The 57448-nt window shown below is 54.6% G+C and carries 53 protein-coding genes and 1 pseudogene (1 of these 54 cut by a window edge); 20 read left to right on the top strand and 34 right to left on the bottom strand.

Annotated elements, in window-relative coordinates:
• The 9 genes from dgoD to dnaA form a co-directional block, all read right to left on the bottom strand.
• Window positions 1-496: the beginning of a galactonate dehydratase gene (gene dgoD / locus ETG88_RS16220; protein ID WP_129035789.1), read on the bottom strand. Its footprint begins 653 nt before the window's first position; only the first 496 of its 1149 coding nucleotides appear in the window; the start codon lies at window positions 494-496; its stop codon lies off the left edge, out of view.
• A complete protein-coding gene (locus ETG88_RS16215; protein ID WP_129035788.1) occupies window positions 493-1110 on the bottom strand; it encodes a 2-dehydro-3-deoxy-6-phosphogalactonate aldolase in 618 nt (205 codons plus the stop codon). Before ETG88_RS16215 ends, dgoD begins: the two co-directional genes overlap by 4 nt.
• Window positions 1094-1972 carry a 2-dehydro-3-deoxygalactonokinase gene (locus ETG88_RS16210; protein ID WP_129035787.1) on the bottom strand — a complete coding sequence of 293 codons (879 nt, stop codon included), beginning with the start codon at window positions 1970-1972 and terminating at the stop codon, window positions 1094-1096. Before ETG88_RS16210 ends, ETG88_RS16215 begins: the two co-directional genes overlap by 17 nt.
• The gene (gene dgoR / locus ETG88_RS16205) at window positions 1969-2658 is read right to left on the bottom strand and encodes a D-galactonate utilization transcriptional regulator DgoR (protein ID WP_100778275.1); all 690 of its coding nucleotides are present in this window, start codon (window positions 2656-2658) and stop codon (window positions 1969-1971) included. The genes ETG88_RS16210 and dgoR overlap by 4 nt, the downstream gene beginning before the upstream one ends.
• 223 nt (window positions 2659-2881) lie before the next feature.
• A complete protein-coding gene (gene yidA / locus ETG88_RS16200; RefSeq protein ID WP_100778276.1) occupies window positions 2882-3694 on the bottom strand; it encodes a sugar-phosphatase in 813 nt (270 codons plus the stop codon).
• Window positions 3695-3867: 173 nt separating this feature from the next.
• The gene (gene gyrB, locus ETG88_RS16195; RefSeq protein WP_100778277.1) at window positions 3868-6282 is read right to left on the bottom strand and encodes a DNA topoisomerase (ATP-hydrolyzing) subunit B; all 2415 of its coding nucleotides are present in this window, start codon (window positions 6280-6282) and stop codon (window positions 3868-3870) included.
• Window positions 6283-6310: 28 nt separating this feature from the next.
• A complete protein-coding gene (gene recF, locus ETG88_RS16190; RefSeq protein WP_100778278.1) occupies window positions 6311-7384 on the bottom strand; it encodes a DNA replication/repair protein RecF in 1074 nt (357 codons plus the stop codon).
• Window positions 7384-8484: a DNA polymerase III subunit beta gene (gene dnaN, locus ETG88_RS16185; protein ID WP_100778279.1), complete on the bottom strand. Its 1101-nt coding sequence runs from the start codon at window positions 8482-8484 to the stop codon at window positions 7384-7386. Before dnaN ends, recF begins: the two co-directional genes overlap by 1 nt.
• Window positions 8485-8488: 4 nt before the next feature.
• Window positions 8489-9883: a chromosomal replication initiator protein DnaA gene (gene dnaA / locus ETG88_RS16180; protein ID WP_100778280.1), complete on the bottom strand. Its 1395-nt coding sequence runs from the start codon at window positions 9881-9883 to the stop codon at window positions 8489-8491.
• A 292-nt stretch (window positions 9884-10175) separates the two neighbouring features.
• Between dnaA and ETG88_RS22650 the strand changes: the two genes are divergently transcribed.
• From ETG88_RS22650 to ETG88_RS16135, 10 genes are all read left to right on the top strand, one after another.
• On the top strand, window positions 10176-10256 hold the full coding sequence (locus tag ETG88_RS22650; RefSeq protein ID WP_420171573.1) for a hypothetical protein: 81 nt from the start codon (window positions 10176-10178) through the stop codon (window positions 10254-10256).
• Window positions 10257-10483: 227 nt separating this feature from the next.
• Entirely contained in the window at window positions 10484-10624 is a 141-nt protein-coding gene (rpmH, locus tag ETG88_RS16175; protein WP_003023858.1) for a 50S ribosomal protein L34, read from the top strand.
• Between the two features lie 16 nt (window positions 10625-10640).
• Complete coding sequence (gene rnpA, locus ETG88_RS16170) at window positions 10641-11000, top strand: ribonuclease P protein component (RefSeq protein WP_095284128.1); 360 nt, start codon at window positions 10641-10643, stop codon at window positions 10998-11000.
• Entirely contained in the window at window positions 10964-11221 is a 258-nt protein-coding gene (yidD, locus tag ETG88_RS16165; RefSeq protein ID WP_100778281.1) for a membrane protein insertion efficiency factor YidD, read from the top strand. Before rnpA ends, yidD begins: the two co-directional genes overlap by 37 nt.
• 2 nt (window positions 11222-11223) lie before the next feature.
• Complete coding sequence (gene yidC, locus ETG88_RS16160) at window positions 11224-12870, top strand: membrane protein insertase YidC (protein WP_102105120.1); 1647 nt, start codon at window positions 11224-11226, stop codon at window positions 12868-12870.
• Between the two features lie 72 nt (window positions 12871-12942).
• Window positions 12943-14307 (top strand): tRNA uridine-5-carboxymethylaminomethyl(34) synthesis GTPase MnmE, encoded by a 1365-nt coding sequence (mnmE, locus tag ETG88_RS16155; protein WP_095284122.1) that lies wholly within the window; start codon window positions 12943-12945, stop codon window positions 14305-14307.
• Between the two features lie 111 nt (window positions 14308-14418).
• Window positions 14419-15594 carry an MFS transporter gene (locus tag ETG88_RS16150; protein WP_129035786.1) on the top strand — a complete coding sequence of 392 codons (1176 nt, stop codon included), beginning with the start codon at window positions 14419-14421 and terminating at the stop codon, window positions 15592-15594.
• The gene (gene yidZ, locus ETG88_RS16145; RefSeq protein WP_100778284.1) at window positions 15563-16546 is read left to right on the top strand and encodes an HTH-type transcriptional regulator YidZ; all 984 of its coding nucleotides are present in this window, start codon (window positions 15563-15565) and stop codon (window positions 16544-16546) included. Before ETG88_RS16150 ends, yidZ begins: the two co-directional genes overlap by 32 nt.
• A gap of 121 nt (window positions 16547-16667) precedes the next feature.
• The gene (locus ETG88_RS16140; protein WP_100778285.1) at window positions 16668-17414 is read left to right on the top strand and encodes a 4'-phosphopantetheinyl transferase family protein; all 747 of its coding nucleotides are present in this window, start codon (window positions 16668-16670) and stop codon (window positions 17412-17414) included.
• A 37-nt stretch (window positions 17415-17451) separates the two neighbouring features.
• Window positions 17452-18018, top strand: a complete 567-nt coding sequence (locus ETG88_RS16135) for an NADPH-dependent FMN reductase (RefSeq protein WP_102105123.1) — start codon at window positions 17452-17454, stop codon at window positions 18016-18018.
• Window positions 18019-18056: 38 nt separating this feature from the next.
• On the opposite strand, the gene adeP is transcribed toward ETG88_RS16135, so the two are convergent.
• Entirely contained in the window at window positions 18057-19394 is a 1338-nt protein-coding gene (gene adeP, locus ETG88_RS16130) for an adenine permease AdeP (protein ID WP_142503673.1), read from the bottom strand.
• 166 nt (window positions 19395-19560) lie between these two features.
• On the opposite strand from adeP, the gene yieH reads away from it, so the two are divergent.
• A complete protein-coding gene (gene yieH / locus ETG88_RS16125; RefSeq protein WP_123429750.1) occupies window positions 19561-20226 on the top strand; it encodes a 6-phosphogluconate phosphatase in 666 nt (221 codons plus the stop codon).
• 96 nt (window positions 20227-20322) lie between these two features.
• Here yieH and phoU read toward each other — a convergent pair whose 3' ends face one another.
• The 7 genes from phoU to glmU form a co-directional block, all read right to left on the bottom strand.
• On the bottom strand, window positions 20323-21048 hold the full coding sequence (phoU, locus tag ETG88_RS16120) for a phosphate signaling complex protein PhoU (RefSeq protein WP_095284109.1): 726 nt from the start codon (window positions 21046-21048) through the stop codon (window positions 20323-20325).
• Between the two features lie 26 nt (window positions 21049-21074).
• Window positions 21075-21848 (bottom strand): phosphate ABC transporter ATP-binding protein PstB, encoded by a 774-nt coding sequence (gene pstB / locus ETG88_RS16115; protein ID WP_100778288.1) that lies wholly within the window; start codon window positions 21846-21848, stop codon window positions 21075-21077.
• A 46-nt stretch (window positions 21849-21894) separates the two neighbouring features.
• Window positions 21895-22785, bottom strand: a complete 891-nt coding sequence (gene pstA / locus ETG88_RS16110; RefSeq protein WP_100778289.1) for a phosphate ABC transporter permease PstA — start codon at window positions 22783-22785, stop codon at window positions 21895-21897.
• Window positions 22785-23744, bottom strand: a complete 960-nt coding sequence (pstC, locus tag ETG88_RS16105; protein WP_100778290.1) for a phosphate ABC transporter permease PstC — start codon at window positions 23742-23744, stop codon at window positions 22785-22787. The genes pstA and pstC overlap by 1 nt, the downstream gene beginning before the upstream one ends.
• Window positions 23745-23820: 76 nt before the next feature.
• Window positions 23821-24861: a phosphate ABC transporter substrate-binding protein PstS gene (pstS, locus tag ETG88_RS16100; protein WP_129035785.1), complete on the bottom strand. Its 1041-nt coding sequence runs from the start codon at window positions 24859-24861 to the stop codon at window positions 23821-23823.
• Between the two features lie 321 nt (window positions 24862-25182).
• Window positions 25183-27012, bottom strand: coding sequence for a glutamine--fructose-6-phosphate transaminase (isomerizing) (gene glmS / locus ETG88_RS16095; protein ID WP_129035784.1), 1830 nt, complete (start codon window positions 27010-27012; stop codon window positions 25183-25185).
• Between the two features lie 288 nt (window positions 27013-27300).
• The gene (glmU, locus tag ETG88_RS16090) at window positions 27301-28671 is read right to left on the bottom strand and encodes a bifunctional UDP-N-acetylglucosamine diphosphorylase/glucosamine-1-phosphate N-acetyltransferase GlmU (RefSeq protein ID WP_107702581.1); all 1371 of its coding nucleotides are present in this window, start codon (window positions 28669-28671) and stop codon (window positions 27301-27303) included.
• Window positions 28672-29015: 344 nt separating this feature from the next.
• On the opposite strand from glmU, the gene ETG88_RS16085 reads away from it, so the two are divergent.
• Window positions 29016-31112: a right-handed parallel beta-helix repeat-containing protein gene (locus tag ETG88_RS16085; RefSeq protein ID WP_129035783.1), complete on the top strand. Its 2097-nt coding sequence runs from the start codon at window positions 29016-29018 to the stop codon at window positions 31110-31112.
• Between the two features lie 302 nt (window positions 31113-31414).
• Here ETG88_RS16085 and ETG88_RS16080 read toward each other — a convergent pair whose 3' ends face one another.
• The 13 genes from ETG88_RS16080 to asnC all read right to left on the bottom strand — a co-directional run bounded on the left by ETG88_RS16080 (window position 31415) and on the right by asnC (window position 42910).
• Window positions 31415-31834, bottom strand: coding sequence for a F0F1 ATP synthase subunit epsilon (locus ETG88_RS16080; protein WP_100778295.1), 420 nt, complete (start codon window positions 31832-31834; stop codon window positions 31415-31417).
• A gap of 20 nt (window positions 31835-31854) precedes the next feature.
• Window positions 31855-33237, bottom strand: a complete 1383-nt coding sequence (gene atpD / locus ETG88_RS16075) for a F0F1 ATP synthase subunit beta (RefSeq protein ID WP_100778296.1) — start codon at window positions 33235-33237, stop codon at window positions 31855-31857.
• Window positions 33238-33263: 26 nt separating this feature from the next.
• Complete coding sequence (atpG, locus tag ETG88_RS16070) at window positions 33264-34127, bottom strand: F0F1 ATP synthase subunit gamma (RefSeq protein ID WP_100778297.1); 864 nt, start codon at window positions 34125-34127, stop codon at window positions 33264-33266.
• Window positions 34128-34177: 50 nt separating this feature from the next.
• On the bottom strand, window positions 34178-35719 hold the full coding sequence (gene atpA, locus ETG88_RS16065; RefSeq protein ID WP_100778298.1) for a F0F1 ATP synthase subunit alpha: 1542 nt from the start codon (window positions 35717-35719) through the stop codon (window positions 34178-34180).
• A 12-nt stretch (window positions 35720-35731) separates the two neighbouring features.
• Entirely contained in the window at window positions 35732-36265 is a 534-nt protein-coding gene (gene atpH, locus ETG88_RS16060; protein WP_100778299.1) for a F0F1 ATP synthase subunit delta, read from the bottom strand.
• Window positions 36266-36279: 14 nt separating this feature from the next.
• Window positions 36280-36750, bottom strand: coding sequence for a F0F1 ATP synthase subunit B (gene atpF, locus ETG88_RS16055; protein WP_015961084.1), 471 nt, complete (start codon window positions 36748-36750; stop codon window positions 36280-36282).
• A gap of 47 nt (window positions 36751-36797) precedes the next feature.
• On the bottom strand, window positions 36798-37037 hold the full coding sequence (gene atpE / locus ETG88_RS16050) for a F0F1 ATP synthase subunit C (RefSeq protein ID WP_000429386.1): 240 nt from the start codon (window positions 37035-37037) through the stop codon (window positions 36798-36800).
• 50 nt (window positions 37038-37087) lie between these two features.
• Window positions 37088-37903, bottom strand: coding sequence for a F0F1 ATP synthase subunit A (gene atpB / locus ETG88_RS16045; RefSeq protein ID WP_100778300.1), 816 nt, complete (start codon window positions 37901-37903; stop codon window positions 37088-37090).
• 8 nt (window positions 37904-37911) lie between these two features.
• Window positions 37912-38292, bottom strand: a complete 381-nt coding sequence (atpI, locus tag ETG88_RS16040) for a F0F1 ATP synthase subunit I (protein ID WP_100778301.1) — start codon at window positions 38290-38292, stop codon at window positions 37912-37914.
• A 622-nt stretch (window positions 38293-38914) separates the two neighbouring features.
• A complete protein-coding gene (gene rsmG, locus ETG88_RS16035; protein WP_100778302.1) occupies window positions 38915-39532 on the bottom strand; it encodes a 16S rRNA (guanine(527)-N(7))-methyltransferase RsmG in 618 nt (205 codons plus the stop codon).
• 117 nt (window positions 39533-39649) lie between these two features.
• Window positions 39650-41539: a tRNA uridine-5-carboxymethylaminomethyl(34) synthesis enzyme MnmG gene (gene mnmG / locus ETG88_RS16030; RefSeq protein WP_129035782.1), complete on the bottom strand. Its 1890-nt coding sequence runs from the start codon at window positions 41537-41539 to the stop codon at window positions 39650-39652.
• A gap of 373 nt (window positions 41540-41912) precedes the next feature.
• Window positions 41913-42362 (bottom strand): FMN-binding protein MioC, encoded by a 450-nt coding sequence (mioC, locus tag ETG88_RS16025; protein WP_107702584.1) that lies wholly within the window; start codon window positions 42360-42362, stop codon window positions 41913-41915.
• Window positions 42363-42451: 89 nt separating this feature from the next.
• Complete coding sequence (asnC, locus tag ETG88_RS16020; RefSeq protein WP_088221282.1) at window positions 42452-42910, bottom strand: transcriptional regulator AsnC; 459 nt, start codon at window positions 42908-42910, stop codon at window positions 42452-42454.
• A 150-nt stretch (window positions 42911-43060) separates the two neighbouring features.
• Between asnC and asnA the strand changes: the two genes are divergently transcribed.
• Window positions 43061-44053 carry an aspartate--ammonia ligase gene (asnA, locus tag ETG88_RS16015; protein ID WP_129035781.1) on the top strand — a complete coding sequence of 331 codons (993 nt, stop codon included), beginning with the start codon at window positions 43061-43063 and terminating at the stop codon, window positions 44051-44053.
• Here the strand turns inward: asnA and viaA are convergent.
• Window positions 44054-45506: pseudogene (viaA, locus tag ETG88_RS16010) on the bottom strand (ATPase RavA stimulator ViaA).
• A complete protein-coding gene (gene ravA / locus ETG88_RS16005; protein ID WP_129035780.1) occupies window positions 45500-46996 on the bottom strand; it encodes an ATPase RavA in 1497 nt (498 codons plus the stop codon). The pseudogene viaA and the gene ravA overlap by 7 nt, the downstream one beginning before the upstream one ends.
• Before the next feature lie 222 nt (window positions 46997-47218).
• Here ravA and kup point away from each other — a divergent pair, with 222 nt between their 5' ends.
• From kup to rbsR, 7 genes are all read left to right on the top strand, one after another.
• Window positions 47219-49087, top strand: coding sequence for a low affinity potassium transporter Kup (kup, locus tag ETG88_RS16000; protein WP_100778308.1), 1869 nt, complete (start codon window positions 47219-47221; stop codon window positions 49085-49087).
• Between the two features lie 226 nt (window positions 49088-49313).
• The gene (rbsD, locus tag ETG88_RS15995; RefSeq protein WP_102105134.1) at window positions 49314-49733 is read left to right on the top strand and encodes a D-ribose pyranase; all 420 of its coding nucleotides are present in this window, start codon (window positions 49314-49316) and stop codon (window positions 49731-49733) included.
• A 7-nt stretch (window positions 49734-49740) separates the two neighbouring features.
• Window positions 49741-51246 carry a ribose ABC transporter ATP-binding protein RbsA gene (gene rbsA / locus ETG88_RS15990; RefSeq protein WP_107702587.1) on the top strand — a complete coding sequence of 502 codons (1506 nt, stop codon included), beginning with the start codon at window positions 49741-49743 and terminating at the stop codon, window positions 51244-51246.
• Between the two features lie 4 nt (window positions 51247-51250).
• A complete protein-coding gene (gene rbsC / locus ETG88_RS15985; protein ID WP_100778311.1) occupies window positions 51251-52216 on the top strand; it encodes a ribose ABC transporter permease in 966 nt (321 codons plus the stop codon).
• A gap of 27 nt (window positions 52217-52243) precedes the next feature.
• The gene (gene rbsB, locus ETG88_RS15980) at window positions 52244-53134 is read left to right on the top strand and encodes a ribose ABC transporter substrate-binding protein RbsB (RefSeq protein ID WP_100778312.1); all 891 of its coding nucleotides are present in this window, start codon (window positions 52244-52246) and stop codon (window positions 53132-53134) included.
• A gap of 108 nt (window positions 53135-53242) precedes the next feature.
• Window positions 53243-54172: a ribokinase gene (gene rbsK / locus ETG88_RS15975; protein ID WP_129035779.1), complete on the top strand. Its 930-nt coding sequence runs from the start codon at window positions 53243-53245 to the stop codon at window positions 54170-54172.
• Window positions 54173-54175: 3 nt separating this feature from the next.
• Window positions 54176-55186, top strand: a complete 1011-nt coding sequence (rbsR, locus tag ETG88_RS15970; RefSeq protein ID WP_100778314.1) for a ribose operon transcriptional repressor RbsR — start codon at window positions 54176-54178, stop codon at window positions 55184-55186.
• On the opposite strand, the gene mdtD is transcribed toward rbsR, so the two are convergent.
• Both mdtD and ETG88_RS15960 read right to left on the bottom strand, forming a co-directional pair.
• Window positions 55134-56561: a multidrug transporter subunit MdtD gene (gene mdtD / locus ETG88_RS15965; protein ID WP_100778315.1), complete on the bottom strand. Its 1428-nt coding sequence runs from the start codon at window positions 56559-56561 to the stop codon at window positions 55134-55136. The genes rbsR and mdtD overlap by 53 nt on opposite strands.
• On the bottom strand, window positions 56558-57265 hold the full coding sequence (locus ETG88_RS15960) for a FadR/GntR family transcriptional regulator (RefSeq protein ID WP_129035778.1): 708 nt from the start codon (window positions 57263-57265) through the stop codon (window positions 56558-56560). The genes mdtD and ETG88_RS15960 overlap by 4 nt, the downstream gene beginning before the upstream one ends.
• Window positions 57266-57448 lie beyond the last annotated feature (183 nt).

The raw sequence follows: 57448 nt of genomic DNA, 5'->3' as shown, positions 1-57448 counted from the left end.
TATTCACGGCGTTATCCACCGCGCGGGAGCTGTCAATGACGCCCATCTCTTCGCAGCCGTTAAGCTTGAAGGTATCAAAGCCAATTTTGCGCAGCGTTTTGATGCCGTCGATCACCTCTGCCGGACGGTCACCGCCGACCCAGCTGTAGGCTTTAATTTTGTCGCGCACCAGACCGCCCATCAGCTGCCAGACCGGAGCGTTCAGCACTTTGCCTTTGATATCCCACAGCGCCTGATCGATACCGGCGATGGCGCTCATCAGGATCGGGCCGCCGCGATAAAATCCGCCGCGGTACATTACTTGCCACAGGTCGTTAATACGCGCCGGGTCCTGACCGATCAGGAACTCTTTCAGCTCATGCACCGCCGCTTCGACGGTACGCGCGCGGCCTTCAATTACCGGCTCGCCCCAGCCGACGACGCCTTCGTCGGTTTCGATTTTTAGAAACATCCAGCGCGGGGGTAAACGGTACGTGGTGATGTTGGTAATTTTCATTTCACTGCCTCTCGATACGCCTTAACAAACGCGGCTGCCTGCGCTGCGGTACGCTCAACGGACTGCCCGGCGCGATAGAGATCGCTGCCAAGCCCTGCCCCTGCACAACCGGCATTCAGCCACTGCGTCAGGTTTTCCGGCGTCACGCCCCCCACGGCAAAGACCGGAACATCAGCCGGAAGTACCGCTTTCAGCGCTTTGATGTAATCCGGGCCGAAGGCCGACGACGGGAAAATTTTCAGCGCCTGAGCGCCCGCATCCAGCGCGGTAAAAGCTTCGGTGGCAGTCGCACAGCCAGGACAGACGGTCATGCCGTAACTTACCGCGCGGCGGATGACCTCAGGTTGAATGTTGGGCGTGACGATAAGCTTGCAGCCCATACTGGCGAGTTGTTCGACCTGCTCGGGCTTTAAGACCGTACCCGCGCCAATTAGCGCTCTGTCGCCAAACGCGTCCACCACTGCCGGGATGCTTTTTTCCCACTGCGGTGAATTGAGCGGGATTTCCACCGCGTCAAATCCGGCGTCGATGACTGCGCCCACGTGTGCGAGCGCGTCGTCCGGCGTAATGCCGCGCAAAATCGCGATGAGAGGGAGATTAGTTTGCCACTGCATGAGCGATGCTCCTTATACCTGCCTGGAATGCCACGTCGCCTTCAAGCGTTGAAACTTCGCGACCACAGGCGCGAAACGCCTGCTGGTAACGAGCGGTTAACGATGAACCCGCGACAAGGGTGATGTCCTGCTGCCCGGCGAACTGCTCGCCCAGGGTGGCGACTTCTGCGCCAATCAGCAGACCGGAGAGAAATTCGCTGACCTGTTCACGCGGGAGAGTCCCCAGCACGTGTGAAGCGCGAACTTCAAAAAGTTGTGGCAGAACGGCAGGCGAAGCGAGACCGCGTGCAAGCCCTGCAGCAAAAGCCTCAGGAGAGGGTTGCTGCTCCGGCAGGCCTGCTCCCACCAGCGAATGGCGCAGCAGCACGTGATGCAATTCGCCGGTCAGTACGGTCCGAAAATCGTGGATCTGCTCCGCGTCGGCATGCACCCATTTGCAGTGCGTGCCGGGCATAACATAGACAGAAGAAGGAGAAAGGGTGCGCGCGCCGAGCAGCTGTGTCTCTTCGCCACGCATCACGTTATGGTTATCGTCACGGGAAACGCAAAGTCCGGGAATAATCCAGATATTGTCGCCAACGGACGTTAACGTCTCACCAATAGCGGAGAAATGGGCAGGAACAGGTAAGTACGGCGCGACTTTCCAGCCCACGTTGCTGCCTACCATCCCTGCCATGACCACCGGTGTCGCGCCTTCGCGCCAGTTTTCAGTGACTTCTGCTAACACCGCCTGAGGGGATTTACCGTTCAGGCGCGTGACGCCTGATTCTGATTGCCTGCTTTCCAGGCATTTATCGCCTTCATAAAGCCAAGCGCGCAGATTGGTCGATCCCCAGTCAATAGCGATGTAGCGAGATGTCATGTGATTTCCTTTAACCTTCGTGTCGAACTGGCGATCATGGCGAGCGCCGCTTGCTCTGCCGCATTGCTGTCCTGATGTCGTATCGCATCAAACAGCACTTTATGTTCCTGCAGGGTCTTGGGCATGTTGGCCTCATCCCCCATCCAGGTCCGTTCAAAAACTGCGCGCTGTAGCGAGCTGATCGCCACGCTAAGCTGCTGTAAAACCGGGTTATGCACTGATTCCAGCACCGCCTCGTGATAGCGGATATCCGCTTCGTTAAAGGCGTCCCTGTCCTGGTTGTTGGCGATCATGTCGTTGAGCGCCGCTTCGATCTGGGCCAGGTCCCCTGAGGTCGCCCGCTCGGCTGCCCAGCGGGCAATTGCCGGTTCCACCAGGTTTCGTACCTCGCTCATCGCACCGATGAGCTGCGGGTCGTCGTCGTTTGCCAACACCCATTGCAAAACGTCGGTGTCGAGGTAGTTCCACTGTTTACGCGGGGCGACAAAGGCGCCGCGATAACGCTTCATTTCGATCAGCCGTTTCGCCATTAGCGAGCGAAACACTTCGCGGATGATGTTGCGCGAGGTTTCAAACTCCTCGCACAGCTCGGCCTCGGCCGGCAACGGCGAACCCGGTACGTACTTACCGCTGACAATCTGATTGCCCAGCGCGATGACGATGCGGTCGGTTTTGTTGAGAGTCATGGAGAATCCTTGTTTCTTTTGTCCATCACTACTTTACCGCGACCGATGAGTTTCACCTCACTTTTGCAGTACAAACGTGAGGTCGTTCGTCAATTCCATGGCCGTAATGTAGTACAATCATATTGTGTTGTACTACAATCCAGATCACAAAAAGAACAACCCATCGATCGACAGGCAAAAAAAAGCCCCGGTTAATCGCCGGGGCTGATGCGTTTGAGACGGTTTAGTTCAGCACGAACTTCTCGATCGCGTAGGCTACGCCATCTTCGAGGTTAGATTTGGTGACGAAGTTGGCCACTTCTTTCACCGACGGGATCGCGTTTTCCATTGCCACGCCCATACCCGCGTATTCAATCATCGCGATGTCATTTTCCTGATCGCCCAGGGTCATGATCTCTTCCGGCTTGATGCCCAGCGTATCGGCCAGCGATTTCACGCCAGTGCCTTTATTGACGCGTTTATCCAGGATTTCGAGGAAGTACGGCGCGCTTTTCAGCACGGTGTATTTCTCTTTCACTTCCGCCGGGATGCGGGCGATAGCCTGATCCAGAATCGCAGGCTCATCAATCATCATCACCTTCAGGAACTGCGTGGCCGGGTCCATATTTTCCGGCTCGCAGAACACCAGCGGAATGGTCGCCACGAAGGATTCATGCACGGTGTAGTAGCTGATGTCGCGGTTGGCGGTGTACAGCGTGTTCCGATCGAGCGCGTGGAAGTGAGAACCCACTTCGCGGGACAGTTTTTCCAGATACAGGTAATCGTCATAGCTCAACGCCGTTTGCGCGACCGTGCTGCCATCGCTGGCGTTCTGCACCAGCGCACCGTTGTAGGTGATGCAGTAATCGCCCGGTTGTTCCATGTGCAGCTCTTTCAGATAGCTGTGAACACCGGCATACGGACGCCCCGTGGTCAGTACCACGTTCACGCCTTTCGCACGAGCGGCGGCAATCGCATTTTTAACGGCAGGAGAGATAGTGTGGTCTGGCAGCAGCAGCGTGCCGTCCATATCGATTGCAATGAGTTTGATGGCCATGAGATCCCCGATTTAAATGAGTCTGTCCTCATGCTAACGCGATTCCGCACAGAAAACAGTAAAAGAGTCGTCGAGAAAGGGGGATGGGATTTAAAGAGGAGATTCCTCTTTTGCAGGCAAAGAAAAGCCCGGTGAGGCTACGCCTACCGGGCTTACAGAATCGACGGCCTGAATTAAATGTCGATATTCGCGGCTTTCAATGCGTTCTCTTCGATGAAGGCGCGGCGCGGTTCAACGGCGTCGCCCATCAGGGTAGTGAACAGCTGGTCAGCGGCGATCGCATCTTTCACGGTCACGCGCAGCATGCGGCGGCTTTCCGGGTCCATGGTGGTTTCCCACAGCTGATCCGGGTTCATTTCGCCCAGACCTTTATAACGCTGAATAGAGAGACCACGACGGGACTCTTTCACCAGCCACTCCAGCGCCTGCTCGAAGCTGGCTACCGGCTGACGGCGTTCGCCACGTTCGATAAACGCGTCTTCTTCGATCAGACCACGCAGTTTTTCGCCCAGCGTGCAGAGACGACGGTATTCGCCACCGGTCACAAACTCGTGATCCAGCGGATAGTCGGTGTCTACGCCGTGTGTACGTACGCGGATGATTGGCTCGAACAGGTGCTGTTCAGCGTTCTCGCGAACGTCAAACTGCCACATGCTGCCGTGCTGCTCGCTTTCGTTCAGCTCAGTCACCAGGGCGTTCACCCAGCGCGTCACTTTCTGCTCGTCACTGAGATCGGCTTCAGCCAGCGTCGGCTGATAAACCAGCTCTTTCAGCAGCGTGCGCGGGAAGCGACGCTCCATACGACCAATCATTTTCTGCGTCGCATTGTACTCAGAGACCAGTTTCTCCAGTGGCTCACCCGCCAGCGCCGGAGCGTGGGCATTCGCATGCAGGGTAGCGCCATCCAGAGCGATAGAGATCTGATACTGATCCATCGCTTCGTCGTCTTTAATGTACTGTTCCTGCTTGCCTTTCTTCACTTTGTACAGCGGTGGCTGTGCAATGTAGATGTGGCCGCGTTCAACGATTTCTGGCATCTGACGGTAGAAGAAGGTCAGCAGCAGCGTACGGATGTGTGAACCATCGACGTCCGCATCGGTCATGATGATGATGCTGTGATAGCGCAGTTTGTCCGGGTTGTACTCGTCGCGACCGATGCCGCAGCCGAGGGCGGTGATCAGCGTCGCCACTTCCTGAGAGGAGAGCATTTTGTCAAAGCGCGCCTTCTCAACGTTCAGGATTTTACCTTTCAGCGGCAGAATCGCCTGGTTCTTACGGTTACGGCCCTGCTTCGCAGAACCGCCCGCGGAGTCCCCTTCCACCAGGTACAGTTCGGAGCGAGCCGGATCGCGTTCCTGGCAGTCCGCCAGTTTGCCCGGCAGACCGGCCAGATCCAGCGCACCTTTACGGCGGGTCATTTCACGGGCTTTACGCGCCGCTTCACGGGCACGCGCCGCATCAATGATTTTGCCGACAACGATTTTCGCGTCAGACGGGTTTTCAAGTAGGTATTCGCTCAGCAATTCGTTCATCTGCTGTTCAACCGCAGATTTCACCTCGGAAGAGACCAGTTTGTCTTTGGTCTGAGAGGAGAATTTCGGGTCTGGCACTTTCACGGAAACCACAGCAATCAGGCCTTCACGGGCATCGTCACCGGTGGCACTGACTTTCGCTTTTTTGCTGTAGCCTTCTTTGTCCATGTAGGCGTTCAGGGTACGGGTCATGGCTGTACGGAAGCCGACCAGGTGCGTACCGCCGTCGCGCTGTGGAATGTTGTTGGTGAAGCAGTAGATGTTTTCCTGGAAACCGTCGTTCCACTGCAGCGCCACTTCCACGCCGATGCCGTCTTTTTCGGTGGAGAAGTAGAAGATATTTGGGTGGATCGGCGTTTTATTCTTGTTGAGGTACTCAACAAACGCCTTGATGCCGCCTTCGTAGTGGAAATGATCTTCTTTACCGTCGCGCTTATCGCGCAGGCGGATGGACACGCCGGAGTTCAGGAACGACAGCTCGCGCAGACGTTTTGCCAGAATGTCGTATTCGAAGTCAGTCACATTAGAGAAGGTTTCGTGGCTCGGCCAGAAACGCACGGTGGTCCCGGTCTTTTCCGTTTCGCCAGTGACCGCCAGCGGTGCCTGTGGCACGCCGTGGGTATACACCTGGTGATGGATTTTACCTTCGCGGTAGATAACCAGTTCCAGCTTCTGCGACAGCGCGTTAACAACGGAAACGCCCACGCCGTGCAGGCCGCCGGACACTTTATAGGAGTTGTCATCGAATTTACCGCCTGCGTGCAGGACGGTCATGATCACTTCCGCAGCGGATACGCCCTCTTCCGGGTGAATGCCGGTCGGAATACCACGGCCATCATCCTGTACGGAAACGGAGTTATCGCCGTGGATGGTGACGATAATATCTTTACAGTGACCCGCGAGCGCTTCGTCGATAGCGTTATCCACAACCTCGAATACCATGTGGTGCAGACCGGTGCCGTCATCGGTATCGCCGATATACATACCTGGGCGCTTACGCACCGCATCCAGTCCTTTCAGGACTTTGATACTGGAGGAGTCATAAGAATTCGACATCAACGTTTCTCGCTCATTTAATCTTGGGTTAATCCGTTATTTTACCCTTTTCCACGGTGAACATCTTCGAATTTTTGTCCGACATGTCCATAACGTGTTCAGCGCTAATGGCGCTGACGAAAACCTGCGACTGCGTGGCTTTTAAGCGGCTGGCAAGCAGCCCGCGCCGTGCATCGTCGAGTTCCGAGGCAAAATCATCAATTAGATACAGGCAACGTCGCCCACTCTCGCGAGTTAAAAACTCACCCTGCGCCAGGCGCAGTGCGCACATCAAAAGCTTGAGTTGCCCGCGCGACAGCGTGTCTTCCACCGGCGCACCGTCGGCGCGAATGCGGAAATCCGCTTTGTGCGGGCCGTGTGCGGTGTAGGTCAGCATACGGTCACGCTCGAAGCCTTTCTCCAGCACCTCGGCATAATCCGTCTCTTTCTCCCAGCCACGCTGGAAGGAGAAGGTCAGAGAAAACTCGGGCAAAAACTGTTTACAGGTATCAGCCATATCTTCGGCGATACCTGCGCTGTATTCGGCACGCCAGCGGCTGATTTGTTCCGCAAGCGGAACCAATTCCATATCCCACGGGCGCAACTGGGCATAGCGGGTCACCTGACGCAGCGCGGCGTTGCGCTGCTTAAGCAGCCGTTTCAGGTTGCTCCAGGCAGTAAAGAAACCCGCTTCGTTGTGAAAGCATCCCCAGTCGAGGAAGGCTCTTCGGTATTTGGGGCCGCCATTGAGTAATGTAAACCCCTCTGGCGTAATCAGCTGCATGGGCATCAGCAGCGCCAGTTCAGCCACTTTGTGGCCGTCGGTGCCGTCGATACGCACTTTGCTGTCGCCCAGCTTGTCTTTCGTCAGGCCAATCGAGGTTTCACGCTCGCTGCCCTGAAGTCGTCCGTGCAGCACGAATGCGTCCTGCTCGTGACGAATAACGCGACCAATCTGCAGGCTGCGAAACGCACGACCATGGCCAAGCGTGTAGATGGCTTCCAGCACGCTGGTTTTGCCGCTACCGTTCGCGCCAACCAGGAAATTAAAGCCGGGGGATAAAGCGAGATCCGCGCTTTCGATGTTGCGAAAGTCGCGGATCAGCAAGCGGGTGAGCGACATTACAGTCTCATTGGCATGACAACATAAGCCGCGCTTTGGCTGGCAGCATCTTCAATCTGTACGCTTGAAACCGAATCGGTCAGCAGAATGCGCACGTTTTCGCATTTCAGCGCATTGAGCACATCCAGCACGTAGCTGACGTTAAAGCCGATTTCCATTTCGGTACCGGCGTAGGTGACGTCCAGAATCTCTTCTGCCTCTTCCTGCTCCGGGTTGTTGGCGGTGATTTTGATCTGGTTTTCACTCACATACAGGCGCACGCCGCGGAATTTCTCGTTAGAGAGGATCGCCGCACGGGCAAAGGCCTGTTTGAGGATATCGCAGCCCGCTTCCAGCGTTTTGTCGGGATTTTTCGGCAATACGCGGCGATAATCCGGGAAACGACCATCAACCAGCTTCGACGTGAAGATAAAATCCCCCACGTGAGCGCGAATATTATTGCTGCCGATCTGCACGCGCAGCGGAGTATCACCGCCGTCGAGCATACGCATCAGCTCAATCACGCCTTTACGCGGGACGATCACCGAATGGTTGGGCAGTGTCACGCCAATCGGCATGGAACAGACTGCCAGACGGTGGCCGTCTGTTGCCACGGTACGCAGTTCTTCACCTTCGGTTTCGAACAGCATGCCGTTTAAGTAGTAGCGAACGTCCTGATGCGCCATCGAGAACTGGGTCGCTTCAATCAGACGTTTCATCGTCGCCTGCGGCAGGGTGAATTCGACTTCACTCTGCCAGTCGTCCAGATTCGGGAAGTCCGCGGCAGGCAGTGTAGAGAGCGAGAAACGGCTGCGGCCAGAGCGAACCAGAATACGGTCGCCTTCGAGCTGGACAGCAATTTCAGCGCCTTCCGGCAGCCCACGGCAGATATCAAAGAATTTACGCGCCGGAACGGTGGTGGCACCCGCATCATGCGGTTGAGAAAGTGTCACGCGCGCGACCATTTCCATTTCGAGGTCTGTGCCGGTCAGCGACAGCGTACCGTCAGCGACCTGAAGCAGCAGGTTTCCAAGAATAGGCAGCGTCGGGCGGCCACCTAATGGGCCACTCACCTGTTGCAGCGGTTTTAATAAATGTTCACGTTCAACGGTAAATTTCATAGCATCACGATGATAATGTTCTGATTAAATTGGAGAAATCTTCTTTTATGTCGTGGCTTTCTTCACGTAACTGCTCGATCTTGCGACAAGCGTGCAGCACGGTCGTATGGTCACGGCCACCAAACGCATCGCCGATTTCCGGCAGACTGTGGTTGGTTAATTCCTTCGCCAGCGCCATCGCCATCTGACGTGGTCTCGCCACCGAGCGGGAACGACGTTTAGACAACAAATCTGCCACTTTGATTTTGTAGTACTCAGCCACGGTCTTCTGAATATTGTCGATAGTGACCAGTTTTTCCTGTAACGCCAGCAGATCGCGCAGCGCTTCACGCACAAAATCGATGGTAATCGCCCGGCCAGTAAAGTTGGCGTTGGCGATCACGCGGTTCAGTGCGCCTTCGAGTTCACGCACGTTTGAGCGTAGACGCTTCGCAATAAAGAACGCCACTTCACCCGGCAGGCGAATGTCGTTTTCATCGGCTTTTTTCATCAGGATCGCGACGCGGGTTTCCAGCTCCGGTGGCTCGATCGCCACGGTCAGGCCCCAGCCGAAGCGGGATTTCAGACGATCCTCAACCCCATTGATCTCTTTCGGGTAACGATCCGAGGTCAAAATGATCTGTTGATTACCTTCCAGCAGGGCATTGAAGGTGTGGAAAAACTCTTCCTGGGATCGTTCTTTATTCGCAAAGAACTGGATGTCATCGATCAGCAGCGCATCAACAGAACGGTAGTAGCGTTTAAACTCTTCGATCGCGTTGTTTTGCAGGGCTTTTACCATGTCCTGAACGAAGCGCTCGGAGTGCATATACACCACTTTCGCATTGGGCTTACGCGCCACAATGCCGTTGCCCACCGCGTGTAACAGGTGAGTTTTACCGAGACCCGTGCCGCCATACAGGAACAGCGGGTTGTAGGCGCCGCCTGGGTTGTCCGCAACCTGACGAGCCGCCGCACGGGCCAGCTGGTTCGATTTACCCTCAACGAAGTTATCGAAGGTGTGCTTCACGTTAACGTTGGAGCGGTAGGTGGGTTCAGCCGGAGCCGGAACGTTGTCCCAGCCAGAACGCGCGGGCTGAATAATGCGCGGTGTCGGGACGTGAATCTGGGCCGGAGCCGCCACGTTTACCGTCTCTCTGACGGTTTGCGTGACCGGTTTAGTACCGACTTCAAAACGCAGCTGCGGGGCATCAGTGCCGCAGAAATCATTGAGCAATCCATTGATATTATTTAGGTATTTATCCCTTACCCAATCGAGCACGAAACGGTTTGGCGCATACAAAGCCAGCGTGTTATCGCTCAGTTCCGCCTGCAACGGGCGGATCCACATACTGAATTCTGTGGCTGGTAACTCATCCTGCAATCGGGCAAGACACTGCTGCCAAAGCGAAAGTGACACGGCGGACTCCACTCGAACAATAAAAGAAAGATACTGAATATTCGTGATTGTTGGCACACGTCGACAAGACCCTGTGCAAAGGGTGACGTGCGAATTGCTATCTGCAATTTTTACCTGACCAGACCCCTTTGGATCCCGATCAGGACCGCGGATCATAGCCTAAACTGAGCCAGAGATCTTCTGTTTCTCACAGATTCTTCCCGATTTATCCACAGGAAGATCCGAAACCGGGTAAGTGTAAACGATCCTGGAGGGAGTGCCCCACGATTTAGCCCGCATATTGGAAAAATTAATGAGCACAGACAATTTTTTGCTTAAAAGATCTAATGATGATCCTGGACGATCCTTGCGCTTTGGTTGGGAGGTCGTATAATCCCCCACCCGGCGCGTGATGCTCGTCCTCCGCGCGGGACGCTGCTCATTTTCCACACGAAATCGTGCGGAAATACGCGGGAAATAAGGAAAGAGAATTGACTCCGGAGTGTACAATTATTACAATCCGGCCTCTTTAATCACCCACGCTGAGGCGTTAGTCGTTCGATAATCGTTCGGGTATACGCGAAAGTCAGTGAATTTATTCAAGTTTAGGTAGAAATCGCCATGAAACGCACTTTTCAACCGTCTGTACTGAAGCGCAACCGTTCTCACGGCTTCCGTGCTCGTATGGCTAATAAAAATGGTCGTCAGGTTCTGGCACGTCGTCGTGCTAAAGGCCGTTCTCGTCTGACCGTTTCTAAGTAATAAAAGCTAACCCCTGGTGGTTAAGCTAGCATTTCCCAGGGAGTTACGTTTGTTAACTCCCACTCATTTCACTTTCGTCTTCCAGCAGCCACAACGGGCTGGCACGCCGCAAATCACCATCCTCGGCCGCCAAAATTCGCTGGGGCATCCCCGCATCGGTCTAACTGTCGCCAAGAAAAACGTTAAGCGTGCGCATGAACGCAATCGGATTAAACGTCTGACGCGTGAAAGCTTCCGTTTACGTCAACATGAACTGCCTTCAATGGATTTCGTGGTGGTGGCTAAAAAAGGGGTTGCCGACCTCGATAACCGTGCTCTCTCGGAAGCGTTGGAAAAACTATGGCGCCGCCATTGTCGCCTGGCTCAAGGGTCCTGATAGCCTGTATTCGGGTCTATCAGCGCCTGATCAGTCCGCTGCTCGGGCCGCATTGTCGTTTCACTCCAACCTGTTCCAGCTACGGAATTGAGGCATTGCGCAGGTTTGGAGTGATAAAAGGCAGTTGGTTGACGGTGAAACGCGTATTAAAATGCCACCCTTTACACCCTGGTGGTGACGACCCCGTCCCACCCGGACCATTTGATACCAGAGAACACTAACGATGGATTCGCAACGCAATCTTTTAGTCATCGCTTTGTTGTTCGTGTCTTTCATGATCTGGCAGGCATGGGAGCAGGATAAAAATCCTCAACCACAGCCGCAACAGACCACGCAGACAACGACCACCGTAGCGGGTAGCGCCGCCGACCAGGGCGTACCGGCCAGTGGCCAAGGGAAGCAGATTACGGTGAAAACCGATGTGCTTGAGCTGACTATCAACACCCGTGGTGGCGATATTGAGCAGGCACTGCTGCTGACTTACCCGAAAGAGCTGAAGTCAAACGAGCCGTTCCAGCTGCTGGAAACGACGCCTGAGTTCCTCTATCAGGCTCAGAGCGGTCTGACCGGTCGTGATGGCCCGGACAACCCGGCTAATGGCGCTCGCCCGCTGTATAACGTCGACAGTGACACCTTTGTACTGGCTGATGGTCAGAACGAACTCGCGATCCCGATGACTTACACTGACGCCGCGGGCAACACCTTCACCAAAACCTTCACCCTGAAACGCGGTGAGTATGCGGTGAATGTGGGCTATAACGTGCAGAACGCCGGTGAGAAACCACTGGAAGTTTCTACGTTTGGTCAGCTGAAGCAGTCCATCAATCTGCCGTCTCACCGTGACACCGGAAGCAGCAACTTTGCGCTGCACACCTTCCGTGGCGCGGCGTACTCCACGCCAGATACCAAGTACGAGAAATACAAATTCGACACCATCGCCGATAACGAAAACCTGAACGTCAGTGCTAAAGGCGGTTGGGTTGCGATGCTGCAACAGTATTTCGCGACAGCGTGGGTGCCAAATAACAACGGTACCAACAACTTCTATACTGCGAATCTGGGCAATGGCATTGCGGCTATTGGCTACAAATCGCAACCGGTTCTGGTTCAGCCTGGTCAAACAGGTCAACTGGCCAGCACCCTGTGGGTCGGTCCTGAGATTCAGGACAAAATGGCAGCCGTGGCACCGCACCTGGATCTGACCGTAGATTACGGTTGGTTGTGGTTCATCTCTCAGCCGCTGTTCAAACTGCTGAAGTGGATCCACAGCTTCCTGGGTAACTGGGGCTTCTCCATCATCGTTATTACCTTCATCGTTCGTGGCATCATGTACCCGCTGACCAAAGCGCAGTACACCTCCATGGCGAAGATGCGTATGCTGCAGCCGAAGATTGCGGCGATGCGTGAGCGTCTGGGCGATGATAAACAGCGTCAGAGCCAGGAAATGATGGCCCTGTATAAAGCAGAGAAAGTAAACCCACTGGGTGGTTGCTTCCCGCTGCTGATTCAGATGCCAATCTTCCTTGCGCTGTACTACATGCTGATGGGTTCCGTTGAGCTGCGCCACGCGCCATTTGCTCTGTGGATCCATGACTTATCTGCACAGGACCCGTACTACATCCTGCCGATCCTGATGGGCGTGACGATGTTCTTCATTCAGAAGATGTCGCCGACCACCGTGACCGACCCGATGCAGCAGAAGATCATGACCTTCATGCCGGTCATCTTCACCGTGTTCTTCCTGTGGTTCCCGTCAGGTCTGGTGCTGTACTATATCGTCAGCAACCTGGTGACCATCATCCAGCAGCAGCTGATCTACCGTGGTCTGGAAAAACGTGGCCTGCATAGCCGCGAAAAGAAAAAATCCTGATTCGGTAAGAGAACGCTAAAATAAGGGCGGTCATTTGACCGCCTTTTTTATTTGTATTTGACGAGACATCCCATGAGCCATAACGACACGATCGTCGCCCAGGCAACCCCACCGGGACGCGGTGGTGTAGGCATTCTGCGTATCTCCGGCCTCAAGGCGCGCGAGGTGGCCGAAGCCGTGCTGGGCAAACTGCCAAAGCCGCGTTACGCCGACTACCTGCCGTTTAAAGATGCAGACGGCACCGCGCTGGATCAGGGCATCGCGCTCTGGTTCCCAGGCCCAAACTCCTTTACCGGTGAAGACGTGCTGGAGCTACAGGGCCACGGCGGTCCGGTGATCCTCGACCTGCTGTTAAAACGTATTCTGACCTTGCCGGGCCTGCGTATTGCTAAGCCGGGCGAGTTCTCCGAGCGTGCGTTCCTCAACGACAAGCTCGACCTGGCACAGGCCGAAGCCATTGCTGACCTGATCGACGCCAGCTCTGAACAGGCGGCACGTTCTGCCCTGAACTCCCTGCAGGGCGCATTTTCCGCACGCGTGAACCATCTTGTGGAAGCGCTCACTCACCTGCGAATCTACGTGGAAGCTGCCATCGACTTCCCCGATGAAGAGATCGACTTCCTCTCCGACGGTAAAATCGAAGCGCAGCTGAACAGCGTCATGTCCGATCTCGACGCCGTGCGCGCCGAAGCGCGTCAGGGCAGCCTGCTGCGCGAAGGGATGAAAGTGGTTATCGCTGGTCGCCCTAACGCCGGGAAATCGAGCCTGCTGAACGCCCTGGCGGGCCGCGAAGCGGCGATCGTGACGGATATTGCCGGCACGACCCGCGACGTACTGCGCGAGCATATTCATATCGACGGTATGCCTCTGCACATTATCGACACCGCCGGTCTGCGCGACGCCAGCGACGAAGTGGAGCGCATCGGTATCGAGCGAGCGTGGCAGGAGATCGAGCAGGCTGACCGCGTGCTGTTTATGGTCGACGGAACCACCACCGACGCCGTTGATCCCGCTGAAATCTGGCCGGACTTTATCGCCCGTCTGCCCGCCAAACTGCCGATTACCGTGGTGCGTAACAAAGCCGATAAAACAGGCGAAACGCTGGGTCTGAGCGATGTGAATGGTCACTCACTCATCCGTCTGTCGGCGCGTACCGGTGAAGGCGTAGATGACCTGCGTAACCATCTCAAACAGAGCATGGGCTTTGATACGAGCATGGAAGGCGGTTTCCTGGCCCGTCGCCGTCACCTGCAGGCGCTGGAACAAGCGGCTAATCATCTCGATCAGGGCAAAGCACAGCTGCTCGGCGCCTGGGCGGGTGAACTGCTGGCGGAAGAGCTGCGGCTGGCGCAGCAAAGCCTGAGTGAAATTACCGGTGAGTTTACTTCCGACGATTTGCTGGGCCGCATCTTCTCAAGCTTCTGTATCGGGAAATAACTTCCCGCTTCAAAGGTGATTTCCTCCTGGGAAATCACCTTTGTCCAAATGGCAACTCGCTTCTTCCCGTTTCTCCCCCTATGCTTCCAGCCTGCCGATCATGGGGGGTTTATGGCGCGTTTTCTGTTTTGTAGTTTTGCACTGGTTCTGCTTTATCCATCGGGTATTGATATGTATCTGGTCGGCCTGCCACACATTGCGCGGGATCTGGGGGCCAGTGAAGCGCAACTGCACATCGCGTTTTCCGCCTATCTGGCGGGGATGGCGTCGTCGATGGTGTTTGCCGGTAAGATTGCCGACAAAGCCGGGCGCCAGCCGGTAGCGATTACCGGTGCGGTGATTTTCGCCCTGGCTTCGGTACTCTGCTCAATGGCGCAGGACAGCACGCTGTTCCTGACCGGGCGCTTCATTCAGGGCATTGGGGCGGGCGGCTGTTATGTGGTCGCGTTTGCCATTCTGCGCGATACCCTGAGTGCGCAGCGTCGCGCGAAGGTGCTCTCGATGCTTAACGGCATCACCTGCATTATTCCTGTGCTGGCTCCGGTGATCGGTTATCTGATTATGCTCAAACTGCCGTGGCAGAGCCTGTTCTGGACGATGGCGGTAATGGGCCTGCTGGTCTTCATCCTTTCTATCACTGTGCTGAAAGAGACGCATCCTGGGTCGCATCACGCGGGGAATGCCGCGACGATTCATCCGGCCGAAAAACTCCTGAACCGCTTTTTCATCAGCCGTCTGCTGATCACCACCTTGAGCGTCGTGGTAATCCTCACCTATGTAAACGTTTCCCCGGTTTTACTGATGGAAACCATGGGCTTTGATCGCGGGGAATACTCCTCGGTAATGGCCTTAACGGCGATGGTCAGCATGGCGGTCTCGTTCTCGACACCGTTCGCCCTTAACGTATTTAGCCAGCGCAGCCTGATGCTGACCTCGCAGATCCTGTTCCTGATGGCCGGTGTGTTGCTGGCGACCGCGAGTTCCCACGCCATTATGCTGGCGGGGATTACCCTGATCTGCGCCGGTTTCTCGGTAGGGTTTGGCGTCGCGATGAGCCAGGCGCTGGGGCCGTTCTCCCTGCGCGCCGGTGTGGCCAGCTCTGCGCTCGGCATCGCTCAGGTGTGCGGTTCGTCCCTGTGGATTTGGCTGGCGGCGGTGATAGGTCTTAATGCGCTGAATATGCTGATCGGGATTCTGATTGGCTGTAGCATGGTCTGCATTCTGTTAATCATGGCGATACGGCCCGCAGCGCACTATGAAGAAGCCCATCAGCAGTCTCGATCTTAACCTCCTGCTGTGCCTGCAGCTGTTGCTGCAAGAACGCAGCGTCACGAAAGCAGCAAAACGGATGAACGTCACGCCGTCTGCGGTCAGTAAATCGCTGGCGAAACTGCGCGACTGGTTTGACGATCCGCTGTTTGTGAAAACGCCGCTGGGCCTGCTGCCCACGCCGCTAACGGTGAGTCTTGAGCAAGATCTGACGGACTGGATGCAGATTGGCAATCAGATCCTGGATAAACCCCACCACGATTCCCCCTGCGGGCTGAAATTCGAGCTGGCGGCGGAAACGCCGCTGATGCTGATTCGCTTTAACGCTCTGTTAGAGCAAGTGAATCAGCGTTATCCGCAGGCCACCGTGCGGATGCGGCATTGGGATTACGACTCGCTGGATGCCATCACGCGCGGCGAGGTGGATATTGGCTTTACCGGGCGCGAAACGCATCCACGCTCGCGCGAACTGTTAAAGCTGCTCCCGTGGTTTATCGACCACGAAATCCTCTTCAGCGACCGCCCGTGCGTCTATCTGCGCGAAGACCATCCGGCGCTGCAGGAAGAGTGGAATCTCGACACCTTTTTACGCTACCCCCACATCAGCATCTTCTGGGAGCGCAGCGACACCTGGGCGCTGGACGAAGTGCTGAAAGAGATGGGCCGCGAGCGCAACATTGCCCTGAGCCTGCCTGGCTTTGAGCAGTCGATGTTTATGGCAGCACAACCCGACCACAACTATATTGCCACCGCGCCGCACTACTGCCATCACTACAATCAGCTCCACCAGCGTAAGCTGGTGAGTCGCCCCATTCCCATCGACGACGCGCAGGCCGAAAAGCTCAACGTGCCTTTCACCCTGATCTGGCATAAGCGCAACAGTCACAACCCGAAAATCATCTGGCTGAAAGAGACGATCAAAGCGTTGTACTGTGATTCTCTGCGCCAGAGATCCGATTTTTCCCTCTAAAAATGTAAAGTTCGGTCCCCGGGCTTCTCATTAGTGGATTTACCCATTAAAAGAGAGGCTCAGTTAAGCGATAATCATGTAACCGTTTAACCTGTCTCTGACCATTATCATGGAGCGAAAAATGGCAACGCATTTTGCAAGAGGGATCCTGACCGAAGGACGACTGGTGTCTGTCAGACTCTCCTCTTCCTGCCACAACGAGGCGCGCAAGCTTCCGGATCACCGACGCTCGCGCTTTTTGGCCTCCAGGGCGTTACTGTCCGAGCTGCTGTTTATGCTCTACGGCACCAGCGAACTGCCGGAGATGATCACCCAGCCTGAAGGCCGCCCTGTTTTTGCTGACCCGGCGCTACCGCGTTTTTCCATCGCCTACACGGGAAATATTGTTGGCGTGGCCCTGACAACGGAAGGCGATTGCGGACTGGATATGGAACTCCAGCGCGCGACTCGCGGTTTCCACGGCCCTCACGCGCACGACGCCTATCCTTTATCGAGCAATGAAAAGCTGTGGGTGCGTAATCAAAACGACCCCAACGAAGCTAAAGCGCAGCTCATTACCTTGCGACAGAGTATTCAAAAGCTCTCCGGCTGTGCGGCAGACGACGCCAGCCTTCTCCAGCTGCTCCCCGGTTCAGGACGCCTGCGCGCAACCAAAGCGGCGCGCGTGGAAGCCCTCAGCGACGCCGAAGACGTGCTGATCTGGTCGATTGCCGTCACCCCTGCGATTGAGCGCCTGAAGATCTGGGAATTTGACAGCCGACACGGATGGCATAGCCTTCCTGATGTTCCCGCGCGCGCCAACGAACCCGCCGCGCGCCTGATGAGATTAACCAGTTTACCGGCAGAAAAAGCACTTACCCTTAACTGACCCGCTGATGGGCCATCATGATGAAAAAGGAGTAATCATGTCTGATACGTTGAAAGTTGTTACGTTACTGGGAAGCCTGCGCAAAGGTTCATTTAACGGGATGGTTGCCCGCACGTTGCCTAAGCTGGCACCGGCAGGAATGGAGGTCTCCGCGCTGCCATCGATTGGCGATATTCCTCTGTATGACGCCGATGTTCAGCAGGAAGAAGGGTTCCCGCAAAGCGTTGAAGCGCTGGCCGAGCAAATTCGCCAGGCCGATGGCGTGGTCATTGTGACGCCGGAGTACAACTATTCGGTGCCGGGCGGATTGAAGAATGCAATCGACTGGCTTTCCCGTTTACCTGAGCAGCCGCTTTCCGGCAAGCCGGTGCTGATCCAGACCAGTTCCATGGGCGCGATTGGCGGCGCACGCTGCCAGTATCATCTGCGTCAGATTCTGGTGTTCCTGGATGCAATGGTGATGAACAAGCCGGAATTTATGGGCGGCGTGATTCAGAACAAAGTGGATACGCAGACGGGCGAAGTGGTGGATCAGAGCACGCTGGATCATCTGACCGGTCAGTTGACCGCGTTTGGGGAGTATATTCAGCGGGTGAAAGCGTAAAGGAATCAGCCCTTTCCCGGCGGGAAAGGGCTTTTTGTTTATTTCGCGTCAATAAACACAATCTTCAGCACAAACAGCAGCGCCACCACGATCACGCATGGGCTAAGTTCGCGGAAACGACCGGTACCGATTTTCATCACGCAATAGGAGATGAAGCCCAGAGCGATACCTTCGGTGATGGAGAAGCTAAACGGCATCATCACGGCGGTAATAAACGCCGGAACCGCTTCGGTTAAATCTTCCCACTTCACGCGCGACAGGCTCGACGTCATCAGCACGCCAACGTAAATCAGTGCGCCAGCGGCCGCGTACGGTGGAACCATCCCCGCCAGCGGAGAGAGGAAGATCACCAGCAGGAACAGCAGGCCCACGACGACGGCAGTCAGACCGGTACGGCCACCGACGGAGACGCCGGACGAGGACTCGATGTACGCCGTAACAGAAGAGGTCCCGATGAAAGAACCGGCAACAGACGAAATGCTATCCACATACAGCGCCTGTTTCATGCGCGGGAATTTGCCTTTCTCATCCGCCAGACCCGCTTTATCGGTCACACCGATAAGGGTGCCGGAGGAGTCGAACAGGTTCACCAGCATGAAGGAGAAAATCACACCCGCCAGGCCCAGATTAAACGAACCTGCCAGATCGACGTGGCCAATCACCGTTGTCACACTTGGCGGTGCAGAAACGATGCCGTTGTAATGCACGTCACCCAGCATCCAGCCGAACAGGGTGGTCACGATAATAGAGACCAGCACCGCAGCGTGAATATTACGGGATGCCAGAATCGCGATGATGAAGAAGCCCAGCACGCCCAACAGCACGCTGTGTGAGGTCAGATTACCGATGCTCACCAGGGTTTCCGGGTTAGCGACGATCACACCCGCGTTTTTCAGCCCCATCATGCCGATGAACAGTCCGATACCACTGGTGATGCCGACACGCAGACTCACCGGGATATTGGCAATCATCCAGTAACGTACGCGGAAAATGGTCAGCAGCAGCAAACCTACCGCGCCCCAGAAGATGGCGCCCATACCCACTTGCCATGGCAGACCCATCGCCTGCACAACCACGAATGCGAAGAAAGCGTTCAGACCCATTGCCGGTGCCAGTGCAACCGGAAGGTTAGCGAACACGCCCATCAGGATGCTGCCGAGTGCAGCGATCAAACAGGTGGTCACGAAGACCGCGCTGGTGTCCATGCCAGCCACGCCCAGAATCTGCGGGTTAACAAAAACGATATAAACCATCGTCAGGAAGGTGGTAAAACCGGCGATCACTTCAGTGCGTGCCGTTGTGCCGTGCTCGCGCAGTTTAAACACGCGCTCAAGCAGACCCTGACCAGATGTCTGGGTAGTGTGTTGTTGGCTCATCATCAGTTTCCGAACAAGGAGGGAAAAATCCGTCGCTATCCTATACCAAAATGCGACAATAGGCGCGTTTGCGAGCGACTTTTTTTCATTGATTTTGCTTATACGGCAACGATTGCGTCCCGCAAATTGCATTACGTAAACGTTAAACTTGTTAAAAGGGAAAGGCATGTCCGGAATTGAAGCGGTATTTTTCGACTGCGACGGTACGCTGGTCGACAGTGAGGTCATTTGTTCCCGTGCGTATGTCAGCATGTTCCAGGAATTCGGCATTACGCTCGATCTTGAAGAGACGTTCAAGCGCTTCAAAGGCGTCAAACTCTACGAGATCATCGACATTATCAACGCTGAGCACGGCGTCAGTCTGGCGAAGGCCGACTTAGAACCCGTTTACCGCGCCGAGGTCGCACGCCTTTTCGACTCGGAACTGGAGGTCATCGCCGGGGCGAACGCCCTGCTGGATTCGATGGCTGTGCCGATGTGCGTGGTGTCCAACGGCCCGGTCAGCAAAATGCAGCACTCCCTCGGCAAGCTTGAAATGTTGCACCATTTCCCGGAAAAACTGTTCAGCGGCTACGATATCCAGCGCTGGAAGCCCGATCCGGCCCTGATGTTCCACGCCGCGAAAGCGATGAACGTGAACGTTGAAAATTGCATTCTGGTGGATGATTCCAGCGCAGGCGCGCAGTCCGGGATTGATGCAGGGATGGAGGTGTTTTACTTCTGTGCCGATCCGCATAACAAACCGATCAGCCACCCGAAAGTGACGACCTTTACCGATCTGGCGCAGTTGCCGGAATTGTGGAAAGCGCGTGGGTGGGATATTACGCGTTAATGAAAAAAGCCGGACAGCGCTCGCGCTTATCCGGCCTACAGATCCGTGGTTTTTCAGGCCCGGTAAGCGTCGCGCCACCGGGCTTTTTACTGCAGATCACTCTTTCGGGTCTTTCCCCGCCAGCAGCTTGTCCAGCTCATCCCCGCCCACGTGACGGAAATCCTGTCCCTTCACGAAGTAGAAGATGTATTCACAAATGTTCTGGCAGCGGTCGCCGATACGCTCGATAGAGCGTGCGCAGAACAGGGCGGTCAGGACGCTCGGAATGGTGCGTGGATCTTCCATCATGTAGGTCATCAGCTGACGCACGATGCCTTCATACTCCTGGTCGACCTTCTTGTCTTCACGGTAGATACGCACCGCTTCATCGAGATCCATGCGCGCGAACGCATCCAGCACGTCATGCAGCATCTGCACCGTATGACGGCCCAACGATTCCAGACTCACCAGCAGCGGCTGGTGCTGGTGGGAGAACTTCTCGAGCGCGGTGCGGCAGATTTTGTCCGCCACGTCGCCAATGCGTTCCAGCTCGGCGATGGTTTTGATGATCGCCATCACCAGACGCAGGTCGCTCGCCGTCGGCTGACGTTTCGCGATAATACGAACGCAGGCTTCGTCGATCGCCACTTCCATCATGTTGACGTTTTTGTCGCCTTCAACAACGCGCTTTGCCAGCTCGCTGTCCTGGTTGTGCATGGCGGTGATCGCATCAGACAGTTGCTGCTCGACCATGCCGCCCATCGTCATCACCTGGGTGCGGATACTTTCCAGCTCTGCGTTGAACTGGCCGGAAATGTGTTTATTTAGATTGAGGTTATCCATGGTTTCTCCACATGCACTAAGGCAAATCAACCGTAGCGGCCAGTAATATAATCTTCGGTTTGTTTCTTCGCGGGCTTGGTGAACAGATCGTCCGTGTTGCTGAACTCAATCAACTCGCCCAGATACATAAACGCCGTATGGTCGGAACAACGCGCAGCCTGCTGCATGTTGTGGGTCACGATCACCACGGTGTAATCCTGTTTCAGCTCAGTGATCAGCTCTTCAATACGACCGGTGGAGATCGGGTCCAGGGCTGAGCACGGCTCATCCAGCAGCAACACTTCCGGGCGAATGGCAATACCGCGCGCAATGCACAGACGCTGCTGCTGACCACCGGAGAGAGAGTATCCGCTCTGGTGCAGTTTATCTTTGGTTTCGTTCCATAATGCGGCTTTGGTCAAGGCCCACTGCACGCGCTCGTCCATATCGGCACGGGAGAGCTTTTCGAACAGACGCACGCCAAACGCGATGTTGTCGTAGATCGACATCGGGAACGGCGTCGGTTTCTGGAACACCATCCCCACTTTGGCACGCAGCAGGGCGATATCCTGGGTATTGGTCAGAATGTTGTCGCCATCCAGCAGAATTTCGCCTTCCGCGCGCTGCTCCGGATACAGCTCAAACATCTTGTTAAAGGTGCGCAGCAGCGTGGATTTGCCACAACCTGATGGACCGATAAATGCCGTGACCTGGTTCTTGGCGATATCCAGGTTGATGTTTTTCAGGGCATGGAATTTACCGTAGTAGAAGTTCAAATCACGAACCTTGATCTTACCCGGTGCAGTATCAACCATACTCATTGACTCATTTCCTCATTCGGCGCCGCGTGATGCCGCGCCGTCAAAATTAACCGTGTTTCTGCTTCGCGAAGATGACGCGCGCCAGAATGTTCAGCAACAGTACGCAAAGGGTAATAATCAGCACGCCGGCCCAGGCCAGCTGCTGCCACTCCGCGAACGGGCTCATCGCAAATTTAAAGATGGTGACCGGCAGGTTGGCGATGGGCTGCATCATGTCCGTGCTCCAGAACTGGTTGGAGAGCGCGGTGAACAGCAGCGGCGCGGTTTCACCCGCAATACGCGCAATTGCCAGCAGGATACCGGTCATGATCCCCGAGACCGACGCTTTCAGCGTGATCGCCGAAATCATTTTCCATTTCGGTGTGCCGAGTGCGTAAGCCGCTTCGCGCAGGCTGTCCGGCACCAGTTTCAGCATGTTCTCGGTGGTGCGAATTACGATAGGTACCTGCAGCAGCGCCAGCGCAATCACGCCCGCCCAGCCGGAGAAGTGCTCCATCTGCGCTACCACAATGGTGTAGACGAACAGACCGACAACGATAGACGGCGCAGAGAGCAGGATGTCGTTAATGAAACGAATCACTTCCGCGACCCAGGATTTACGGCCATATTCCGCCAGATAAATCCCCGCCATGATGCCGAGCGGCGTACCGACTGCGGTCGCCCACAGGATCAGCAACCCGCTGCCCGCCAGGGCGTTCGCCAGGCCACCGCCCGCCGTATTCGGCGGCGGCGTCATTTCGGTGAACAGGGCAATCGACATCCCGTCGATGCCGCGCGTAATGGTAGAAAACAGGATCCACACCAGCCAGAACAGGCCAAACGCCATCGTTGCCATCGACAGCGTCAGCGCCAGACGGTTCTTCATGCGGCGGCGCGCCTGCATTTTGCGGCGAGATTCAGCCAGTTCAGCGGTGGATTGCATTTCGAGAGTCGTCATTAGCGTGCCCCCTCACTTTTTGCGAGGCGCATGATCATCAGCTTGGAGATCGCCAGAACAATAAAGGTGATAACAAACAGAATCAGGCCCAGCTCCATCAGTGCCGCCACGTGCAGCCCAGATTCCGCTTCGGCGAACTCATTTGCCAGCGCAGAGGTGATGCTGTTGCCCGGCATATAGAGCGAAACGCTATCGAGCTGGTAGGTGTTACCGATGATAAAGGTCACGGCCATGGTTTCCCCCAGCGCGCGCCCGAGGCCCAGCATGATGCCGCCAATAACACCATTTTTGGTGAACGGCAGGACGATACGCCAGATCACTTCCCAGGTGGTACAACCGATACCGTAGGCCGACTCTTTCATCATCACCGGGGTTTGTTCGAAGACATCGCGCATGACCGCCGCAATGTACGGAATAATCATGATGGCGAGAATTACGCCTGCCGCCAGAATACCAATCCCGAAAGCCGGGCCGGAGAACAGTGCGCCCACAAATGGAATGTTGGAGAGGATATTCCCCACCGGCTCCTGGAAGTAGGTCGCGAACAGCGGCGCAAAGATGAACAGGCCCCACATGCCGTAAACGATACTCGGGATCGCCGCCAGCAGTTCAATCGCGATACCCAGCGGGCGTCGCAGCCAGCCAGGCGCCAGCTCCGTCAGGAACAGGGCGATACCAAAGCTCACCGGAACCGCAATCAGCAGGGCGATAAACGAGGTCACGAGCGTGCCGTAAATCGGCACCAGCGCACCGTAGATATCGTTTGGCGCGTCCCACTCTTTGGTCCACAGGAAGGAGAAACCGAATTTCTGGATGCTCGGCCAGGAGGAGAAAATCAGGGACACGATAATGCCGCCCAGCAGCAATAGCACAATCAGCGCAGCCAGTCGGACCAGCGCGCTGAAAATTTTGTCACCATGTTTCCCCGGAGGGCTAAAAGCAGGCTTGGTTGCAGCCATAAATCACTCTTCTGTTAAATACGTTTTACGAATAAGGGCGGGTGAAATCACCCGCCATTTTCGTCAGAATGCTGAATCAGTACAATGCTTTACCGCTGCTATCTTTTACGTTGGTTTTCCATGCAGCACGAATCTGCTCAACCACGCTGTCTGGCAGGCTGGCGTAATCCAGGTCATTAGCCTGTTTGCCGCCGTTTTTGTACGCCCAGTCGAAGAACTTCAGCACTTCGGCGCCCTGCTCAGGTTTCTTCTGATCTTTGTGGATCAGGATGAAAGTGGTAGAGGTAATTGGCCACGCCTCATCACCTTTCTGGTTAGTCAGGTCCTGCGCGAAGGATTTGCTCCAGTCTGCGCCTTTGGCAGCGTTCGCAAAGTTCTCTTCAGTCGGGCTAACCGGTTTGCCGTCGGCAGAGACAAGCTTGGTGTAAGCCAGGTTGTTCTGCTTCGCATAAGCGTACTCTACGTAGCCGATTGAGCCAGGCAGACGCTGTACGAACGCGGCGATACCGTCATTACCTTTGCCGCCCAGACCCGTCGGCCAGTTCACAGTAGAGCCAGAACCGACTTTGGATTTCCACTCTTCGTTCACTTTCGCCAGGAAGCTGGTGAAGACGAAGGAGGTGCCGGAACCGTCAGCGCGACGAACCACAGCGATGTTCTGCGAAGGCAGTTTTACACCTGGGTTCAGTTTGGTGATGGCTTCGTCATCCCATTTTTTGATTTTGCCGAGATAGATATCACCCAGCGTTTTGCCATCCAGCACCAGTTCGCCAGATTTCAGGCCAGGGATATTCACGGCCAGCACAACACCACCGATCACGGTCGGGAACTGGAACAGACCTTCCTGAGCCAGTTTGTCATCAGACAGCGGAGCATCTGATGCGCCGAAATCAACGGTATTCGCCGTAATTTGTTTAACGCCACCGGAGGAGCCGATACCCTGATAGTTAACCTTGTTGCCGGTTTCTTTCTGGTAAGTATCAGCCCATTTGGCATACACCGGCGCAGGGAATGTTGCACCAGCGCCAGTCAGGCTTGCTTCTGCGAATACAGAGAAAGCGCTCAGAGATAAGGTCGCGGCGACAACAGTTGCGACAGTGGTACGCATAACTTTCATAATGTCTCCTGCAAGATTTCGTAAATCATTGTTTGAGTGGCTACGATGAGCAAAATAGGACAAACAGGTGACAGATAAATGTACGAATTATGACAGTTTTATGACACTGAAAGTTTAACTTAAGATTTCACAAAATTAGTATTAATAATCATCGCATTAGCCACTTATGTGACAGTGGGATTTCAGAAAAATTTTCTTTCTGTGACACAGTAATGTGTAGCTGAAGATGACAGATTGTCATAAATAAAAAAAATAAGAATGGATGAAAAACGAACCGGGAAGGGATAAAAAAGCTCCACCCGAAGGTGGAGCCTGAAGGGATTATTCTACGGTGACGGACTTCGCCAGGTTACGCGGCTGGTCAACGTCGGTGCCTTTGATTAGCGCGACGTGATACGCCAGTAGCTGCAGCGGAACGGTGTAGAAGATCGGGGCAATGACCTCTTCCACATGCGGCATCTCAATAATGTGCATGTTGTCGTTGCTGACGAACCCGGCATCCTGATCGGCGAAGACGTACAGCTGGCCGCCACGGGCACGCACTTCTTCGATGTTCGATTTCAGTTTTTCCAGCAGTTCGTTGTTCGGTGCAACGACGATGACCGGCATGTCTGCGTCAATCAGCGCCAGCGGGCCGTGTTTCAGCTCGCCTGCGGCGTAGGCTTCCGCATGAATGTAAGAGATCTCTTTCAGCTTCAGCGCGCCTTCCAGCGCGATAGGGTACTGATCGCCACGACCGAGGAACAGCGCGTGGTGTTTGTCAGAGAAATCTTCAGCCAGCGCTTCGATGCGTTTGTCCTGGGACAGCATCTGCTCGATACGGCTCGGCAGCGTCTGCAGCCCGTGAACGATATCGTGCTCGATAGATGCATCCTGGCCCTTCAGACGCGCCAGTTTCGCCACCAGCATCAACAGCACAGTCAGCTGGGTGGTGAACGCTTTGGTCGATGCCACGCCGATTTCGGTGCCGGCTTTGGTCATCAGCGCCAGATCCGATTCACGTACCAGAGAAGAACCCGGCACGTTACAGATCGCCAGCGAACCGAGATAACCCAGCTCTTTCGACAGACGCAGTGCTGCCAGGGTATCCGCGGTTTCACCGGACTGGGAAAGGGTGATCATCAGGCTGTTACGGCGCACCGCTGATTTGCGGTAGCGGAATTCCGAGGCGATTTCGACATCGCACGGCACGCCCGCCAGCGCTTCAAACCAGTAGCGCGACACCATCCCCGAGTTGTAAGAGGTACCGCAGGCCACAATCTGAATATGCTCGACGTTGGCCAGCATTTCGTTGGCGTTAGCGCCCAGCTCGCTGAGATCCACCTCGCCGTGGCTGATACGCCCGGTCAGGGTGTTCTTGATCGCGTTCGGCTGCTCGTAGATCTCTTTCTGCATGTAGTGACGGTACGCGCCTTTGTCGCCCGCGTCGTACTGCAGGTTGGATTCAATCTCCTGACGCTTCACCTGCGCGCCGGATTTATCAAACACCGTCACACTGCGACGGGTCACTTCCGCGATATCGCCCTCTTCCAGGAAGATAAAGCGACGGGTCACCGGCAGCAGCGCCAGCTGATCGGAAGCAATGAAGTTTTCGCCCATCCCCATGCCGATCACCATCGGGCTACCGGAACGTGCCGCCAGCAGGGTGCCCGGATCGCGGGAATCCATAATCACTGTACCGTACGCACCGCGCAGCTGAGGAATGGCGCGCAGCACTGCTTCACGCAGCGTACCGCCCTGCTCCAGCTCCCAGTGAACCAGGTGAGCGATAACTTCGGTGTCAGTTTCAGAGACAAAAGTGTAGCCACGCGCTTTCAACTCTTCGCGCAGCGGTTCGTGGTTTTCGATAATGCCGTTATGCACCACCACAATGTGTTCAGACACATGCGGGTGGGCGTTACCTTCAGACGGTTCACCGTGCGTTGCCCAGCGGGTGTGCGCGATGCCTGTTCCGCCGTGCAGCGGCGTTTCTTCCGCGGCTTGCGCCAGCATTTGCACTTTACCGAGACGGCGCAGACGGGTCATGTGACCTTCTGCATCAACCACTGCCAGACCGGCAGAGTCATAGCCACGGTATTCCAGACGGCGTAAACCTTCGAGAAGGATTTCAGCAATATCACGCTGCGCAACTGCGCCAACAATTCCACACATAGTTAGATTTCCTGATAATGGCGATTTGCCATGCGTTGTCGCTGACCTGTATTACTCTTCGTCTTTTACGCTGAGACTGTATTAGCGGGCATGTTTTCCGCCGGGTCACAACGCAAAATCCTTTGAGTAATGCCCGTTAGGGCGCCCCGAGCCTTGTAGAGAGTGGGGCTATATTTATAGGTACTGCCTTTGGGCGGGGGATTATGTTATCCCCTCATCCCCTGTCCACCGGCAATGCCGACAGACAAATTCGTCGGGCGAGTAAGCGAAGCGCCACCCGCCCTGGTTTTACTTCTTCTTCACCGGACGCTGCCAGCCTTGCTTGTGAACCTGCGGTACGCGGCTGAGCACCAGCTCATTGTCCGCCACATCGCGCGTCACGGTCGTTCCGGCGGCGATGGTCACACCGTTACCGACGGTGACCGGAGCCACCAGCTGCGTATCGGAGCCGACAAACACATCGTTACCGATAATGGTTTTAAACTTGTTCGCGCCATCGTAGTTACAGGTGATGGTACCCGCACCGATATTGACGTTATCGCCAATTTCCGCGTCGCCCAGATAGGTCAGATGACCGGCTTTGGAGCCTTTACCCAGACGCGCTTTTTTCATCTCGACGAAGTTGCCGACGTGAGCGCCTTCCAGCAGCTCAGCGCCTGGACGCAGACGCGCGAACGGGCCGATGGTGCAAGCAGCTTCCAGATGCGCATCTTCCACCACGCTATAGGGGCTGATTTCGCAGTCATCGCCAATCACGCTATTTTTGATCACGCAGCCGGTGCCGATTTTGACGCGATTCCCCAGCGTGACCTGACCTTCAATAATAACGTTAGTGTCGATTTCCACATCACGCCCGTGAATCAACGCCCCGCGCAGATCAAAACGCGCCGGATCGCGCAGCATTACACCTGCCAGCAGCAGCTTTTCAGCCTGCTCAGCCTGGTAAACACGCTCAAGACGGGAGAGCTGCAGACGGTTGTTCACGCCCTCAACTTCGCTCAGGCGATCGGGATGAACCGCCACGATCTCGTTACCTTCCTGGTGAGCCAGGGCAATGATATCGGTGATGTAGTATTCACCCTGGGCATTGTTGTTATTCAGTTTAGCCAGCCAGCGCTTCATGTCTGCGCCGTTGGCGATCAGGATTCCGGTATTGATTTCCTGAATCTGACGCTGTTCGTCAGAGGCATCTTTGTGCTCAACGATACCGGTCACTTTGCCGTTTTCACGCGTGATACGACCATAGCCTGTCGGGTCGTCCAGTTTAACGGTCAGTAAACCGATGCCGCCCTGCGGTTTGGCTTCACGCAGGCGAGTCAGGGTTTCCACCGCGATCAGCGGGACATCACCGTAGAGCATCAGAATGTCTTCGTCATCCGCGAAGAACGGCGCGGCCTGCTGCATCGCATGGCCCGTTCCCAGCTGTTCTGCCTGAAGTACCCAGTTGAGTTTGTCATCGCGCAGCGTTTGCTTAAGCAGATCGCCGCCGTGGCCGTACACCAGATGCACTTTGCTGGCGCCTAATTCGCTTGCGGCATCAATGACATGCTGCACCATTGGCTTTCCTGCCAGGGTGTGAAGCACCTTAGGAAGATCGGAATACATGCGGGTACCTTTGCCTGCGGCAAGGATGACCACGCTCATCGTATTGTTCAACATACGCGTCCTGACTGTAATTTGAGTGAGAAGTAAAACCCTTTGACGTTGAAAATTCTACATATTTTGCGCCATAAAATGGACTGCTGGTAAAACGCTCAACATCGGCTGCTTATCGCTATTTGAGGATAGATTTGAGGCCAGAGTAAATCACTTTTTCTCTGGAAAATAGCTTTCTTGCGGCAAGTCGTAAGCATTCACAACAGGTTAGCTATTTTTTCGCCTCAAGAATAAAGATCGCTCTAAAGCAAAACAGTGTTTTAATTATTCAATATTGTGACACCTAAAAAAGAAACACTGTTTCATCTTGATGATAATGGCGCTCAATTATCAATCAGGAGAATAAAATGAATTATAAAATACCTCTGGCCCTAATGATGTGTAGCTCCTTTGCTGTCTCGGCTGCTGAGCAGCACGTCTGGAAAGCCATTGCCTTTGGGCAGTCTACGGATCTGAATTTTTCCTCGAACGTCCTGCCGGAAAAAATCGGCGTCAACGATGTCACCATTGATGGCAAAAAACTCACGCCGCAGGACACTGCGGATCTCACGAAACCCGTCACCCTTGAAAGCCGGGGCGGTAAGATCGCCAACTCTCACGATGGGTTAACCTTTTTCTATACCGAACTGCCCACCAGCGACAATTTCGAACTGCAGGCTACCGTTCGGGTTGAGCAGTTTGGACCAGAGAATGGCGCAAAACCCGCCGCGCAGGAGGGGGCTGGCCTGCTGGTGCGTGATGTGATCGGTGTGCCGCGCCAGCAGCCGCTCAAGGAGGGCTATGAAGAGTTTCCTGCCGCCTCCAACCTGGTGATGAACGCCATCATGACGCAGGATAAAAAGGACAATGTGCGGGTAAAAATGCAGGCGGTCACCCGCGAGGGGATTTCTCAACCCTGGGGCAATGCGGGTGCCGGAATCAAAAAGCAAAGCTACAAAGAGGAGATCGACCTGAGCCAGACGCCGGAATTCCGTCTGAAACTGCAACGAACCAACGACGGATTTATTACGGCCTGGTCGCCCGTCGGCAGCGATGCCTGGGTAAGCCAAAGCGTGCCACGCGCGGACCTTATTTCAGTGCAGAAAAGGGACCATTATTACGTCGGCTTCTTCGCCTCACGTAATGCAAAAATAACGGTGTCAGATGCCTCTCTCACGACTTCAGCGGCAGAAACGGTCACCTCAAAACCCTGGCAGGCAAAAGCGCTGCCGGTGGTGGTGCAACTGAATTCCGCAGCGAAAAGCACATCAGAGAAGTATCGGGTCCAGGCCCGGGCGAATAGCGACGGCGTGTTCAGCGTGCGTCAGAACGAAGTGGTGATCGGTAATGATAAAGCGGTCAAAGCCGGAGAGATGTACTCCCTGCCGACCACGCTGACAGAGACCAATGCCTTTAACCTGAGCTTTACGCCCGCGCACGGTGATACGGTTCATCAGCAGTTCACTGTCGAGAAGGTCGATGGTTTTACGGCAACGACACTTTACGCCACACCTGACGGCACGGCCAACGGACAGGGAACGATCGCCTCGCCGCTGGATTTGGCGAGTGCAATTAACCTGCTTGCACCGGGCGGCACCCTTATCCTGAAAGCCGGAGAGTATCCGCGCAGCGATATCCCACTGGCCGCCAGCGGTCATGCCGAACAGCGTAAAACGTTGCAGGCAGAAGGCAAAGCTGTGATCCATGGTCTGCTGGTGGACGCCAGCTACTGGAACATTAAGGGCGTCGATATTACGGACAAAAGCCTGCGCATCCAGGGCAGCCATAACCTGATTGAAAATGTGACTGCATACCGTAACGACGATACGGGCATTCAGATATCGTCCCCGGATAATGTGGGCCGACCGCTGTGGGCAAGCGATAACCGGGTGATCAACTCGGAGTCTTACGCCAACGTTGATCCCGGCAAAATCAATGCTGATGGGTTTGCGGTGAAGATGCGCGTGGGTGAGGGTAATCGTCTGGAGAACTGCTATTCCCACGACAATATCGACGATGGCTTTGACCTGTTTAATAAGATAGAAGACGGCGCAAATGGGGTTGTGGTGATCGAGAACTCTATCGCCCGCAATAACACCAGCAACGGCTTTAAACTGGGGGGAGAGGGGCAGCCGGTGGCGCATGAAGTGCGTAACAGCAATGCGGAAGGGAATCAGCTGGACGGGTTTACCGACAACTTCAATCCAGGGAAACTGGTGGTGACGAACAATGTGGCGGTGGACAATCAGCGCTTTAACTTTATCTTCCGTCCGAGTCCGTATGGAGATGCCTCAACACAGGGTATTTTCAGCGGGAACAAATCCGTGCGAACAAAACCGGGCCGCTATGACGATGCCGTGGTCGGTAATATTGATGATACGAATTATTTTATCGAGGACGGGAAAAGCGTGAATAACAGCGGGGAAGTGCTGCCAGATGGCGCTTCGCTTATCACACAACGGTAAGCGTGGCGCCACTCGGCATACAGCAGATTACAGATTAAACGTGCCGAAAGAGACGTTCATATTGCTGAAGAGAGCGATGACTTTATTGATCAGTTTCATGTTGGTATCCCAATGTTGTTGGCGTTAATTATGTGACACACATCACAAAAATAAGTCTACTCCTCAACATTTAACCGATCAATATTTTTGTGATGAAAATCACAAAAAATTAAAACACCTTTTCAGTTCCATAAAATCTGAAACGCAGCCATAAAAAAAGCCAGTCTGAAACCAGACTGGCTTTTGTGCTTTTCAAGCCGGTGTTACATCGCTTTTTTGGTCAACTCGATAACGCGCAGTTTCGCGATCGCTTTGGCCAGCTCAGCTGAGGCCTGTGCGTAATCCACGTCGCCGTGAGAGCTCTTAATGTGCTCTTCCGCTTTACGCTTCGCTTCCAGAGCTCGCGCTTCGTCGAGATCCTGGCCACGAATAGCGGTATCAGCAAGAACGGTCACACTACCAGGCTGCACTTCAATCATGCCGCCGGACAGATAGATAAACTCTTCGTGACCGAACTGTTTCACGATGCGGATCATACCAGGCTTAATGGCGGTGAGCAGCGGTGCGTGCCCTGGGAAAATACCCAGTTCACCTTCACTACCCGTTACCTGGATTTTTTCGACCAGACCAGAGAACAGCTGTTGCTCTGCGCTGACGACGTCCAGGTGGTAAGTCATTGCCATATCACCCTCCGATTAAGGCGTTAAAGTTTTTTGGCTTTTTCCACGGCTTCGTCGATGGAACCAACCATGTAGAACGCCTGCTCTGGCAGGTGATCGTATTCGCCTTCCATGATGCCTTTAAAGCCACGGATGGTGTCTTTCAGGGAAACGTATTTACCCGGAGAACCGGTGAATACTTCCGCAACGAAGAACGGCTGGGACAGGAAGCGCTGAATCTTACGCGCGCGAGCTACCACCAGTTTGTCTTCTTCAGACAGCTCATCCATACCCAGGATGGCGATGATGTCTTTCAGTTCCTGGTAACGCTGCAGCAGGGACTGTACGCCACGCGCGGTGTCGTAGTGTTCCTGACCAACAACCAGTGGATCCAGCTGACGGCTGGTGGAGTCCAGCGGGTCAACGGCCGGGTAGATACCCAGAGACGCGATCTGACGGCTCAGTACCACGGTTGCATCTAAGTGAGCAAAGGTGGTGGCTGGTGATGGGTCAGTCAAGTCATCCGCAGGTACGTATACCGCCTGTACGGAGGTGATAGAACCGGTTTTGGTTGAAGTGATACGTTCCTGCAGAACGCCCATCTCTTCCGCCAGAGTCGGCTGATAACCTACCGCTGAAGGCATACGACCCAGCAGTGCAGATACTTCAGTACCGGCCAGGGTGTAACGGTAGATGTTATCGACGAACAGCAGTACGTCACGACCTTCGTCACGGAACTTCTCAGCCATAGTCAGGCCGGTCAGTGCCACACGCAGACGGTTTCCTGGTGGCTCGTTCATCTGGCCGTAAACCAGGGATACTTTATCCAGAACGTTGGAATCGGTCATTTCGTGGTAGAAGTCGTTACCCTCACGAGTACGCTCACCCACGCCAGCAAACACGGAGTAACCGGAGTGCTCGATCGCGATGTTACGGATCAGCTCCATCATGTTTACGGTTTTACCTACACCCGCACCACCGAACAGACCGACTTTACCGCCCTTAGCGAACGGACACATCAGGTCGATAACTTTGATGCCGGTTTCCAGCAGTTCCTGAGAGCTTGACAGCTCTTCGTAGGAAGGTGCTGCACGGTGGATTGCCCAACGGTCTTCTTCACCGATGTCGCCTTTCATATCGATCGGCTGACCCAGCACGTTCATGATACGACCCAGCGTTGCTTTACCAACCGGGACTTCGATCGGGTGCTCGAGGTCTTTTACTTCCAGACCACGACGCAGACCGTCGGAAGAACCCATGGCAATGGTACGCACGATACCACCACCGAGCTGCTGCTGAACTTCCAGCACCAGGCTCTCATTACCATTCATAACCTCAAGAGCATCGTACACGCGCGGTACGGCATCCTGAGGGAATTCGACGTCAACCACGGCGCCGATTACCTGGACAATTTTTCCAGTAGCCATCTTGAATCCTCTACGAATTAACCTGGTTATACCGCGGATGCACCACCGACGATTTCGGTGAGTTCCTGAGTAATGCTGGCCTGACGAGCTTTGTTGTATACCAACTGCAGCTCTTTAATCAGGCTGCCGCCATTGTCGGTCGCGGCTTTCATCGCCACCATACGTGCGGCCTGCTCGCTGGCCAGGTTTTCTACCACGCCCTGATAAACCTGAGATTCAACGTAACGACGCAGCAGGGTATCCAGCAGCGGTTTCGGATCGGGTTCATACAGATAATCCCAGGCTTTATGTTTTAACTCTTCATCTTCTGATGCCGGCAAAGGCAGCAGCTGAGTGAGTGTCGGAACCTGAGACATGGTATTAATAAATTTGTTGCTGACAACGTACAGCCTGTCCAGACGGCCTTCATCATAGGCCTGCAACATCACTTTAACCGGGCCGATCAGTTCGGACAGGGACGGGTTATCACCCATACCAGTCACCTGAGCGACAATATTGCCACCCACTGAATTAAAGAAAGAAACGCCCTTAGAGCCGATCATCGCGATATCGCTCTGAACGCCTTTGTCGGACCAGACTTTCATATCCGCCAGCAGCTTTTTGAACAGGTTAATGTTCAAGCCACCGCACAGACCACGGTCGGTAGACACCACCAGGTAGCCCACGCGTTTAACGTCGCGTTCTTCCAGGTAAGGATGCTTATATTCCAGATTACCGTTCGCAAGGTGACCAATCACTTTGCGCATGGTATCTGCATAAGGACGGCTGGCCGCCATGCGATCCTGCGATTTACGCATTTTGGAAGCGGCGACCATTTCCATCGCTTTAGTGATCTTCTGCGTGTTCTGGACGCTTGCGATCTTACTACGTATCTCTTTTGCGCCGGCCATGAGCTTCTCCTCAATGCCTTGCGGCCTGTCCTAAGACAAGCCGCCGGACGTTACCAGGACTGGGTTGCTTTGAAGGAATCGAGGATAGCTTTCAGCTTGCCTTCGATTTCGTCGTTATAGCCACCGGACTGGTTGATCTCTTGCATCAGCGGAGCGTGATCACGGTCAACGTAAGCCAGCAGTGCGGCTTCGAAGCTACCGATTTTCGCCAGTTCCACATCTTCGAGGTAACCGCGTTCAGCCGCGAACAGCACCAGGCCCTGTTGTGCAACAGACATAGGGGCATACTGTTTCTGTTTCAGCAGCTCGGTCACTTTCTGACCATGGCTTAACTGCTTACGGGTCGCTTCATCCAGATCGGAAGCGAACTGAGAGAACGCAGCCAGTTCACGATACTGTGCCAGAGCGGTACGAATACCACCGGACAGTTTCTTGATGATCTTAGTCTGAGCAGCACCACCCACACGGGATACGGAGATCCCTGGGTTAACCGCAGGACGAATACCGGAGTTGAACAGGTTGGTTTCGAGGAAGATCTGACCATCGGTAATGGAAATTACGTTGGTCGGAACGAACGCAGAAACGTCACCCGCCTGGGTTTCGATAATCGGCAGAGCAGTCAGAGAGCCGGTTTTACCTTTCACTTCACCATTGGTGAATTTCTCAACGTATTCCGCGTTAACGCGGGATGCGCGCTCCAGCAGACGGGAGTGGAGGTAAAATACGTCGCCCGGGAATGCTTCACGTCCTGGTGGACGACGGAGAAGCAGGGAAACCTGACGGTAAGCAACAGCCTGTTTAGACAGGTCATCGTATACGATCAGCGCATCTTCACCGCGGTCACGGAAGTATTCGCCCATTGCGCAACCGGCATATGGCGCCAGGTATTGCAGTGCAGCAGATTCAGAAGCGGTTGCAACCACAACGATGGTGTTTGACAGCGCGCCGTGCTCTTCCAGTTTACGAACCACGTTAGAAATGGTGGACGCTTTCTGGCCGATAGCCACGTACACACATTTGATGCCGGAATCGCGCTGGTTGATGATCGCATCGATTGCCATCGCGGTTTTACCGGTCTGACGGTCACCGATGATCAGTTCACGCTGACCACGACCGATTGGGATCATGGCATCAACGGATTTATAACCAGTCTGCACTGGCTGATCAACGGACTGACGTTCGATAACGCCCGGTGCGATAACTTCGATTGGCGAGAAGCCATCGTTATCAACAGGACCTTTACCGTCGATTGGTGCACCCAGGGTGTTCACCACGCGACCCAGCAGGCCACGGCCAACTGGAACTTCAAGAATACGACCAGTACATTTGACTTTCATGCCTTCGGCAAGGTCAGCGTACGGGCCCATAACTACAGCACCTACGGAGTCGCGCTCCAGGTTCAGTGCGATAGCGTAACGGTTACCCGGCAGGGAAATCATCTCACCCTGCATACAATCGGCAAGGCCGTGGATGCGGATAACACCGTCACTTACAGAAACAATAGTACCTTCGTTGTGAGCTTCACTCACAACACTGAACTGAGCAATGCGCTGCTTGATCAGTTCGCTGATTTCGGTGGAATTCAGTTGCATGCTCCAGTCCCCTTAAGACTGCAAGACGTCTGCAAGGCGTTCAAGACGGCCGCGTACGCTGCCATCAATGACCATATCACCCGCTCGGATGATTACGCCTGCCATTACAGACTTATCGATTTTGCAATTCAGCTTAACTTTGCGTGACAGACGTTTTTCCATCGCGGCGGTGATCTTCGCAAGCTGTTCTTGGCTCAGTTCATTCGCAGAGGTTACTTCAACTTCGGCGGTAGCTTCACTGAGGGCACGTAAGTGCTCAAACTGCTCGAGAACATCCGGGAGCACTCGCAGACGACCATTCTCAGCCATGACCTTAATCAGGTTCTGGCCGTTGTCATCCAGTTGCTCACCACAAATGGCGATAAACGATGCAGCAAGGGTTTCAGGTGCTAAGGCACCGGAAAGCATCTCAGCCACTTGCTCGTTTTTCGTTACCTCAGCGGCAAACGCCAGCATATCCTGCCAGCGATCGACATTTTGGTGTTCGACAGCAAAGTCAAAAGCTGCTTTGGCGTAGGGGCGAGCTACCGTAACAAATTCAGACATCAGCCCCTCCCTCCTTACAGTTCAGCGACAAGTTTGTCCACGATGTCGCTGTTAGCAGCTTCATCCACGGAACGTTCGATGATCTTCTCGGCGCCAGCAACAGCCAGAATCGCAACCTGCTTACGCAGTTCTTCACGAGCACGTTTACGCTCAGCATCAATTTCAGCCTGAGCTTGTGCAACGATCTTAGTACGTTCCTGTTCTGCTTCAGCTTTGGCTTCGTCCAGGATCTGAGAACGGCGTTTGTTAGCCTGTTCAATGATTACCTGAGCTTCAGCTTTCGCTTTTTTCAGCTGGTCTGTCGCGTTGGCCTGTGCAAGGTCCAAATCTTTCTTAGCGCGCTCTGCGGAAGCCAGACCGTCAGCAATTTCTTTCTGACGTTTCTCGATGGCTGCCATTAAAGGCGGCCATACATACTTCATGCAGAACCAGACAAAGAGAATAAACGCGATGGCCTGGCCGAGGATTGTTGCGTTCATGTTCACAGCACAATACCTCTTAAATTTCTGTGGCTTGGGTTTTTAAAAACGACTTACGCGACAGCAAACATCACGTACAGACCCAGACCTACAGCGATCATCGGGATTGCATCCACCAGACCCATAACGATAAAGAACTGAGTACGCAGCAGAGGAATCAGATCCGGTTGACGCGCAGCGCCTTCCAGGAATTTGCCCCCGAGGATGCCGATACCGATCGCAGCACCGATAGCCGCCAGACCCATCATCACAGCGGCAGCCATGTACAGCAGATCCATATTCAGGTTTTCCATGACAGTCTCCAGTTTGTTTCAATAAAAACGTAGTAGTGGTGGTTAAAAAATCAGTGCTCTTCAGACGCCATCGACAGATAGACGATCGTCAGAACCATGAAGATAAAGGCTTGCAGCGTAATGATCAGGATGTGGAAAATGGCCCATGGCACATTCAGAACCCACTGTGACCACCACGGCAGAAGACCCGCGATCAGAATGAAAATCAGCTCACCCGCATACATGTTACCGAACAGTCGCAGACCAAGTGAAACCGGTTTGGACAGCAGGCTTACGCCTTCCAGGATCAGGTTGACCGGAATGAACGCCCAGTGGTTGAACGGCTGCAAGGTAAGCTCTTTCACAAAGCCGCTTACGCCTTTCATTTTGATGCTGTAGAAAAGAATCAGGATGAATACGCCCAGCGCCATGGACAGGGTGATGTTCACGTCAGCAGACGGAACCACACGCAGTGCCGGCAGGCCGAGAACATGCTCACCGATGTACGGCAGCAGGTCGATAGGCAGAAGGTCCATCAGGTTCATCAGGAAGACCCAGACGAAGACAGTCAGCGCCAGCGGAGCAATCAGCTTGCTCTTACCGTGGTACATGTCTTTGACGCTGCCATGAACGAAGCCGATGACTAATTCGATAGCCGTCTGGAATTTCCCTGGAACACCGCTGGTCGCCTTTTTAGCAACGCTACGGAACATGGCCAGGAACAACAGACCCAACACCACCGAGAAGAACATGGAGTCAATGTTGAGCGTCCAGAAGGTGGCCGGGGGGTTATGCGGATCCACCAGCGAGAATGTACGCAGGTCCATCTGAAGGTTCGTCAGATGGTGACCTATGTAATCCTGCGGCGTCATATTTTCTGAAGCCATGATGCCTTTTACCCTTTGTTGTTGATTACAGCTGGCGCCAGAACTTGTACCACCAGCACCAAAACCCACGTCGCGATCAGCGGCAAAAATACCACTTTGAAAACAGCCAGCGCCAACACCAGGAAGGCAAAGGTTAGCAACACCTTACACACTTCGCCAAGAGCGAAGGACCAGGCCACGCGGCCTTTGGCAGGTGTATGCGCCTGATGACGCCAGGCAAAAATCATAAACAACATGTTTGGCAAAACCACTGCCAAACCTCCACACACTGCGGAGATGCCCCAGAAGGGGTCTTTGAGGCAGAACAGCAGTCCACTTGCTATCACCGCCAGAAACTGAATGAACAGAAGCTTACGAGCAACGTTTCGACTCAAGAGCGACACAGACATCACGTTTTTACTCCTGCTCCCTTCGAGGTATGTCGCGTGTCGTATAAAACGTCCTTTAAGGCTCAGAGTCAAGCATCAAAAAGCGGTCAAATTATACGGTGCGCCCCCGTGATTTCAAACATTAAGTAGCGAAAAGGTGAATAAATGTTTAAATAATTTTCCCCACCGCTATTTTTTAACTTTTCGCCAAACCACGACCCATCCGATAAAACTGCAAACTGCGCAGAAACGTTGATGATAAAGCGTGCACGAGATCACAAAATGCACATTTACGATAAGGTCTTATTTATCAAATCAATAATTTGGTTTAATTCATCTTTATGATATTAAAGACAAATGACAGCAACTATTTTCAAAACAGCCCCGTACACAACAAAAACCTTTCATTGACATTTTTAATAAATAATTAACATCACCAACTCATCACTGAATTCCACTTTTAGCAGACTGATATTTTCAATGTTGACTATATTTGGTGTTAACGAGATAAATCAGGTTAACACCAAGAAAAACCTCGGTAACAACAAGGTTAAATGCAGTCCGGTGAGGTTCCTTCCTTAGGGCCGTTTTTTAACACTTTAAGAACCGCACGAATTCCACATTTTTTATTTAATTTTTAAAATTAGTTTGCCTTAATTATCACCAAATGGCGTTCGCCATCGAGCTGTGGAACCTGTAACTTCACAATCGACTCGACCACATAGCCAACCGGGAGCTGGGCGATTTCATCCTCAGGCACCAGGCCTTTGAGCGCGTAAAAACGCCCTTCCTGCGCTGGCAGATGCTTACACCAGCTGACCATATCGTTGAGTGACGCAAACGCGCGGCTAATCACGCCGTCAAACGGCGGCTCAGACGGAAACGCCTCTACCCTGCTCTGAACCGGCTCGATATTGTTGATTTTCAGCTCATGCTGCACCTGACGCAGGAAGCGCACGCGCTTGCCCAGGCTGTCCAGCAGCGTGAACTGGCACTCAGGCCGCACGATGGAGAGCGGAATGCCTGGCAGACCAGGGCCGGTCCCCACATCGATGAAACGCTCACCCTGCAGGTAAGGCGCAACCACAATGCTGTCGAGAATATGGCGAATCAGCATCTCGTTGGGATCGCGTACCGACGTGAGGTTGTACGCTTTGTTCCATTTGTTCAGCATATCGACATAGGCCACCAGCTGATTTTTCTGGTGATCGGTGAGCGAAATACCTGCTTCATCCAGCAGACGAGAGAGTTTGTTGAGCACGGTGAATACCTGTCTGAAATAATGAGCCCGGTGGCGTTAACGCTTACCGGGCCTACGATACGAACTGTAGCGGGTCAGCGAAGCACCACCCGCCAAAATGGCAAAAATCGCCTGATGTTAAGCGCTGCGGCGCAGCATACCTTGTTTTTTCAGCCATACCAGCAGAATAGAGATGGCTGCTGGCGTCACGCCGGAGATGCGAGATGCCTGGCCGATCGACACCGGTTTGTGATCGTTCAGTTTCGCGATCACCTCGTTTGACAGCCCCGTTACCTGACGGTAATCCAGCATCGCAGGCAACAAGGTGTTCTCGTTACGCTGCTGCTTTTCGATCTCATCCTGCTGACGCGCGATGTAACCTTCGTATTTGACCTGGATTTCGACCTGCTCGGCCGCTTCGGCATCGTCGAGACCCGGCGCGAACGGCGTCATCTGCACCAACTGCTCGTAAGTCATCTCCGGACGACGAAGAAGATCTTCTCCGCTGGCTTCGCGTGAGAGCGGCGCGGTCAAGTGAGCGTTCACTTCGGCTGCGGATTCCGCCAGAGGATTCACCCATGAGGTTTTCAGGCGTTGACGCTCAGTCTCAATGCGCTCCAGCTTCTGGTTGAAACGCGCCCAGCGTTCGTCATCCACCAGGCCCAGCTCGCGGCCCATTTCGGTCAGGCGCAGATCAGCGTTGTCTTCACGCAGCATCAGACGATATTCCGCGCGAGAGGTGAACATACGGTACGGCTCTTTGGTACCGAGCGTGCTGAGATCGTCCACCAGCACGCCAAGGTAGGCCTGATCGCGACGCGGTGACCAGCCCTCTTTTTCCGCAGAGAAGCGAGCGGCGTTAAGACCGGCCAGCAGGCCCTGAGCTGCCGCTTCTTCATAACCGGTGGTGCCGTTAATTTGTCCCGCGAAGAACAGGCCCTGGATAAATTTGCTCTCCAGCGTCGGTTTCAGATCGCGCGGGTCGAAGAAATCGTACTCAATAGCGTAACCTGGACGAACGATTTTTGCGTTCTCCATGCCCTCCATCGAGCGAACAATTTGCATCTGCACATCGAACGGCAGGCTGGTGGAGATGCCATTCGGGTAAATTTCGTTGGAGGTGAGTCCTTCCGGCTCCAGGAAGATCTGGTGCTGGTTACGATCGGCAAAGCGCATAACTTTGTCTTCGATCGACGGGCAGTAACGTGGACCGATCCCTTCGATCACGCCTGCGTACATCGGGCTACGATCGAGGTTATTGCGGATCACGTCATGGGTTTTCTCATTGGTGTGCGTGATGTAACACGGCACTTGCTGCGGATGCTGCGCCGCAGAACCCATGAACGAGAAGACCGGCATCGGGTTGTCGCCGTGCTGCTGTGCCAGCACGCTAAAATCGATGGTGCGGGCATCAATACGCGGCGGTGTCCCGGTTTTCAGGCGGCTGACGCGCAGCGGCAGCTCGCGAAGACGACGGGAAAGTGGGATGGACGGCGGATCGCCTGCACGGCCACCGCTGTAGTTATCCAGACCAATATGAATTTTTCCATCGAGGAAAGTCCCGACCGTCAGCACCACGGCTTTGGCACGGAACTTCAGTCCCATCTGGGTGACGGCACCGACGACACGATCGTTCTCAACGATAAGATCTTCAACCGCCTGCTGGAAGATCATCAGGTTCGGCTGGTTCTCCAGCGCAGTACGAACGGCCTGGCGGTACAGCACACGGTCTGCCTGAGCTCGAGTGGCGCGAACGGCGGGTCCTTTGCTCGCGTTTAGTATCCTAAACTGAATGCCTGCCTGATCGATCGCTTTCGCCATCAAGCCGCCCAGAGCATCCACTTCTTTTACCAGGTGTCCTTTCCCAATGCCGCCAATCGCCGGATTACAGGACATTTGTCCCAGCGTGTCGATATTGTGTGTCAAAAGCAGGGTCTGTTGACCCATACGCGCTGCGGCCATTGCGGCCTCAGTGCCTGCGTGACCCCCGCCAATGATGATGACGTCAAAAGGATCCTGATAAAACATGCTTTCCTGCCTTGCGTAAAGCGGTTTGAAAATGGATTTAAGCCCGGGCCGTGGATTCTACTCAAGTTTAGTCTTTCGAGAAAGCATTGGGATCTTGGCTATTAAAAAGAAGATCTTCTTATTTAGAGATCTGTTTTACTATGATCTCTTATTAGGATCGCCTTCTCGTGTGGATAAGTCGGATCCGGTCATAAAGATCATAAGGATAGAAAGGATCGTTTGCTGTGAATGATCGGTGATCCTGGACCGTATAAGCTGGGGTTAGATCCGCTACTTATACACAGGTCAAAAACCAGCCAACGGTTATACCTTGGATAACTACCGGTTGATCCAAGGTTTTAACCAGACTTATCCACATCTGATCGCACGATCTTTAAGCGTTATTGAGTAAATTTTTCCATTCACCTAGCCATTCTTCGGCTGGATCCTCCGGAATATCGTGATCGAGGATGTTGATCTTCAGCGTTTCGCCGATCTGTTTTGCCCCACACGACGCGATCGCCGCTTCTACTTTCTCTACTGCACCACAAAAGGTGTCGTATTCGCGGCTACCTATCCCAATCGCGCCAAAACGCACGGCTGACAGATCGGGACGTTGCTCGAGAAGCTCATCATAGAAGGGTTGCAGGTTATCAGGGATATCGCCCGCACCATGCGTGGAGGTGATCAGCAGCCAGATCCCATCAGCAGGGAGATCTTCCAGTAACGGTCCATGCAGGGTTTCGGTCGAGAAACCTGCGTCTTCCAGCTTTTCCGCGAGATGTTCTGCAACATATTCCGCGCCGCCAAGAGTACTGCCACTGATAAGAGTAATATCTGCCATGATCGCTCGCTCATATAAAGAGGGGATCATTGTACGCTGTGAGCGAGCTGGGATCTACCTGTGGAAAATGTGGTAATTAAATGGCGCCGCTAGGGCCGGATGGTGCGCATAATCGGGTTCTGCAGGGAGATCAGCGTCTCGGTGGACTGAATTTCATCAATTGTTTGGATCTTGTTGATAAGTACCTGCTGCAGGGCATCGATCGATTTACACATGACCTTAATAAAGATGCTGTAGTGGCCGGTGGTGTAATAGGCTTCGGTCACCTCTTCCAGACTTTCGAGCCGGGCCAGCGCAGAGGGGTAATCTTTTGCGCTTTTCAGAATGATGCCAATAAAGCAGCAGACGTCATACCCGAGCTGTTTTGGACTGACGTCAATCCGCGCCCCGGTGATAATCCCTGCCTGCTTCATCTTCTCCACGCGAACGTGAATCGTCCCTGGGCTGACGCCGAATTGTTTAGCCAGTTCGGCATACGCCGTACGCGCATTGGCCATTAATGCCTCGAGGATGCCGCGGTCCAGATTATCGATCTGATAATTTTCCATAGTATTTTCTTATGAAGATTGAGTAATCACTCTATTCTAGCGCCATATTTTAACGATTCAAAAGTGAAGCAGGCTTTTTGTTGTTGGATTATTGTATTGGGTGCCGTTTTTGTTGCTTAATCAATATCAACAGGACGCAGGAGTATAAAAATGAAAACCGCTTACATCGCAAAACAACGCCAGATCAGTTTCGTTAAATCCCATTTTTCACGTCAGCTTGAAGAGAAACTTGGCCTCATTGAAGTCCAGGCTCCGATTCTGAGCCGCGTCGGCGATGGGACGCAGGACAACCTGTCTGGTTGCGAAAAAGCGGTACAGGTAAAAGTGAAAACCTTGCCAGACGCCCAGTTCGAAGTGGTTCATTCACTCGCGAAATGGAAGCGTCAGACACTGGGACAACACGACTTCAGCGCGGGCGAAGGGCTTTACACGCACATGAAAGCGCTTCGCCCCGATGAAGACCGCCTGACGGCCATCCACTCCGTTTACGTTGACCAGTGGGACTGGGAACGTGTAATGGGTGATGGTGAACGTCACTTAGGGACGCTGAAATCCACCGTAGAGGCCATCTACGCGGGGATCAAAGCAACCGAAGCGGCGGTGAGTGAAGAGTTCGGACTGGCACCGTTCCTGCCAGATTCGATCCACTTTGTTCACAGCCAGGATCTGCTGAGCCGTTTCCCGGATCTCGATGCCAAAGGCCGTGAGCGCGCGATCGCTAAAGAGCTGGGCGCGGTATTCCTGATTGGTATCGGTGGCAAACTTTCTGACGGACAGCGCCATGACGTGCGTGCCCCGGATTACGATGACTGGAGCACCCGCGACGAGCGAGAATTAGCCGGTCTGAACGGCGATATTCTGGTGTGGAACCCGATTCTGGAAGATGCGTTTGAGCTTTCTTCCATGGGGATCCGCGTGGATGCCGACGCCCTGAAGCGCCAGCTGGCGGTGACGGGAGATGAAGATCGCCTGAAACTTGAGTGGCACCAGGCCCTGCTGCGCGGTGAAATGCCGCAAACTATCGGCGGCGGTATCGGCCAGTCACGCCTGACAATGCTGTTGCTGCAGTTGTCCCATATCGGGCAGGTTCAGTGTGGGGTGTGGCCGCATCAGGTGCGTGAAAGCATCGGCTCTCTGCTTTAATTAACGCCGCCAGCGCCTGACCAGGCGGCTGCGTAACCCGGTATCAAAGCGCCAGATATGATCGAAAATGCGCATGATGCCGGGCTTTCCATGTTGCGACATCGCCACCGCATGAAAGCGGTGCTGGTGATCCCGCTGTAATGATTTCACCTTTGCGACCACATCGTCCGGCAGTCGCTGGGCAATAAAGTCGGAAATGACCACCGCATCCGCGTCATACCAGTCCCCGCCCTGCATGCGTTCTGCGATAGCGCGAAAACAGCTGGCGATATCGGTACCACCGCGAAAACGCTGGCTCAAAAAGCGGATCGCCTGCTCGATACCCTGCTCTCCCGTCAGTTCGTATCCCACCACTTCGCTGGAAAACAGCATGATATAACAGCGACGCCGGTCGGCGAGGGCGACGCGCATCAGTGCCAGGCAAAACGCTTTGGCACACTGTTCGTTAAAGCCGCCCATCGAACCGGAAGTATCTACGCAGACAATGAAGGGGCCGCGCGGCTGTTCGTCGAAATCCTGATGAACGACCGGACGCTGGCTGATTTTTTCGCGCCAGGATTCGCCGTGCAGGCGATAGGTCAGGAGCTGTTTCTCCACCAGCCGCCGGTAAAACTCATACTCCAGCTCGGTGATCCCAAGCGTCGCCAGCTCTGTCGGCAGCAGGCGCAGGATGTCATCACTTTGCTGTAAACCGTCGACCTGTTCCGGCACGGTTGCCGGTTCACGAACCAGCGTGCGGAAGGTTTCCATTGGCGCGTCTTTTTTCGGCACCGACTTCGCCTCCCGCGAGCGGCCAAGCTGCTCCGCGAGCTGCATCAGCTCGGGCTGTTGCGCCAGAAAATCGCCGTATTTAACGATCAGCTGATAGTCGCCGCGCCGGATCTGTCCGGCGCTCATATCCCAAAGCCTTCCGGCGGAGTTTTCGTTCTCCACCAGCACTTGCTCCAGCTGCCCACTCAGCGTCATCCGCTCCTGAACTTCACTGAGCAACTGATCGCGCTCCTCCTCCAGCAACTGCTGGTTGAGCGACGTGGTCTGCACCACCAGACTGAGCCGCCATCGCTGCAGGAAAAGCGTATGCAGCGCCGGAGTAAAGGTGGCGTTGTCAGAGACCAGCTTGCGGGCCTGGGCGGCGTACGGGGAGTGCACTTTATCGAGCAGCGTCAGGATCTGGGGGAGCTGAACGATAAATTGCGGTGTGGATAACCGCTGGCACTGCTGATAGCAGGCCACTTCTTCCGTAAGCTCTGGCGGGACTTCGGTCTCTTTTAGCCGCTGGCGCAGGCTATCTCGCCAGCGCGGTATATCGTCGGTTGACGGCTTTTTTAATGCGCGGAAACTTTTCAAAGAATGCAGCCAGCTGGGGAGAGGCGAGTAAGGTCAGGACGACCTCTTCAATCAGCCCCTCTTCACCAACCGCCAGCATCACATTGAGCGTATCCAGCGTTAGCATTGACGCGCCTGTTTGATCTGCGCGCTGACATCCTGCAGGCTGGCTTCGATGCGACCCAACCAGTCGCTATGTATAAAGAGGCATTTTTGCTGTTCGCTGAAGCGCGTGTGCTGCTGATGCCACTCCGTATCCAGCGCGTCGAGCTGCTGTTTGATCTCTTCCGGCACGTTATCCGAGGCATTTCCCGGCAGGGCGAGGCGTGAACCCTGCAGGCTCACATCGCGGATCACCAGATGCATGCTGGTATCCACTTCCAGGTTCAGTACCTGGGCAAAGCCGATGCCATTGAGTTTTCCACGGATTTCGCCATTTTTATCCAGCCACTGCGACAGCGCTTCGCGCTCAATGGTGATGTGAACCACCTGCATATCGTGGAGTTTTAACGGCTGCTGGAGTAAGAGCGTAAGGGTGGTGTCCGTCAGTTCTGGGGGCAACTCGTAGTGCGGTTTACGTGAGAACATCCCGCCGAGACGGCTCACTTTCAGTGCCGTTTTGTCGCTTTGCTGCTGCTGAAGCTGGATGCGTCGCTGGGTGATGGCGCCCAGTTGGTTGAGCATTGCCTGCTGCCCCCACGCGTGTCCGGTCATCAAAACATCCAGCTGCTGTTCCATCAGATGCATCCCTTCCGCATCGTGCCACAGGCAATCTTTCAGCAGGATCAGATCGATGGGGGCGACGGAATCCCGGCCGCTGAACAAAGCACTGGACTGCAACAGGCGGATCGCCTTTTTCCAGCGCCGATCCGAGACATACGGCGCGGCCGACAATAAATCCAGCTGCTGGCGCAGCATAAAGATCAGTTCAAAAACGGCGTCCGGCAGTTTGATTTTGCCGATATCCTGCTGCCACTGCTGGTATTCGTCGTCAGTCACCTGCAATGACGGCGCCACCGGGTTTTCATTTTCGTCCTGCTGGCTCACCAGCATCGAGCGGAAATTCGACTTATCCTGCACTTTATCCAGCCACAGGCGAATCAGCATGCGGTCATACAGCGCTTCAAGGCTGCTGTCGGCTTCAGGCAGTTCGTTGGACGCCGCCACCAGCAGGCGCATCGGGATTTTTTCTTCATAAGCGCCGTTACGAAAGCGACGTTCGTTGATGGCGGTAAGCAGGGTGTTCAGGATCGCAGGGCCGGCTTTCCAGATCTCATCCAGAAAGACAATTTCAGCCTCGGGCAGATACCCTGCCGTTAATCGTTGATAGCGACCTTCATCTTTCAGGGCCTGAATGGAAAGCGGGCCAAAAACCTCTTCCGGAGTGGAGAAACGGGTCATCAGATATTCAAAGGCGCGCGCATTCTGGAAGGCAAATTTCAGTCGACGCGCAATCAGGCTTTTGGCGATGCCGGGCGGGCCGAGCAGGAACACACTTTCGCCACTGAGCGCTGCCAGCAAACAGAGCCTGATCGCATGGCTGCGTTCGAAAAGGCCTTTCTCCAGCGCACCGCTGAGACGGGAAATTCTTTCTGCTAATAAATGTGAGTGAGCCATAATTGTGTTGCGTCCTTTCGGCGTCGTCGCAGCTAATTGATGCGAGTATAGACGTTTCAGCATGGGCTGGTAATAGACTGAAGTGCGGCGTTATTTTCTTTGCGCTACATTAATAGGGTTGCATTTAGGGGTACGATCTTGCGATTAATCGTGCATACTGTGCGCCTTTTTGTGGGCCAAGGGACTAAGCACACATTTGTTATACAACGAAAAGACTAGTCTATGAGCACTGATAATAAGCAATCATTAAGCGCTATAACGCTTGCGGCCATTGGGGTTGTGTACGGTGATATCGGTACCAGCCCGCTCTATACGCTTCGCGAATGTCTGTCCGGTCAGTTTGGTTTTGGTGTTGAACGTGACGCCGTTTTTGGCTTTTTGTCACTCATCTTTTGGCTGCTGATCCTGGTGGTTTCTGTTAAGTATCTCTCCTTTGTCATGCGCGCGGATAACGCCGGTGAGGGCGGGATCCTGACCCTCATGTCTCTTGCCGGGCGTAATACATCGGCAAAAATGACCTCGTTCCTGGTGATTATCGGCCTGATCGGTGGCAGCTTCTTCTATGGAGAAGTGGTGATTACCCCGGCGATTTCGGTGCTCTCAGCAATTGAGGGGCTGGAGATTATTGCTCCGCAGCTGGATACGTGGGTCGTTCCGCTCGCCATCATTGTGCTGACGCTGTTGTTCGCTATTCAGAAGCACGGTACGGGGCTGGTGGGTAAACTCTTTGCACCCATTATGCTGGCATGGTTCCTGATTCTGGCGGCACTCGGTCTGCGCAGTATTATCGCCAACCCGGAAGTGCTGCAAGCGCTGAACCCAATGTGGGCGGTCCACTTCTTCCTGGAATACAAAACGGTTTCGTTCGTCGCGCTGGGTGCCGTGGTACTGTCAATCACCGGTGTGGAAGCGCTGTATGCGGATATGGGTCACTTCGGTAAGCTGCCGATTCGCCTGGCCTGGTTCACCGTGGTTCTGCCATCTCTGGTGCTGAACTATTTCGGTCAGGGCGCGCTGCTGCTCAAACATCCGGAAGCGATCAAGAACCCGTTCTTCCTGCTGGCGCCTGACTGGGCGCTGGTGCCGATGCTTATCCTTGCCACTCTGGCGACGGTCATTGCCTCTCAGGCGGTAATTTCCGGCGTATTCTCCCTGACGCGCCAGGCGGTTCGTCTGGGCTATCTGTCGCCGATGCGCATCATTCATACCTCGGAGATGGAGTCTGGCCAGATCTACATTCCGTTCATCAACTGGCTGCTCTACTTTGCCGTGGTGATCGTGATTGTCAGCTTCGAGCACTCCAGCAACCTGGCCGCGGCGTACGGTATTGCGGTGACGGGTACGATGGTGCTGACTTCGATTCTCTCGACCACCGTGGCGTACCGGAACTGGCACTGGAATAAATTCCTGGTTGCGCTGATTCTGGTGGGCTTCCTTTGCATCGATGTGCCGCTGTTCTCAGCAAACCTCGACAAAATCGTCTCCGGCGGCTGGCTGCCGTTGACCCTGGGGCTGGTGATGTTCCTGGTGATGACCACCTGGAAGAGCGAGCGCTTCCGCCTGCTGCGACGTATGCACGAGCACGGTAACTCTCTGGAAGCGATGATTGCCTCGCTGGAGAAATCACCGCCGGTACGTGTGCCTGGCACCGCAGTTTATATGTCACGCGCGCTGAACGTGATTCCGTTTGCCCTGATGCACAACCTCAAGCACAACAAAGTGCTGCACGAGCGCGTGATCCTGCTGACGCTGAGAACCGAAGATGCGCCATACGTCCACAACGTGCGCCGTGTGCAGATCGAACAGCTTTCTCCGACCTTCTGGCGCGTGGTGGCGAGTTACGGCTGGCGCGAAACGCCGAACGTGGAAGAGGTATTCCACCGCTGTGGTCTGGAAGGGCTGAGCTGTCGAATGATGGAAACCTCGTTCTTTATGTCGCACGAGTCGCTGATTGTCGGCAAACGCCCGTGGTATCTGCGTCTGCGCGGCAAGCTGTACCTCATCCTGCAGCGTAACGCCCTGCGCGCACCTGACCAGTTTGAAATCCCGCCTAACCGCGTGATTGAGTTAGGGACGCAGGTCGAGATTTAACCTCCGCAACACCTTCTCCCGGTGACGCTTCGCTTGCACGGCCCTACGAAACCGTAGGCCGGATAAGCGAGGCGCTACCAGGAAAAACACGCCCTAAAATGCCCCCACATTTCACTTAGCGAAACGTTTCGACGTTGATCACAATTCTGTTACGTCATGATGGTTTTCTGAACACTCTTGCGGCTACACTTCTTTTAGCGAAACGTTTCGCTAGTGGAGCAAGAAAATGAAGAAAGGCACGGTACTCAATTCTGAAATCTCATCGGTTATTTCCCGTCTTGGGCATACCGATACGCTGGTGGTTTGCGATGCAGGCTTACCGGTTCCGCGCAGCACAACCCGTATTGATATGGCGTTAACGCAGGGCGTGCCCTCGTTTATGCAGGTACTGGGCGTGGTGACGTCGGAGATGCAGGTTGAGGCGGCCATTCTCGCGACGGAGATTAAACAACATAATCCGCAACTCCACGAAACGTTGCTCAGCCATATTGAGCAACTGCAACAACACCAGGGAAACACCATAGAAATTCGTTACACAACGCACGAGCAATTCAAACAACAAACCGCAGACAGTCAGGCGGTGATTCGCAGCGGGGAGTGTTCCCCGTATGCGAATATCATTCTCTGTGCTGGCGTCACGTTCTGAGGCCATCATGGACGCATTATTGCAACTCAAAGGGATCGATAAATCGTTCCCGGGCGTAAAAGCCCTCTCCGGTGCCGCGTTAAACGTTTACTCCGGGCGCGTTATGGCGCTGGTGGGTGAAAACGGCGCTGGCAAATCCACGATGATGAAAGTGCTCACCGGCATTTATGCCCGTGACGCCGGAACGCTGCTGTGGCTGGGGAAAGAGACGACCTTCACCGGACCTAAATCCTCTCAGGAAGCCGGGATTGGTATTATCCACCAGGAGCTGAACCTGATCCCGCAGCTCACCATTGCGGAAAACATCTTCCTGGGCCGTGAATTCGTTAATCGCTTTGGCAAAATCGACTGGAAAAAGATGTACGCCGAAGCCGACATTCTGCTGGCGAAGCTGAATCTGCGCTTTAAAAGCGACCGTCTGGTAGGCGACTTGTCTATTGGCGATCAGCAGATGGTGGAAATCGCCAAAGTGCTGAGCTTCGAGTCGAAAGTCATCGTTATGGATGAACCGACCGACGCCCTGACCGATACAGAAACCGAATCCCTGTTCCGCGTGATCCGCGAGCTGAAATCTCAGGGGCGCGGGATCGTCTATATATCCCACCGTATGAAAGAGATCTTCGAGATTTGCGATGACGTGACGGTATTCCGCGACGGGCAATTTATTGCCGAGCGCGAGGTCTCCTCGCTGACCGAAGATACGCTGATTGAGATGATGGTGGGGCGCAAGCTGGAAGAACAGTATCCGCGTCTCGACAAAACGCCGGGCGCTGTCCGCCTGAAAGTCGACAATCTGTGTGGGCCGGGCGTAAACGATGTCTCCTTCACGCTGCGTCAGGGCGAAATCCTTGGCGTGGCCGGGCTGATGGGGGCCGGGCGTACCGAGCTGATGAAAGTGCTGTACGGCGCGCTGCCGCGCACCAGTGGTTACGTCACCCTCGACGGCCATGAAGTTGTCACCCGCTCTCCACAGGATGGGCTGGCGAACGGCATCGTCTATATCTCCGAAGACCGTAAGCGCGATGGCTTAGTGCTCGGGATGTCGGTGAAAGAGAATATGTCCCTGACGGCGCTGGGCTACTTCAGCCGCAGCGGCGGCAGCTTGAAGCACAAAGACGAACAGCAGGCGGTCAGTGATTTTATTCGCCTGTTTAACGTGAAAACGCCGTCGATGGAACAGGCAATCGGCCTGCTCTCCGGTGGTAATCAGCAGAAAGTGGCGATTGCCCGCGGTCTGATGACGCGTCCAAAAGTGCTGATCCTCGACGAACCAACCCGTGGCGTTGACGTCGGTGCCAAGAAAGAGATTTATCAGCTGATCAACCAGTTCAAGGCTGACGGTTTGAGCATCATTCTGGTCTCTTCCGAGATGCCAGAAGTATTAGGCATGAGCGATCGCATTATCGTCATGCATGAAGGGCATCTCGGCGGTGAATTCACTCGCGAGCAGGCCACCCAGGAAGTTCTGATGGCTGCCGCTGTGGGCAAGCTTAATCGCGTGAATCAGGAGTAAGAAGATGACTACCCAGGCTGTTTCTGGTCGCCGCTATTTCACCAAGGCATGGCTGTTGGAACAAAAATCACTGATTGCGCTGCTGGTGCTGATCGCGATTGTGTCGACCATGAGCCCGAACTTTTTTACCGTCAATAACCTGTTCAATATTCTCCAGCAGACGTCCGTGAACGCCATTATGGCGGTCGGCATGACGCTGGTGATTCTGACGTCGGGGATCGACCTGTCCGTCGGTTCCCTGCTGGCGCTCACCGGCGCGGTAGCGGCTTCAATTGTAGGGATTGAGGTTAACGCGCTGGTGGCTATCGCCGCTGCCCTGGCGTTAGGCGCCGCAGTGGGTGCAGTCACCGGGATGATTGTGGCTAAAGGCCGCGTGCAGGCGTTTATCGCCACGCTGGTGATGATGCTGCTGCTGCGCGGTGTCACGATGGTGTACACCAACGGCAGTCCCGTGAATACCGGCTTTACTGATAACGCCGATCTGTTTGGCTGGTTCGGTATTGGTCGTCCGCTGGGTATCCCGACGCCGGTGTGGATTATGGGTATCGTCTTCCTGGCGGCCTGGTACATGCTGCACCACACGCGCCTCGGTCGCTATATCTATGCGCTGGGCGGTAACGAAGCGGCGACGCGTCTCTCCGGTATTAGCGTCAATAAAGTCAAAATTATCGTCTATTCCCTGTGCGGTTTGCTGGCATCGCTGGCAGGTATTATCGAAGTGGCGCGCCTCTCTTCTGCGCAGCCAACAGCGGGAACGGGCTATGAGCTGGATGCGATTGCCGCCGTGGTACTGGGTGGTACGAGCCTGGCGGGGGGTAAAGGTCGCATTGTTGGGACATTGATCGGCGCACTGATTCTTGGCTTCCTGAATAATGGTTTGAATTTGTTAGGTGTTTCCTCCTATTACCAGATGATCGTTAAAGCAGTGGTGATTTTGCTGGCGGTTCTGGTAGACAACAAAAAACAGTAACTGACGACACTACAGGACATCTCTGATATGAACATGAAAAAACTGGCTACCCTGGTTTCTGCTGTGGCACTGAGCGCTACCGTTAGTGCGAACGCAATGGCGAAAGACACCATCGCGCTGGTCATCTCGACCCTGAATAACCCGTTCTTCGTTTCCCTGAAGGATGGTGCGCAGAAAGAAGCCGACAAACTGGGTTATAACCTGGTGGTTCTCGACTCTCAGAACAACCCGGCGAAAGAGCTGGCTAACGTTCAGGACTTAACTGTTCGTGGCACCAAAATCCTGCTGATCAACCCAACCGACTCTGATGCGGTCGGTAACGCCGTGAAGATGGCCAACCAGGCGAAAATCCCGGTAATCACCCTTGACCGTGTGGCGACAAAAGGTGACGTCGTTAGCCATATCGCGTCTGATAACGTGCTGGGCGGTAAAATCGCGGGTGATTACATCGCGAAGAAAGCAGGCGAAGGCGCCAAAGTTATCGAACTGCAGGGTATCGCAGGGACATCCGCAGCGCGTGAGCGTGGCGAAGGTTTCCAGCAAGCCGTGGCAGCCCACAAATTTAACGTACTGGCCAGCCAGCCTGCTGACTTCGACCGTACTAAAGGCCTGAACGTTATGCAGAACCTGCTGACGGCGCACCCGGAAGTGCAGGCTGTCTTCGCACAGAACGATGAAATGGCACTCGGCGCTTTGCGTGCGCTGCAGACTGCCGGTAAATCTGACGTGATGGTGGTTGGCTTTGACGGCACGCCAGACGGTGAGAAAGCCGTAAATGATGGCAAACTGGCGGCAACCATCGCTCAGTTGCCAGAGCAGATTGGCGCGACGGGCGTTCAGACTGCGGATAAAGTGCTGAAGGGCGAGAAAGTCCAGGCGAAATATCCGGTTGACCTGAAGCTGGTCGTCAAGCAGTAATAGGCGATTCAGGCGGTCCTCTGACGGCCTGAGGGACTACAAATAAAGAAAAGTGTGGCATACGCCACCGGGTAAAACCGGTGGCGATCTTTACTGGACAGCTCAAACATGAAAACCGCAGTTAATCTCGTCGTCCTTGGCAGTATTAATGCCGATCACATTCTTAACCTTGATGCTTTCCCCACGCCTGGCGAAACCGTCACCGGCAATCAGTATCAGGTGGCTTTCGGCGGTAAAGGCGCGAACCAGGCGGTGGCCGCCGGTCGCAGCGGCGCTAATATTGCATTTATCGCCTGTACCGGTGATGACGATACGGGCGAGCGCGTGCGTAAACAGCTGGAGAGCGACCATATCGATATCTCACCCGTAAGAGTGGTGGGCGGGGAATCGACGGGCGTGGCGCTGATTTTTGTCAACGCAGAAGGTGAGAATGTCATCGGTATTCATGCGGGTGCCAATGCGGCGCTGACCATCGAACGCGTTGAAGCGCAGCGAGAATTGATCTCCAGCGCCGAAGCGCTGCTGATGCAGCTCGAATCGCCGGTCGAAAGCGTGCTGGCGGCCGCGAAAATTGCACATGAAAATCATACCACTGTCGTACTTAACCCTGCTCCAGCGCGTCTATTATCAGACGAGTTGCTGGCGCTGGTGGACATCATCACCCCGAACGAAACGGAAGCCGAAAAGCTGACGGGCATTCGCGTGGAAAATGATGACGACGCGGCGCGTGCCGCTCAGGCGCTGCACGATAAAGGTATCGGTACGGTCATCATTACGCTCGGAAGCCGTGGCGTATGGGCGAGCGTCAACGGCGAAGGTCGTCGCGTTCCCGGCTTTAAGGTCAAAGCGATTGATACGATCGCGGCGGGAGATACCTTTAACGGTGCGCTGGTTACTGCGCTGCTGGAAGGTGGCTCGCTGGACAATGCCATCCGCTTCGCTCATGCCGCTGCCGCGATTGCGGTGACACGCAAAGGGGCACAGCCTTCCGTTCCATGGCGCAAAGAGATCGATGAATTTTTGAGTCAGCAGAGGTAACGCTTGGCCACAATGAAAGATGTCGCCCGCATGGCGGGCGTTTCTACTTCGACGGTTTCCCATGTCATCAATAACGATCGCTTTGTCAGCGAGGCGATACGGGAAAAAGTCGACGCTGCCATTAAAGACCTCAACTACGCTCCTTCGGCGCTCGCGCGCAGTCTTAAGCTTAATCAGACGCACACCATCGGCATGCTGATCACCGCCAGTACAAACCCGTTTTATTCTGAGCTGGTGCGCGGCGTTGAGCGTAGCTGCTTTGAGCGGGGTTACAGCCTGGTGCTGTGTAACACCGAGGGCGACGAACAGCGTATGAACCGTAATCTGGAAACGCTTATGCAAAAACGCGTCGATGGATTATTGCTTCTGTGCACCGAAACGCACCAGCCCTCCAAAGAGATCATGCAGCGCTATCCCTCAGTTCCAACGGTGATGATGGACTGGGCGCCCTTCGACGGGACCAGCGATCTGATTCAGGATAACTCGCTGCTGGGCGGGGATATGGCGACGCAGCATTTGATTGATAAAGGCTACAGCCGCATCGCCTGCATTACCGGGCCGCTGGATAAAACTCCGGCGCGTTTACGTCTCGAGGGATTTCTCGCTGCCATGGAGCGCGCGGGGCTGCCCGTTCCGGACGGATATCGCATCACCGGCGATTTTGAATTTAACGGTGGTTTTGAGGCGATGCAAAAACTGCTGGCGCAAGACGTGCGTCCGCAGGCGGTATTTATCGGTAACGATGCGATGGCTTTTGGTGCGTATCAGGCGTTGTATCAGGCGGGATTACGCGTTCCCCAGGATATGGCGGTGATTGGTTACGATGATATCGAGCTGGCTCAGTTTATGACGCCGCCGCTGACCACCATTCATCAGCCGAAAGATGAACTGGGCGAGCTGGCGATCGATGTGTTGATTCATCGTATGGCACAGCCCGCACTTCAGCAGCAGCGTTTGCAGCTTACTCCTGTTCTGATGGAACGCGGTTCTGTTTCGGCTGGTGGCGATCTTTAATCAGATTGCGGCCATCTTTGGGTTTGAGCAGCATGAACACCAGCGCCGAGACCACCGTCAGTGCGCCCATCGTGATAAAGGTGTAATGGAACTGCTCAACCGTGTTCGTCCCTTCCATCCCTTCATAGACGCGCAGCACCGCTGCGCTCACTGCCACACCTAAACTGATCGACAGCTGCTGCGTCACAGCCAGCACGCTGTTGCCGCCACTGGCATTTTCGTCGGTGAGATCCGCGAGGCTGATGGTATTCATCGACGTAAACTGGATAGACATCGCCATGCCCAGGATAAAGAGCGGGAGTAGCAGCATCCACGCCGGGAAGGCGGCGGACTGAAGCGAAAACTGCGCAATCATCAGACCGATAAAGACCGTGACACCCACCAGCGTTTTACGATAGCCCAGCCGACGCAAAATCTGCGTCACCATCGATTTCGCCAGAATTGATCCGACGGCGGTCGGGGCCATCATGCACCCGGCTATCAGCGCCGGATAGCCAAACCCTACCTGCAGCATCAGCGGCATCAGGAAGGGCACGCAGCCGGTTCCCAGACGCGAAGCGATGTTTCCGGCAATCCCCACCGAGAAAGTTCGGGTTTTGAACAGCAGCAATGAAATCAGCGGCGTCGGGTGACGACGCGCGTGACGTATATAGAGAAGGAAAAGCAGGATGCCGCTCAGAATGATAGAAAGGGCGATCCAGGTGGCGACGATTTTCTCGCCAAATAACTCCATGCCGGTGGAGAACAACACCAGGCTCAGGCCGAACAGGAAAAAGCCGCCCATATCAAAGCTGCGTTTTGGCGTGGTGAAGTTCGGCATATATTTGCGGGCGTAGCAAAGGCCAGCCACGCCAATCGGAATATTGATCAGGAATATCCAGTGCCAGCTCGCCCAGGTGACCAGCACGCCGCCAAGAACCGGCCCGAGAATGGGGCCGACCAGACCGGGCATGGTCACAAAGTTCAGTACCGGTAAAAGCTCGCTGCGCGGGTAAGCACGTAACAGCGCCAGGCGTGCGACCGGCATCATCATTGCGCCGCCGATGCCCTGCAGGATGCGGAAGACAACCAGCTCCGCCAGGGATGTCGAAAGTGCGCAGGCCAGCGAACCAAGCGTAAACAGAGTGACGGCGAGCATAAAGATTCGACGTGTACCGAAGCGGTCCGCCAGCCAGCCGCTGACCGGGATCAGCATCGCGACGGTCAGTGTATAGCTGATGATGGCGGATTGCATCGCCAACGGGGAGCGGTTGAGACTTTCGGCAATAGCCGGGAGGGCCGTGTTAAGAATGGTGGCATCCAGCGCCTGCATAAAGAAAGCCATTGCCGCAATCCATGGCAATCCCGCCATGCTGCGTGCTTTTTTCTCAGTCATTGATTGTCCGGTTGTTGGTGTGGTGTTGCTAATAAAACCTGGCAGGCGAGTAAAGCGCGCTGTCCGTCGCTCTCCTGAATGGCATCGACAATGGCCTGGTGCTGGTCCAGCTTCACCACGTCATTCTGAGTAATAGAAGCAAAGTAGGTGTGATACACCGAATGGAACAGGGAGGCAAAGGAGGTCAGGAAAGGGTTTCCGCTCATCGCGTAAATTTGCTCGTGCCAGGACATATCCACTTCAATCCAGCGCTGGCGGTTGAAATGCTGCTTCAGGAGGGTCATTTCGTCCATCAACGTATTAAGCTGCGCTTTTTGCTCGGCGCTGCCTTGCACGGCGGCGAGCAGACATGCCTGAGGTTCGAGGCTGCCACGCATAACCAGGAAATGCTCCACAACCTGATGGAAGTTCTCTTCGGTCATCCACCACGAGAGCAGCTCCTGGTCGAGGAAGTTCCAGTTGCTCTGAGGCATCACGCGAGTCCCGATGCGCGGGCGCGGGAGTACCATGCCTTTCGCGGTTAAGGTTTTCACGGCTTCACGCACGGCGGTACGGCTCACGCCAAACTGTTCACCCAGCTCCATTTCACCGGGAAGAATGCTTCCGGGCATATATTTTCCTGCCAGAATGCGTTGGGCCAGTTTCTCTGCCAGCACGTAAGAGAGGTTTTTTTGGGCGGCCAGCTGTTGCGCGCTTAAGGGCATCGCTCTTATTCCTTAATAGTACATGCTGTTAAGTATGCCATCAGGCGTGTGTTTGTGACTGCAAAAACAGCAAATAGGACAGTTTGTGGCTTGTTAACCAGCGTTTTGGCGAAAAAAGATGCGGTCAGAAAGTTTTTTTACATTTCCTCTTGTCACCTCAGAATAACTCCCTATAATGCGCCT

It is taken from the genome of Lelliottia nimipressuralis, from assembly GCF_004115925.1.
Taxonomy (GTDB): domain Bacteria; phylum Pseudomonadota; class Gammaproteobacteria; order Enterobacterales; family Enterobacteriaceae; genus Enterobacter; species Enterobacter nimipressuralis.
The sequence above is the reverse complement of the archived record's forward strand: the minus strand, read 5'-3'. Positions and strand labels throughout refer to the sequence as shown.

What these genes read in the sequence shown, in the direction of transcription:
- rbsD (WP_102105134.1), top strand. Translation starts at nt 49,314, where the DNA reads ATGAAGAAAGGCACGGTACTCAATTCTGAAATCTCATCGGTTATTTCC.
- ETG88_RS16085 (WP_129035783.1), top strand. Translation starts at nt 29,016, where the DNA reads ATGAATTATAAAATACCTCTGGCCCTAATGATGTGTAGCTCCTTTGCT.
- pstS (WP_129035785.1), bottom strand. Translation starts at nt 24,861, where the DNA reads ATGAAAGTTATGCGTACCACTGTCGCAACTGTTGTCGCCGCGACCTTA.
- rbsA (WP_107702587.1), top strand. Translation starts at nt 49,741, where the DNA reads ATGGACGCATTATTGCAACTCAAAGGGATCGATAAATCGTTCCCGGGC.
- rbsC (WP_100778311.1), top strand. Translation starts at nt 51,251, where the DNA reads ATGACTACCCAGGCTGTTTCTGGTCGCCGCTATTTCACCAAGGCATGG.
- glmS (WP_129035784.1), bottom strand. Translation starts at nt 27,012, where the DNA reads ATGTGTGGAATTGTTGGCGCAGTTGCGCAGCGTGATATTGCTGAAATC.
- phoU (WP_095284109.1), bottom strand. Translation starts at nt 21,048, where the DNA reads ATGGATAACCTCAATCTAAATAAACACATTTCCGGCCAGTTCAACGCA.
- pstB (WP_100778288.1), bottom strand. Translation starts at nt 21,848, where the DNA reads ATGAGTATGGTTGATACTGCACCGGGTAAGATCAAGGTTCGTGATTTG.
- ravA (WP_129035780.1), bottom strand. Translation starts at nt 46,996, where the DNA reads ATGGCTCACTCACATTTATTAGCAGAAAGAATTTCCCGTCTCAGCGGT.
- yidA (WP_100778276.1), bottom strand. Translation starts at nt 3,694, where the DNA reads ATGGCCATCAAACTCATTGCAATCGATATGGACGGCACGCTGCTGCTG.
- ETG88_RS15960 (WP_129035778.1), bottom strand. Translation starts at nt 57,265, where the DNA reads ATGCCCTTAAGCGCGCAACAGCTGGCCGCCCAAAAAAACCTCTCTTAC.
- mioC (WP_107702584.1), bottom strand. Translation starts at nt 42,362, where the DNA reads ATGGCAGATATTACTCTTATCAGTGGCAGTACTCTTGGCGGCGCGGAA.
- asnC (WP_088221282.1), bottom strand. Translation starts at nt 42,910, where the DNA reads ATGGAAAATTATCAGATCGATAATCTGGACCGCGGCATCCTCGAGGCA.
- dnaN (WP_100778279.1), bottom strand. Translation starts at nt 8,484, where the DNA reads ATGAAATTTACCGTTGAACGTGAACATTTATTAAAACCGCTGCAACAG.
- yidZ (WP_100778284.1), top strand. Translation starts at nt 15,563, where the DNA reads ATGAAGAAGCCCATCAGCAGTCTCGATCTTAACCTCCTGCTGTGCCTG.
- adeP (WP_142503673.1), bottom strand. Translation starts at nt 19,394, where the DNA reads ATGAGCCAACAACACACTACCCAGACATCTGGTCAGGGTCTGCTTGAG.
- ETG88_RS16135 (WP_102105123.1), top strand. Translation starts at nt 17,452, where the DNA reads ATGTCTGATACGTTGAAAGTTGTTACGTTACTGGGAAGCCTGCGCAAA.
- mdtD (WP_100778315.1), bottom strand. Translation starts at nt 56,561, where the DNA reads ATGACTGAGAAAAAAGCACGCAGCATGGCGGGATTGCCATGGATTGCG.
- yidD (WP_100778281.1), top strand. Translation starts at nt 10,964, where the DNA reads ATGGCGCCGCCATTGTCGCCTGGCTCAAGGGTCCTGATAGCCTGTATT.
- ETG88_RS16150 (WP_129035786.1), top strand. Translation starts at nt 14,419, where the DNA reads ATGGCGCGTTTTCTGTTTTGTAGTTTTGCACTGGTTCTGCTTTATCCA.
- gyrB (WP_100778277.1), bottom strand. Translation starts at nt 6,282, where the DNA reads ATGTCGAATTCTTATGACTCCTCCAGTATCAAAGTCCTGAAAGGACTG.
- ETG88_RS16140 (WP_100778285.1), top strand. Translation starts at nt 16,668, where the DNA reads ATGGCAACGCATTTTGCAAGAGGGATCCTGACCGAAGGACGACTGGTG.
- atpI (WP_100778301.1), bottom strand. Translation starts at nt 38,292, where the DNA reads ATGTCTGTGTCGCTCTTGAGTCGAAACGTTGCTCGTAAGCTTCTGTTC.
- atpB (WP_100778300.1), bottom strand. Translation starts at nt 37,903, where the DNA reads ATGGCTTCAGAAAATATGACGCCGCAGGATTACATAGGTCACCATCTG.
- rbsK (WP_129035779.1), top strand. Translation starts at nt 53,243, where the DNA reads ATGAAAACCGCAGTTAATCTCGTCGTCCTTGGCAGTATTAATGCCGAT.
- yidC (WP_102105120.1), top strand. Translation starts at nt 11,224, where the DNA reads ATGGATTCGCAACGCAATCTTTTAGTCATCGCTTTGTTGTTCGTGTCT.
- ETG88_RS16210 (WP_129035787.1), bottom strand. Translation starts at nt 1,972, where the DNA reads ATGACATCTCGCTACATCGCTATTGACTGGGGATCGACCAATCTGCGC.
- pstC (WP_100778290.1), bottom strand. Translation starts at nt 23,744, where the DNA reads ATGGCTGCAACCAAGCCTGCTTTTAGCCCTCCGGGGAAACATGGTGAC.
- ETG88_RS22650 (WP_420171573.1), top strand. Translation starts at nt 10,176, where the DNA reads ATGAGCACAGACAATTTTTTGCTTAAAAGATCTAATGATGATCCTGGA.
- mnmG (WP_129035782.1), bottom strand. Translation starts at nt 41,539, where the DNA reads ATGTTTTATCAGGATCCTTTTGACGTCATCATCATTGGCGGGGGTCAC.
- yieH (WP_123429750.1), top strand. Translation starts at nt 19,561, where the DNA reads ATGTCCGGAATTGAAGCGGTATTTTTCGACTGCGACGGTACGCTGGTC.
- glmU (WP_107702581.1), bottom strand. Translation starts at nt 28,671, where the DNA reads ATGTTGAACAATACGATGAGCGTGGTCATCCTTGCCGCAGGCAAAGGT.
- recF (WP_100778278.1), bottom strand. Translation starts at nt 7,384, where the DNA reads ATGTCGCTCACCCGCTTGCTGATCCGCGACTTTCGCAACATCGAAAGC.
- atpA (WP_100778298.1), bottom strand. Translation starts at nt 35,719, where the DNA reads ATGCAACTGAATTCCACCGAAATCAGCGAACTGATCAAGCAGCGCATT.
- dgoR (WP_100778275.1), bottom strand. Translation starts at nt 2,658, where the DNA reads ATGACTCTCAACAAAACCGACCGCATCGTCATCGCGCTGGGCAATCAG.
- atpG (WP_100778297.1), bottom strand. Translation starts at nt 34,127, where the DNA reads ATGGCCGGCGCAAAAGAGATACGTAGTAAGATCGCAAGCGTCCAGAAC.
- kup (WP_100778308.1), top strand. Translation starts at nt 47,219, where the DNA reads ATGAGCACTGATAATAAGCAATCATTAAGCGCTATAACGCTTGCGGCC.
- pstA (WP_100778289.1), bottom strand. Translation starts at nt 22,785, where the DNA reads ATGACGACTCTCGAAATGCAATCCACCGCTGAACTGGCTGAATCTCGC.
- ETG88_RS16080 (WP_100778295.1), bottom strand. Translation starts at nt 31,834, where the DNA reads ATGGCAATGACTTACCACCTGGACGTCGTCAGCGCAGAGCAACAGCTG.
- mnmE (WP_095284122.1), top strand. Translation starts at nt 12,943, where the DNA reads ATGAGCCATAACGACACGATCGTCGCCCAGGCAACCCCACCGGGACGC.
- rbsB (WP_100778312.1), top strand. Translation starts at nt 52,244, where the DNA reads ATGAACATGAAAAAACTGGCTACCCTGGTTTCTGCTGTGGCACTGAGC.
- asnA (WP_129035781.1), top strand. Translation starts at nt 43,061, where the DNA reads ATGAAAACCGCTTACATCGCAAAACAACGCCAGATCAGTTTCGTTAAA.
- atpE (WP_000429386.1), bottom strand. Translation starts at nt 37,037, where the DNA reads ATGGAAAACCTGAATATGGATCTGCTGTACATGGCTGCCGCTGTGATG.
- ETG88_RS16215 (WP_129035788.1), bottom strand. Translation starts at nt 1,110, where the DNA reads ATGCAGTGGCAAACTAATCTCCCTCTCATCGCGATTTTGCGCGGCATT.
- rpmH (WP_003023858.1), top strand. Translation starts at nt 10,484, where the DNA reads ATGAAACGCACTTTTCAACCGTCTGTACTGAAGCGCAACCGTTCTCAC.
- atpD (WP_100778296.1), bottom strand. Translation starts at nt 33,237, where the DNA reads ATGGCTACTGGAAAAATTGTCCAGGTAATCGGCGCCGTGGTTGACGTC.
- atpH (WP_100778299.1), bottom strand. Translation starts at nt 36,265, where the DNA reads ATGTCTGAATTTGTTACGGTAGCTCGCCCCTACGCCAAAGCAGCTTTT.